Origin of the sequence: Streptomyces sp. NPDC059166 (assembly GCF_042755185.1) — a bacterium.
GTDB lineage: Bacteria > Actinomycetota > Actinomycetes > Streptomycetales > Streptomycetaceae > Streptomyces.
The window spans coordinates 1-44,393 of the sequence record NZ_JBHZCI010000052.1 but is presented as its reverse complement, the minus strand read 5'-3'; the positions used below and the strand labels follow the sequence as shown (position 1 = coordinate 44,393).

Below are 44,393 nucleotides of genomic sequence, written 5' to 3'. Positions count from 1 at the left end.
CACCCCCCAGGTCATCCGTTCGACAGGGGGACACAGTCATGCCAGGCCCGGAGGCCAGCGGCCCCATTGCGGAGCCGCAGAAAACATAACGGGGGAAGTCATGCCGGGCCCGAAGACCGAAGGCCCTATTGCGAAGCCACGGAAAAGGTAACGGGGGGGTCCGCTCAGGGTGACGGCGCCGGGCCGACCGATGCTGTCTTTCCCGCCGACTCGGGGGTGTTCCGACCGCGGACATTTTCGCGGAGGTGTCGAGGTCGTCTTCCTCGCCGACGCGGGGATGTTCCGAGCAAAGAACACCTCCGGGCGCGCCCCTCTTCCCCGCCGACGCGGAGGCCCGGCCCTCATGAACCTGTCCGTGGGGAGCAGCGGCCGTCCTCTCTGCGCGAGAGGAGGTGTACCGGTGGACACCGAAGAGGGGGTTGCCCGCCCCGGGTCCTGTCCGCGCGAGCACTTTCACAGCCACCGAGGCCCCGTTGTGGAATCCCTCCAAAGCCGTAGCACCACCTGCATGGCGAGCGGTCCGGCCGAAGAGCTTTCGCGCCCGCAAACCGCTGACTGCCGGACACCAGCCCCATCCAGGCTCCAGGACACCCGTCGAGATGAGCCCGGACGCACACCGAGCCCACGAGCCCAAGAACTGACGACCTATCAAAAAAGTCAGCATTGGGTCAGCATTGGGTCAGCACTGGTCCGGCTGGACCTGGTCACACCTGGCGACACCCGCACTCGACGGCTGGACGCAAACGCCCCTCACAGCAAACGCGCAAATGCGAATCAGCCCCAACGTTCTGGTCCCGGTCGCACTCAGACCACCCCCGCCCGCCGCGCGCACAAGATCCCCTGATCAGCGCGTCCGACCCCGCGGCTTCAAGGATCCGGGCGGCAGTTCAGGAGCGGACAGGCGCCCCCCTTCATACCCGTTCACGTCACCGAACCTGACCCCCTTCATCCAGTCCTCGCGTGCACGACTGACATCGTCGTGCGAACCAGCGATGAAGTTCCACCACATATCACGGAAATGCCGTTTCCCCCCAGGTCAGGAGGCTCGGGGACCATCCCTGGTCAGCAAAAGGTCAGCATTGGAAACAAGGAGTCTTCGGAGATGGCGGCACGCACACTCGCACATGGCATGGGAGCATTCTTCAAGGAGTGCGAGCACCCACAGAATCGCTGGTCAAAGTGCCTCCACCCATACACGATTCGCTATCGCAGCGCCTCTGGTAGGCAGACAGAGGAAACAGGATTCAGCACCCAGGATCTGGCCATCTCTCGCTTGACGGAGATCTACAAGGAGAAGAGGGGACGTCCTTCGTCCCAGGCAAGGGCTGAACGGATACAGAAATACGGATCGATGCGCTTCCAGGAGTACGCGACCGAGTGGATCGCTGGGCAGCGACACCTGGCACCTGCGTCCCTGCGCCACCTCGAGTCACTGATGGAGCACCACATCCTCCCGGCACTCGGCAGCCGGCACATGAACAGCTTCGATCACAAGGTGGTCGACGGCTTCATCCGGACCATGGAGCAGGCAAGCGCGGGCATGGCTACACAAGCCAACGCCTTCGACAAACTGCGGGCAATTCTCCTGGATGCGCATCAGCTCGGCCTCTACGCGGAGAGCCCTCTCACCGGCGTGAAGCCTCCTCAGTACGATCCGTCCCGCGCGGTCATCCCTACCCTGCGCCAGCTCCACTCCCTGCGCGAAGCGGGGGACGACGCATTCAAGCTGATCGTCGACCTGATGAGCGGCTGCGGGCTGCGGAATGGCGAAGCCGCAGCGGTGAACCTCAATAACATCGTCGCGGACGACGTCTACCGCATCAAGGAGCAGGTCATCATGTCAACAGGGAGGTACGGCCCCTTGAAGCACCGGAAGGCCTGGCAGCACCGTGACGTCCCGCTGCCTTCCAGCGTCAGGGACACGATCGAGGAGTACGCGGAGAAGCATGGCTCGATCGACGGCTATCTGCTCCGCCGAACGACAGACCCGACCCAGCCGTACCCTCACTGGGAAATGGCAAATCAGTGGCGCCGGCTGAAGGCCGCGGGAACGGCAGACATCCCGGACGGGATGGTGCTGTACGGGCTACGCCACTTCTTCGCTTCGAACTGTCTGAGCCATGGGGTCCCGATTACAGACGTCGCCGATTGGATGGGGCATCGGAACCTCGACGTCACCTTCAAGATCTACCGCCACCTCATGCCGGGATCCATCGGCCAAGCGGCCAAGGTACTGGACATGGCGCTAGTCGCATGACGCTCGGTCAGGGGGGGGTGCGATATTTCGGATACGATGCCTCACCCCCCTGACCACGCTCACGCAGCTTGCTGCTGACAGACCCACCTCTGAACGTCACTGATCTTGAACTGCAGCTTGGCGTTACGGCCACTGCCGAACTTGTACGCCGCCAACCCATGACGACGCGCATCACGGTATAGCCAAGTCAGCGAAACGTTGAGGTATTCGGCGGTCTGCTTGGCATCCATAAACTGCGCAGCCACAGGAAGGCTCCTAAGGTAGACGAGCTGCCACCTTCCCGACCTTTCCCCACTTGGTCAGGCTCTCAGTCGATGATAAGAGGCCAAGGTCCCCGACCCGCGTGCCCCAGGCGGGTCGGGCAACCGCCTGACTGTCGTGCTTGCTCTCACCGTGTGCACGGTGCCGACCGGTGCGACCTCGCCAGACTGGACGTCGGCAGAAGGGCCAACGAGATCACCTGCTTTCAGTCGCTGCCGGGCACCCGTCGCCGAGCGGGTCGGCGCCGTCGTCACCAGACGCCATGCACACCCAGCGCGAGCACGCCGATTACCTTCTCGCCCGGGGCGCCCACTACACCCCGGAAGACGAGGACGTCGCCCCACCCGGATGCGAAAGCGGCGTCAAGGGTGGTGAGCACGTCGCCGTCGGTGACGTCAGAATCTCGGGGCTGCGTAGTCAACCTCACGCACAAACCCGCTGGGGATGTTGGCAACGGAGAGGAGGAGCAGTGCGGTTGGGCCCTTCCCCCATCGGGCCCAACCGCACTGGCGGTCAGCCGGTGGCTGAAGTGAGCGCCGGCAGGTAGCCGAGGCGGTAGCCGTCGGCCGTGGGGTGGAGCGCAGTGAGGTTGACGATGGGGTAGATCCACGACTTGCTGGAGCAGACAGCGTGCCCGGCGAAGAACGGCTGAGCATCGACGAAGCGGAAGCCGGCCTTGGCGACGCTGGCGGACAGGGTCTGGTTGAGCGCCCTGGCGAACCGGTTGAGTTCCTTGCGCTGGAACTGATTGGGGGCGATCCACACGCTGCACGAAGCCGTGGCCTCGAACAGGTTCGGGTAGCCGAGCACATAGACGTCCGCGTTCGGCGCCGCATTCTTGATCGCGGCGTAGGTCGCGTCGACCTTGGAGCCGACGGCCGGCATGTTCGCCACCGCCTGGTCGACGGCGGCGGTGCAGGCCGCGTCACCGGACTGCAGGCAGGTCAGCACCTTCTCTCCCCAGCCGGTGTCGTTGCCCCCGATGGTGATGGTGACGACGTCGGTGTCGGCGGACAGCCCGGAGAGCTGCTTGCTCAGCACGTCGACGGTCACCGCGCCACCACAGGTCACATCGGTGAACGAGGTGATGCCGTGGGCCTTGGCCCAGAGCGCGGGATAGCCCTGTGGGCTGCGACCGCAGTCCAGGTCGGTGGTGGCCCCGCCGACACCGGCGGAGTAGGAGTCCCCCATCGCCACGTACTTGGTGGTCGAGTCGTAGGCGGAGGTCTGAGCGTGGGCGGGTGCGGTGAGCAGGCCGAGGGCGGCCGCCAGGGGAACAGCGGCGGAGAGCAAGAGAATGCTTCGTCTTCTCATGGTGCCTCCAGGGGTGCGGCTCGTCGGAGGTCGTCCGTCGATGCGCGGCGTCCGACCGCAGCGAGAACGGGTTAACGGCGAGTAACGTAGAGGCACCTTTACTCCACGTCAAGGTCTTTGGATCGATTCATTTTTCCTCATTGAAAATCCTCGATCCGCCACTCGTCGCGCCAGTCGAGGATCGGCATGTCGCCCTGGAACCGCAGGGGCAGCCACACGTAGTCGGCACGGGACGTGTCGACCACCACCGCGTCCAAGGGGGTGCGAAGCCCGGTCGCCTCACCCGAGAACAAGCGCCTGAAGTGCCCGGGCGCCTGCTGGGCCACTTCCGCAGGGACGTCCGGCAACCACCGGTCCGCGAGCGCGATGTACAAGTCCTTCTTGCCCGGATGCCGGAAGACCGAGCTGACCTGCGATCGGAAAGACGTGCCCGTGGGATCCGCGGGGTGAGGGTCGCCGAGGACGGTCCACGGTCCGTGGTATGTCTGCGCGACAGCGGCTTCGGACTGGTTCGGGAAGTACGCAGTGGTGCCCGACGTGATCAGGTAGTGCAGCCCGTGGCGGCTGAAGTAGGACGGAGCTTCCCGGACTTCAGGCGGCTGCCGCCGGGGGAAGTGGGTGGAGTAGTAGCCCGTGACGCCGGTGTAGTCGTCGGTGAGGTCCGCACAGATGAGCTCGCTGTGGACCCGCTCGAAGTAGGTGTAGGCCTTGCCGTCGTCGGGTGCGACGGCGAGATCGAAGTCTCCGGCGCTCATACCGAGAGGGCGCAGCCCGGTACGCACGATCTCGTAGGGGCCGAGCAGACGGTCGGCGACAAGTATCGTCGCGGTCTGAACGCCGTCGGCGCCCATGACCTTCAGCCAGCACACGTACCGGCCCGATCGCGCGTCATGGATGATGTGCGGCCGGTCCACCATCTGCGCCGGGTGCAACGGTGAGGTGGGATCGTCCTCGTCGGGCGGGATGATCAGGCCTTCGTCGGTCCAGTTGTAGAGATCCGTCGAGGAGTAGCACCGGATCCCCCAGTGCCATACGCCGCTTCCGGGTGTCGATCTCTCCTTGTTCTCGCCGTACCAGTAGAAAGTGCCGTCGTGATGCAGGATCGAGCCGCCGTGGGCCTGGATCCGGTTGCCGTTCGTGTCTCGCCACACCTGGCCGGGCCTGATGGCCGTGTGCAAGGCGTTGGAGGCTCTCGTCATCGGTGGTCACTCTCTCTTCGTGGTTCCGTCGTCCCTCGGATGATCAGCGACGGTGTGATGGCGTGGGTTACGGGATTGCGGCGACCGTCGATGCGTTCGCGCATGAGCCGGGCGCTCGTCGAACCGTTCAGCTTGCCGGCGGGATCGATGGTGGTGAGGGAGATCTGGGGCAGCGCGCCCACCGGGATGTTGTCCGCGCCGACCACCGCCAGGTCCTCCGGGACTCGCAGGCCGCGTTCATGGGCTGCCCGCAACACCCCCAGTGCAACTGTGTCGGTGCCTGCAAAGACGGCCGTCGGCGGTTCCGCGCGCTCCAGCGCGGTCAACGCACCCGTGTGGCCACCCTCTTCGCTGTAGTCGGTCGTGATGACGTCGGGCTCCAGGCCGTGGTCGCGCATCGCTGCGACGTAGCCGTCCTCGCGTGCCGTCTGCGGTAGCACCGAAGGGCGGCGGAACCCACCCATCGGCATGGCGATATGACAGATCCGCTCGTGCCCCAGACCGGCGAGATGCTCCACGGCGAGCCTGGCGCCCATCGCGTCGTCGTCCATCACGCTGTCGAAGTGACGGCCACCGCCGTGTCTGCCTATCAGAACGGTCGGGATCATCTGCCCGAGAGCCTCCAACGCGCTGTACGCCAGGGCGGGGACAACCAGGATCAGCCCGTCCGGGTTCCGGTGCAGCATCGCGTCGATACAGCTGCGCTGACGTGCCCGAGCGCTTCCGGCTGGTGCGAGCAGAACATCGAGCGAGGATTCCTCGAGACCTTCCTGGATGCCCTCTGTGATCTGCCCCACGATCGGCTCGCGAATATCGGCCACGACGCCGACGGTGTGAGACCTTCCCCGCATGGCACGAGCGGCCGCGTTCGGCCGGTACCCCAGCTCACCCACGGCGTGCAGAACCTTCTCCCGCATCACCGCACTGACTCCGTAACCGTCGTTGAGCACCTTGGACACCGCCGCGGGTGAGACACCCGCGGCACGTGCGACGTCGCGAATCGTGACACGGGGGACGTTCACCTGATCCTCCTGTACATGGCGAGGCGTAGGGGCCCCAGGGCCGAGCGGCATCGGATTGCAGCGTCCGCATGCCCCCGAAGGCAATCTTGTGAACCCTTTTACACCTCGTCTCGACACGGCCACAAACAGCGCGAGCCGAATGCACCACCCCGCCGGCTATCTGGCCGCCTTCACGACAGAAGCCACTGCACAGGGCTTGACAGCTTTCACGCCACCAGACCTAGACTCCAAGTAAAGCTCAGAAACCGTTTCACAGGTCTGAGTCATCCAGGGCCGGTGTCGACCCCCATGAGGGCCGCCCCAGGAGCTGCCCCATCCCTTCATCAACTCCCCCGCCCTCGCGGACAACCGCGGGGCCGGACCGTGTCGAGGAGTACACATGTCAATCAGAAGACGCCGGGGTCTTCCGTCCGTCACGGGCAGCGCTCTGCTCCTGACGGCACTCGTCATGAGCGGCTGCACGAGTGCGGGTTCGGACAGCGGCGGTGCGGGCGGGGCCGCCGGCGCCAGCAGTAAGGACAACCTGGTCCTGGGGCTCGAGATGGACATTCCTGGCTGGGACCCGGCCAAGTTGCTTCCGGGATCCGTGCAGTGGGCTTCGGACGCGGTGTACGACACGATCTTCACCTGCGACGAGGTCGGCAACATCTCGCCGAACATCGCCAAGAGTTACGAGTTCACGGATAACAACACCAAGCTCACCCTGCATCTGCGGGATGGGATGAAGTTCAGCGACGGCACCGAGCTGGACGGTTCGGCGGTTAAGACCGCACTGGAGTACCAGGTGAACTCACCGGGCGGAAAGAGCTTCCTCCCCGGTGTCAAGGTCTCGTCACCGGACGCCGAAACCGTGGTCTTGACGACGCCGGAGCCGAAGTCGTACCTCACCACGATCATGTGCATGAGCTCGGGTGCCATCGCCAGTCCCGAATACCTCAAGTCGAAGAAGCGGGACGTGGCACCGGTGGGCTCCGGCCCCTACCGCTACGACGCGGCCGCCTCCAAGCCCGGTTCGGTCTACGTGCTCACCAAGAACCCGGACCACTGGAACGCGGACCACTATCCGTACAAGAAGATCACTCTGAAGGTCCTTGGCGACCGGACGGCACGCATCAACGCCCTGAAGACGGGACAGATCTCCGGTGCGATCACCGACGCCTCGGCACTGAGCCAGCTCAAGTCCTCGGGCCTGAAGTCGGTGACGCAGCACGGACAGTGGGCCGGGCTGCTCATCACGGACCGCAAGGGCAAGACCGTCCCCGCACTCGGCGACGTCCGAGTCCGCCGCGCCATCAACATGGTTTTCGACAAGACCGCCATCGCACAGAAGCTCTACCAGGGACAGGCCCAGCCCACCCCGCAGATCTTCCGCGAGAACAGCACGGCCTGGATCGACGGCATCAAGGATCCATACCCCTATGACCTCACGGCCGCCAAGAAGCTCATGGCCGATGCCGGATACGCCGACGGCTTCTCCGTGGAGATCCCCTTCATCGCCGGTACCGGCCACGACACCGCCATGCCGGTGGTCCTCCAGGGCCTGAAGGAACTCAACATCAAGGCCAAGCAGGTCACGTTGTCCGGGTCCAACGCTCTCCTGGACGTGCTCAGCGGCAAGTACCCCATCATCTTCTGGCCGCTCGGCAACCACGGCGACTCCCGCCTGACCATCGACGGCGCCCTGCTGCCGACCTCGGCCTGGAACACCCACAAGGTCGCCGACCCCACGATCGACCGGCTCTGGCAGACCATTCTCACCAGCAAGGGCGAGACGGCCGACACAGCGCAGCGGGAGATCAACCAGCACGTCATCGACCAGGCGTGGTTCGCGCCGTGGGTGTACATGGACAGCTTCTTCGGCTACGACCCGAAGGCCATCAGCATCAAGAAGTCCAGCGACCCCAACCAGCTCGCTCCCAAGCTGAGCGACTTCCGGTAACCACCCCTCAAGAGTGGCGCCTCTCATGGTCAAAGTCATCTGCATCCGTGTCGCCAGGGCCGCGGCGGTCTTCCTCGCTGTCACCTTCGTGACCTTCGCGTTGGTGTACGCAAAGCCCGTCGCCATCGCCCGCAATATCGTCGGTGTGAGCGCGACCGACGAGGCCGTGCAAGCCCAGGTCGTCCAACTGGGTCTGGACAGGCCGCTGCTGGATCAGTACCAGCACTGGCTCGCCAGCCTGTTCCACGGTGATCTGGGGCAGTCGTTCTTCACCGGGCAACCGGTCATGTCCACGCTTCAGATCAGGTTCCCCGTCACGCTCGCGCTGATGGTCATCAGCCTGGTCCTCACCATCGTCCTCAGCGTCTGGATGGGGGTTGCCTCGGCCGTCCGCGGCGGCTGGCCGGACCGGCTGCTCCAGTTCCTCTCCGTGATAGGCGGGGCGGTTCCCTCTTTCATCGTGGCGATCGGTCTCGTCTTCGCTTTCGCCGTCGCCCTACCGATCTTCCCGGCCACGGGATACGTCTCCCCCGACGTCGGGATCGGCGGGTGGGCGGCCTCGGTCACCCTGCCCGTGATCGCGATTCTCGTCGGCTCCATCGCGAGCGCGGCTGCCCAGTTCCGCAGTGCGGTCAAGGACGTACTCGAACGTGACTTCGTCCGTACGTTGCGCGCCAGGGGGATGTCCGAGCGGGCGATCGTCTACCGGCACGTCCTGCGGAACGCGGGCGGGCCGGGGCTGACCGTCCTCTCCTTGCTGACCATCGGGCTGCTCGGCGGTGTCGTGATCATCGAGCAGGTCTTCGCGCTGCCCGGCATGGGTGTCCTCGTCGCCGACTCTGCATCTCGCAGCGACGTCCCGGTGGTCATGGGATGTGTCGCCGTCACCGTGCTCCTGGTGACGGTCGTGAACCTGCTGACCGACCTGCTCACCGCAGCACTCAATCCGAAAGCGAGGGCGTCATGACGACGCAGCCCGTCGCGGCGCCCCTGGAAGCGGCCGAGCCGGCTCCGGCCGGGCGCGGCCGGAGCGCCTGGGTGAGGCGCCTCCTGCACAATCCGATGGCCCTGGCATGCCTCGTGTTCCTGGCCGCCGCGATCCTGTTCGGTCTCTCCAGCCCGTGGCTCGCGCCGTACGCACCGAACGCGACACAGCTCGACGCCGTGAACGCGCCGCCCTTCAGCCCCGGGCACCTCCTCGGCGGCGACGGATCGGGGCGGGACATCCTGTCCCGTCTCATGTGGGGCACACAGCGGACGCTCTTCGCCTGCGTCATCATCCTGTGCAGTGCGCTGGTCGCGGGTGTTCCGGCCGGCCTGGTCGCGGGATACCGGCGGGGGGCGGCCGATCCACTCATCAACTGGATCTCCGACCTGATCATGACGCTGCCCGGAATCGTGCTGCTGATCGCGCTGTACACGCTCACCGGGCCCAATCTCGTCGCCGCCATGACGGTGTTCGGCGTTCTGGTGGCACCGGCCTACTTCCGGCTCGTGCGGGGCGTGGTCCTCGGCGTTCGCGGCGAACTCTATGTGGACGCCGCCAAGGTCATGGGGCTTTCGGACACTCGTATCGTCGGGCGTCACATCCTGTGGGCCGTGCGCGCACCCGTCATCATCCAGAGCGCGTTCGTGCTCGGCGGAGGCATCGCGATCCAGGCCGCCGTGGACTTCCTCGGCCTCGGTGATCCGTCCAAGGCCTCTTGGGGTGCGATGCTCCAGGAGGCCTTCGCGAACATCTACACCAACGCCTGGAGCGTGGTCTGGCCCGCGACACTGATCAGCCTGACGGGTCTGGCCCTGGTGCTGCTCGGCAACGCGCTGCGCGACGCGCTCCAGGTGGGTGCGGCGCAGCACGCGATGCCGCGCCGCCGACGGGCGCGACTCGCCGCCGAATTCGCGGCGCGACCGAAGACGGAGACAGCAGAGGACGAACCGCTGCCGTCGACGGACGCCCTGCTGTCCGTACGTGGCCTGCGGGTGGCGTATCCCACGGCGGACGAAGGTATGACGGCGGTGGTGCACGGCGTCGACCTCGACATCCGCGCGGGAGAGATCCGGGGTCTGGTCGGCGAGTCCGGATCCGGCAAGACCCAGACCGCGTTCTCGGTGCTCGGCATCCTGAGCGCCCATGCCCTGGTCGGAGGCTCTGTCGTCTTCGACGGCGAGGATCTGCTCGCGGATCCGGCGGCACAGGCCCGCAGCCGTGGGAGACGCATCGCGTACGTCCCGCAGGAGCCGATGACGAACCTGGACCCCTGCTTCACAGTCGGCACGCAACTCGTCCAGGGTCTGCGCGCAGTCCGTCGCCTCAGTGCGGCAGAGGCGAGGAGCGAGGTGCTGGCTCTCCTCGCGCGCGTCGGAATCAAGGACCCGGAGCACGTCTTCGGCCTGTATCCGCATCAGATATCCGGCGGGATGGCACAACGCGTCCTGATCTGCGGTGCGGTCGCGGCCGGCCCGGACGTCATCATCGCCGACGAACCGACCACTGCCCTGGACGTCACGGTCCAGGCGGAGGTCCTGGACCTGCTGCGGGAACTGCGCGACGAACGCGGCCTCGGAATGCTCCTCGTGACCCACAACTTCGGTGTCGTCGCGGACCTGTGCGACACGGTCAGCGTGATGAAGGACGGGCGCATCGTCGAGTCGGGGGACGTCCGGAGCATCTTCTCCCACCCGCGCCACCCGTACACGAAGGAACTGTTGTCCTCGACCCGGGTCGTGGACCTGGAGGAGGTGCCCACCGATGGCTGAGCCGACATCCGAGACCGAGCCGCCCGCGGTGGTCGACGTGCGGGACATGAGGATCGCCTACGGCAGCCGCCGGAAGCGGGTCGACATCGTCAAGGGAGTCTCGTTCTCCATCGCGCCGGGCGAGACCGTGGGCCTCGTCGGCGAGTCCGGGTCGGGGAAGACCACGATCGGGCGAGGACTGCTGGGCCTCGCACCGGTCGTGGGCGGGACGATCACCTTCCGCGGGCAGAACATCACCGGTCTGTCGCGGTCCCGGCGGCGTCATCTCGCCCGCGACATCCAGGTGGTCTTCCAGGACCCATACTCCTCCCTCAATCCGTCCATGACGATCGAGGACATCCTGACGGAGCCGCTCCGCGTGGCCGGTCTGAGCGACGGCCGTACGCGGGTGCGGGAACTGCTGCGTCAGGTCGGCCTCCCCGACGACACCGGCGCGCGCCATCCGCACGAGTTCTCCGGTGGCCAGCGGCAGCGCATCGCCATCGCCCGGGCTCTGGCCCTTCGGCCGAGCTTGATCATCTGTGACGAGCCCACCAGCGCACTCGACCTGACGACGCAGGCCAAGGTGCTCGACCTCCTGCGTGAGATCCAACGCGACACCGGCGCGGCCTACCTCTTCATCAGCCACGACCTGGGCGTGGTGCGGGAGATCAGCGACCGCATCGCCGTGCTGCACGACGGCGAGATCGTCGAGCTCGGCGACAGCGAGCAGGTGTCCCTCCGCCCTGCCCATCCCTACACACAGAGGCTCCAATTGGCCACACCCGTACCGAACCCCGACGTCCAGGCACGCCGACGCCGCAAGCGCAAAGAACTGCTGGAGACAGGGGCATGAGCGCACGACTCCCCGGCGGTGACCGCGACGAGCCCTGGCGGGGCCACTGGATCGGGGCCGACCCGGCCCCGGTCCCAGGGGGCGACGACACAGCCTCCGGGGGGCTGTCGGGGCGCGGATTCTCCCGCGTGCTCTTCCGCAAGGAGTTCCGCCTCGGTTCCGTGCCGATGACCGTGCCCCTGCGGCTCACCGCGGACAGCCGGTTCGTCCTGTGGGTCAACGGCAAGGAGGCCGGGCGCGGGCCCGTGCGGGCCCAGCCCCGCCGCTGGCGGTACGAGACGTTCGACATCGCGCCGTTCCTGGAGCCCGGCCCGAACGTGGTCGCCGTACTGGTCACCTACTACGGCAGTGCCACCTCGTGGTGGTTCGCGGCAGCGCCCGAGGGCGGAATCAACGGAGACGCGTGCCTCGTGCTGGACTGCCTGGGGGGCGGGCCCGACGAGTTGGTCAGCGACGCCTCGTGGCGTGTCCACCGCTCCACCGCCTGGCACTCCCTGGGCACCTTCGGCGTGCCCTGCGAAGTGCTGGACGCCCGAGAACTGCCGACGGGGTGGACCCGTCCCGGCTTCGACGACAGCCACTGGTCCACGGCGACGGTCCTCACGGCACGGCACTGGGGCGGGCTCGGACGCAGTCGGCCGCCGGTCAGCCCGTACGGGAAGCTGCTCCCCCGCCCCATCGCTGTACTCGGCGGCGACACGATCCGCCCGGCCGCCGTGCTGGACGCCCGGCTCCGTCAGAAGCCCGTGTGGGCGAGCGAGCACCCGGGCTCACGCGTGGTACAGCATCTGGAGTCGCCTGGCGATCCGGTCTGCACCGAGGGCCGCCTGCCGCTTTCCGCCGCGCTCGAAGCAGACCGGACGCTCGATGCGGTCATCGACTTCGGCGCCATGACCGCAGGCTTCGTGGAGCTGGTCGTGGACGCCCCGGCCGGCACCGTCTTCGAGCTCGGATACCGCGAGAAGGCCAAGTCCGTCGGCGTCGTCGAGACCACGTCCGACTACGCGGCCGGGGCGCGGTACATCAGTCCTGGCGGCCGGTCGGTGTACGCGGCACTGGAGCTGGCCGGGCTTCGCTATCTCTACCTCACCACGTACGCTCCCGGGGCCGCCGAGGTGACGATCGTCGATGTCGTAGTGCGTGAGAACGTCTACCCGCATATCGGGTCGGCGTACTTCAGCAGCGACGACGAAGAGATCGACCGGATCTACCGAGCCGGCATCCGCACGGTGCAGCTGAACTCCTTCGACGCGTTCACGGACTGCCCCACCCGCGAGCAGCGCGCCTGGACCGGCGACGGTGTCGTCCACCAGATGGTGCATCTGGCTACGAACGAGGACTGGCGTCTGGCGGAGCACTATGCGGAGCTCGCCAACTCGCCGCGCTCCGACGGCCTCCTACCGCTGAGCATGGCCGGTGACTTCGAGAAGTTCCAGGGGTTCACCATCCCCGACTGGTCGCTCCACTGGGTCCATGGTGTGCACAACCTCTACCGCTACACCGGAAACCGCGAGCGCCTCGCCCCGTACCTGCCGACCGTGGAACGGGTGCTGCGCTGGTACGAGCAACACCTGGACGAGCACGGGACGCTCAGCGATCTGCCGGAGTGGAATCTGGTGGACTGGTCCAGCGTCTTCACGACCGGCCGCACGTCGATCGTGTCCGCACTGTGGGCCCGCGGTCTCATCGAGTACGCGGAGCTGTGCGACTGGGTGGGCAACTCCGGTTCCGCGGCCTGGGCCAGGGAGCGGCACGCGGGTGTGGCCGCCTCCTTCGAGGACTTCTGGGACGCGCGCCGAGGTCTGTACGTCGACCACTTCGTGGACGGTGAACGCCGGCCGGCCGCCTCGCAGGCGGCGAACGCCGCCGCGATCGTGTCCGGTCTCGCGCCACGTGAGCGGTGGCGTGCGATCGCCACGGCGATGACCGACCGGTCCGCTCTCGTCACCCGGTCCTGGATCGGCGGTGACGGGGGCTACGACATCCAGAAGGAAGAGGATCAGCGGCGCGGCATCCAGCGCATCGACTGGGACGTCGAGCGGGAAGTCGTACGGGCACAGCCGTTCTTCAGCTACGCCGTGCACGACGCCATGGCCCGTGCGGGGCTCGCCGAGCGGATCGTCGACCTCGTGCGCGACTGGTCGGTCTTCCTTGACGGCGGCTACGACACGTTCGGCGAGTGCTGGGGCTGGGGCACGCCGGTGCACGGCTGGTCCAGCACGCCGACCCGCGACCTGGTGGTGCACGTCCTGGGCATCGCTCCGGACCTGCCCGGATTCGAGCGGGTGCGGATCGCGCCCCGGCCAGGCCCGCTCCGCGAGATCGCGGGTTCGGCTCCGACACCGTACGGACAGGTCGAGGTCGACATCCGAGGCGAGAAGGCCACGGTCTCCAGCCCCGTACCGATCCGCTTCGTCGCCCCCGACGGTGGCAGCCGTCAGCTCCCCGCCGGCAGCCATCACTTGGTTTTGCCGCGTGCGTTGCCCACCATCGACAACACCTCAGGGAAGCCGTGTGCTTGATTCCAGCGACATGATCACGTGCGACGCCGAACGGTCGGCGGCGGTCGTCCTCACGCATTCCTTCCGACTCGACCGCGACACCGCGCAGGTCCGTAACGCGCGCCTGAGCGCGACCGCGCATGGTGTGTACGAGGCGTGCCTCAACGGCCGGCCGGTGTCCGACGCCCTACTCTCCCCCGGCTGGTCGGCTTACGAGTGGCGCCTGCCGGTGAGCGAGGACCGCGTGGACCATCTCCTGGAGCCGGAGAACACCATCGAGGTGCGCCTCGGCAACGGTTGGTGGCGGGGCGATCTCGGCTTCACCGGCATGCGGCTCAACTACGGTCCCGAGCTGGGATTCATCGCCGAGCTGGAGGTGGAGTTCGCCGACGGGCACGTACAGCGGGTGGGCACCGGCGAGCGTTGGCGGGCGCACGCGTCCGACACCGTGGAGAACAACCTGTACGACGGGCAGCGCATCGACGCCCGGTTGCGCGGGACGCGGCAGGCGCTGCCGGTGCGGCGAGTGGACGTCGACCGGTCACGGTTCGTCACCAGGGTGAGTCCGGTCGTGACCCGTCAGGAGATCCTGAAGCCACGCCATATCAGCGTGCTGCCTTCCGGTGGGACGCTCGTCGACTTCGGGCAGAACCTGGTCGGCTGGGTGCGGATGCGTGCGCGCGGGGCGGCTGGGACAGAGATAGTCCTGCGTCACGCGGAGGTGCTGTCCGAAGGGGAGTTGGCGGTCCGGCCGCTGCGGTCGGCGAATGCGACCGACACGTTCGTCCTGTCGGGCGAGGACGACGCCTTCGAGCCGACTCTCACCTTCCACGGTTTTCGCTACGCCGAAGTAATCGGATATCCGGGAGAGTTGACGGTCGAAGACCTGGAGGCCGTCGTCGTCCACTCCGACCTCCGTCGCACCGGGAACTTCTCCTGTTCCTCGCCGCTCGTGAACCAGCTGGTCGAGAACTCCGTGCGCTCACAGAAGGGGAACTTCCTCGCCCTGCCCACGGACTGTCCGCAGCGCGACGAGCGACTGGGGTGGACCGGCGACATCGCGGCGTTCGCGCCGACGGCCTGCTTCCAGTTCGATGCCGCGGACTTCCTGCACGGCTGGCTCCTCGACCTGGAGACCGAGACGCGCCACTCCGGCACCGGGGCCGTGCCCGCCGTGGTGCCGGACGTGCTGAAGTACGCTCCGCCACCCGGTGCGGACGACCTGCCCATGCGCGACGTCCCGACCGCGGTCTGGGCAGACGCAGCGGTGTGGGTCCCCCAGGCACTGTGGCATGCCTACGGTGACCGCGACCGGCTCGCCGCGCATTACCCCGGCATGGTGCTGCACCTGGAGTCGGTCGTCGGCGCGCTCTCGGACACCGGGCTGTGGGACCAGGGCTTCCAGTGGGGCGACTGGCTCGACCCGGACGCGGCACCGGACCGTCCCTCGGACGCGAAGGCCGACCCTGGCGTCGTCGCCACCGCCTGCCTCGTGCGGTCCGCGGAGTTCGCCGCCGAGGCAGCGGCCGTGCTCGGCCATGTCGAGGACCACCGCAGGTGGGCGGAGTTGGCTGCTCGGACGAGGACCGCGTTCGTCGCGCACTACGTGGCGCCGGACGGGCGGATCCGGTCCGACTGCGCGACCGTATACGCCCTGGCGATCCGTTTCGGGCTCCTCGACGACCGTCGGCGGAGCGCCGCCGGGGCTCGGCTGGCGGAGATCGTCCGGGAGAACGGCCACCGTGTCACCACCGGCTTCATCGGGACCCCGTACGTCACCTGGGCACTGACCGAGACGGGGCACGTCGAGGACGCCTACCGCCTGCTCCTGCAGACCGAGTGCCCGTCCTGGTTGTACCCGGTCACCATGGGCGCGACCACGATCTGGGAGCGCTGGGACTCGATGCTGCCCGACGGCACGGTCAACAGCGGCGAGATGACCAGCTTCAACCACTACGCGCTCGGCGCGGTCGCCGACTGGTTGTACAAGGTGGTCGCCGGCATCCGCCCGGCCGAGCCCGGATACGCCCGGATCAGGCTCGAACCCGTGCCGGGGCCGGGTCTGGAGTGGGCGCGCGCGTCGCTGGACACATACGGCGGCACCGTCGAGTGCGGCTGGGAGCGACAGGGCGACCGGATCCACGTCCGCGCGGTGGTCCCGGACGGGATGCACGCCGATGTGGTTCTGCGGGACGGTTCCAAGCACGTGGTAGGTGGGGGCACCCACACATTCGCCTATGAGGAGGGAGACCTGTGAACGACGCGACCTGGGTGAAGCACCTCGTCGGTGACGGTCCCGACGACCCCGCTGAGAGGGTCCTGGAACTTTGGACGGAGAGCCGTCCGATGCCGGATGGCGGAGACGTCGGCGTGATCAACTTGCGGTTCACCGCCGAGGATCTGCGCGGCGCGACGTACGAGGCGACCGCTAGGATCCTCGTCCCGTCGGCTCTCGAACAAGAGCCTTACCCGCCTGTCCCTGTGTGGTTCAACTGCGGTTACGAGCTTCCCGAGCAGATGGCCCTGGACCGCGTGCGCCGCGGCTGGATCGTGGTGACCCCTTGTGAGCCCGCCCCGGACTCGGTCTTCCCGGGCGCCAACCCTCTCGTGCGGGGTCCCAACACGGATTTCGTCCTGGCCCATCTGGTGCGGGGAATGCCCTTCGTGGACCCGGCCGCGATCGTGTACGCCGGTGGCAGCGCCGGGGGGTACGCGGCGCTGCTGACCGCCGCCGAGGCATTCCCGGCGGCCGTGTCCGCGACCACGGTCCCGATCGTCAACCTGACCTATCAGGGCGCCCACCTGTTCGCCACACTCCCCACAGTGGCGGCCGATCCGCCGCCGGACCACCCTGCGGTACCGGTGCTGCGAGCGGTCCTCGTGCCGATGGCGGAAGGACTGCGCGCGGCCTACAGCGAGGACCTGAGCGGCACCGGTTGGTCCGCCCACTCGCCGGTCGAGCACGTCGACCGGATCACCTGCCCGGTCGCCGCGGTCTTCAGCACGGCCGACTTCCTCGTCCCGCTCGACCAGGTGGGCAGCGGCATCGTGGGTCCTCCGTCGGTGGCCGCCCCTTCTCGCCCCGGGCACGCTTCGGTACGGCTACTGGACGTCCTGGGCGACCGAGCCGACGTCCGCGTCGTCCCTGTCCCGCCGGGCGCCCCCGCCATGGAGGACCTCGACCTCACCCAAGTTGTCGCCGAGACGCCGCTCCCGCTGCCCGACAGGCTGGGCGGCGGCTCCAGCTGGTTGATCACCGTCGTCGACGAGGGGCCGGCCGAGTTCGGCGGCCACTGGCGGCACGCCCTCGCTCCCGATCACGAGCCGTTCGCCCGACGGGCGCTGGTGGAAGGTGTTCGGGTGGACCAGCTCACCAGGACAAAGCTCGACCAGCTGCTCGACCGCTACCGCGGTACCGAATGGCTCGCCCCCGGGTTTTCCCACCTGGACCGGCCCGCGGCCGAACGCCGCGACGTCGAGCGCGGTCTGCGCGCGTACTGCGCCCACTCTCCCGCCCACGCCCGCCGCTTCGCCGAGCTCTACGCGGAAGTGGCCGAAGACGGCCGCGTCCTTCCGGACGACCTGGTGCGCGCGCTGACTGGCTCCTCGGCCTGACGCGTTCACGCACACCCACCTCGCTTGCGCACACCACTCGAAGGAGAGCGTCCATGTCGACATCCCTACGTCGCCGAACGGCGAAGCGCGCTGGTCTCATCAGTCTGCCTCTGCTGCTCGTCGCGGTCGCAGCCACTCCCACCCAGGCGTCGCCGACGTCTACGCCACCGTCCGGAACGGCAAGAACCGGCACGACACCGCAAGCACCGCCGTGGGAGACCGTCCGGCTCCAGAAGATCAAGCTCCCGGCAACGGTGAAGAACGCGGCCGCGCCCGCATACAGCAAGGACGGCAAGCATCTGCTGTTCTTCGGCAACATCAAGGCGGACCCCGCGCAGAACCCGGACCCGGACCGCGGGCCGCTGCACCTGTGGGTGGTGGGCACCAACGGCAAGGGAGCACGGTGCCTTTCCTGCGGCACCGAGGAACCGCTGGTCGGCGAGGCGGAGCAGCCGGGCCTGATCGCACCGTTTCCTGACGGCAAACGGGTCTTCTACGGACCGTACGGCGACCCGCGGGTCCTGCACTGCGCGCCCAGCGTGCTGAACTGCAAGACCGCCACCACGTACAAGATCGACACCTCGGGAACCGTACCCGCGGGCGGTGTGATCCCGCCCGGCGGCGCGGTCACAACGCCCTCGTTCGACACAGGCGGGGCGACCTCGCCGAAGCTCTCCCCCGACGGCAAGTACGTCGCCTGGTCCGACTTCCGCACGGACAGCCTGCTGTCGATGATGATCGGCAAGCTGGAGTTCACGGGCGACAAGTACCAGGTCACCGACGCGCGGACGCTCAACCCGGCCGGACCCGCGTCTCCCACCGACCCCGATCCGCGCCCCTGGTCGGACAGCACCGCCCTCTTCGAGCTCAAGTCGTTCGCCGACAACGGGCGTTCGATGGTGTACGTCCAGGTCGGCGGCACCGCGTCCGGCAACCCCGATCTGTGGAAGGTCGATCTCAAGACCGGCAAGCGCACCCGTCTGACCGCCTATCCGGAATGGGAGGAGGACATGGCCATGTCGCCGGACGGGAGGTCGATGTACGTCGGGATCGACTCGCAGCGCCGGCACTACTTCGACTGGGCGGGCCTGATGCCCTTCCGCGGCTTCCTCGACGCGGCCTGGGTGGGGGCCACCGCGATCACAGAGGTCTCCTCGTCCGAGCTGCGCTCGTGCATCCCGTTCGCCTCCGCGCTGCTGCCCGCCGACGGCGACCGCGGCGGCAAGCTCGTCGGACAGGTCGTGGCCCCCTACGACGGCGGCGACATCCGTGAGACCTCGCAGCTGCACGGCTGGCCCATCTGGAGCCCGGACAGCACCTCGGTGGCACTGAGCACGCAGAGCCTCACCACGCTGACACCCGCCTCCCACCTGCTCGTCGCCCACTTCGACCGAGCACCGAGCAGGCCCCAGCCGGTCGCAAGCTCCGCTCCCGGCGACTGGGCTCCGGCGCCGCAGGACTACCACGGAGCACTCGGCGCCGCCACGACCATCACCCTCAAGGGCCTGGCGTCGGGCACGGTGACGGTGACCTATCCGGGCCAGCTCAGTGGCCCCGCGCCGACCGAACCACGGGCCACCTACAGCGACTACTCCGACGACGGCAAGTCCTTCGTCAACGGCACCCAGGTGATCCGGCGCAGCGGCACGACGGTCCGCCTGCTCAACGATCTGACGCTCCACGGCGAGCACACGGGTTCACTCAAGGGCGACATAACAATGGACCTGAAGAGCCGGCCGTTCACGGTCACCGGATCCCAGACGGCGAAGTACGACGGCACCACCGTCACCGGGCCCGAGCCGGCCGACGAACGCTGCGAGAGCATCCGCGAGAAGCTGCCGCGTCCCACAGAACTGGACGTGCGGACGCGGCGCTCCGGCGGGAGTGTCGTCGTCGAGGTCACCTCCGCCTACGACGGTGCCGGCGCCGACCAGCAGGACGTCGACCGCAGGCCTGTGCGCGGAGCGACCGTCACCGTCGGCGGAGACCGGGCCACGACCGATCGCCACGGGAAGGCCGTCCTCCACCCGCGCGGCACACGGCTGACCGTGCACGTGAACGCGGGAGCGTCGTTCCTGTCGACTGACGTCCCTCTCCACTGACGCCTCCGGCCCGTTCCGCCTGCGGGCGGAACGGGCCGCTTCACACACTCCGTAGAATTGCCCAGTGCCCGAACACCCGAGTACCAGTCTCAGCGGTCGCCGCTTCGAGGAAGGCCACCTTCTCGACGCCGCACGTGCCGTCTTCCACGCCGAGGGGTACTCCGCCGCCCAGGTGGCGGACATCGCCCGGCGCGCCGGGACGACCAAGCCGACCCTCTACGCCCGGCTCGGGAACAAGGAGCAGATCTACCTCCTCGTCGTCCAGAGAGAAGCCGAGGTGTTCAACGGCTGGATCGCCGACGCCTACGAGCAGGGCATCGGTCGTCGCCTCTCCGAACTGGCCCGGATCGGAATGGACCCGCTCTTCCGCTTCGCCGCCGAGAGGGTCGAGGGCTTCGACCTGCTCTTCCGGGGCGAGAAGACCGGTGACCAGCAGGGGGCGCTGCGCAGGGAGGTCGTCAGTGGTGTCACCGAGCAGCTCACGAACCTCATCAAGCTGCGCCAGAAAAGCTTCGGACCGGAGCTCGGTGCAGCGGCCGACGCCCTGGCCGCGGCCTGCGTCGGTGTCGCTCTCCAGGTGTGCGAACACACCATCGACCACAGCGGCGACCTGGAGACGGCCCGCCAGGTCGCCGAGCGCTTCGTGGGGAACGCCTTCCACAATCTCGACTTCGAAGCGCTCCCCCGATGAGCCGGCCCGGTGGCTGCTGTCCGTCAGCCGCCGGCTCGCGCATCCTCGTCGTCCCGCACCACCACCGTGACCATCGCCGGCTGGCAGTCCTGCGCCGAGGCGACGACTCGGATCTCACCAGGGCCGGTGGGGCGCAGGATCGCGAGGGCACGGCCCTCGTAGGTCTGGTGGTCGGGCCCGTCGAAGCGTTCCTCGGTGGAGGGACGCGCGCTTCCGAAGCCCGCGAGGACACCGTCTCCGGTGACCTCCAGACGTACTGGGCGGTCTGATGCCGGATGGCATGTGCCGTCCTCGTCGGTCAGGGTGAGCGAGACGAAGGCGAGGTCACCTCCGGTGACCGCGATCACGCTCCGGTCCGCCTCCGTCCGAAGACGGCGCACGCCTTCGGCCGTACGCACCGCGTACCGGCCGGTCTCCACACCTCCGGTGTAGGCGATCGCCAGCAGCTCCCCCTTCTCGAAGCAGACATCGAAGTCGGCGCGGAAGTTCTTCAACGGCTGACGACCTTGTCGGCGGCCGTTGAGGAGCACCTCGACCTCGTCGCCCGCCCCGTAGACCTCCACGGTGACCGTCGAGCCCTCGGTGTCCGGCCAGGTCCAGGACGAGATGCTGTCGCTCCAGGCCCAGGGCGTACCGGCGAACGGCTTGTCCCTGTGTTCCGGCCGCCGGACAGCTATGTACGGGTCACTCCGCAGCCCGAACACGATCTCGCGGTAGTAGGAGGCCGGGCGGCGGTGCCCCGTGATGTCGAGATCGCCGCAGTCGGCGGTCAGATGTGGGTACGGCGCGACGAGTTCCGGCTGCGGAGTGCCGGGCGTGACGTACTGCGGGCGGCCGATGCCGACTTCACCGAGGTAGTCCCAGCCGGTCCAGGTGAAGTCGCCGATGACGTGACTGTGCTTCTGGACGAGGCGCCAGATGCGGTCGATGTGGGTGGGGAACGTCTCGGTGCCGAGGATGATGCGACCGGGGAAAAGCCTGCGGTCGATGTCGTAGCGGGCTTCGGCGTAGTTCATGCCGGCGACGTCGAGGACGGCGAAGGACTCCGCGGTCTTGTGGGTGACCAGGTCGGAGGTGGCAAGGGCTTCCAGACGGGCGGCGGGGTCCGCCATGAAGGTGTTGATGCCCGTCCCGCCTTCGTCGGTCCGCCCGGCCTCCTCCTTCTCTCTCATGGCGGCGAGATCGGCCATCACGGCGAGGGCCGTGTTGACGCCGTTGGTGACGTAGCGGGTCGGGTCGAGGGCTCGGACCTTCTCCGCGAGGCGGCGCCCCCACACGGCACCGGAGGGTGATCCTGTCTCGGGAATCTCGTTTCCGATCGAGTACAGGATGACGCTGGGATGGTTGTAGTCCTTGGCCACCATCGCCTCGAGGTCGCGTTCCCACCATTCGGCGAAGTGCAGGCTGTAGTCGAAGGCGGACTTCCCGGAGGTCCACATGTCGAAGGTCTCGTCGACGACGAGCATGCCGATCCGATCGCAGGCCTCCAACATGGCGCGGCTCATGGGCTGGTGGGACATCCGGACGGCGTTGAAGCCGGCGTCCTTGAGCAGTTCGATGCGGCGTTCCTCAGCGCGCGCGTAGGTGGCCGCACCGAGGACTCCGTTGTCGTGGTGCACACAGGCGCCGCGCAGCTTCACCGGGTCGTCGTTGATGCGCAGTCCGTGGTCGGGGTCGAGTCGGAGGGTGCGGATGCCGAAGGTGACGGTCTCGGCGTCCAACTCGTCCTCGAGGGTGACGGTCGCGGTGTGAAGAGCCGGCCGGTCCGGACTCCACCGGGCGGGTTCACGAACGTACAGACGTTGCCGCGCAGTCGCGCACTGCCCGGGTTCGACGGTGACCGGAGCGGCACCCTGCGCGACGACGCGCCCCTCGGGGTCGGTCACCTCCACGGCGAGCCGTACGGTGCGCAGGACGCGCTCGTCGCTCTCCACCCGGACGGCGACCTCGACGACCGCCCGCTTCTTGTCGACCTCCAGAGTGGTGACGCGAATGCCCTCGGGGGCGATCCGCACGGGGCCGCCCGTGAGCAGCCATGTGTCCCGGTAGATACCGGCGCCGGTGTACCAGCGCGAGTCCTGATGGGTGCGGGCCTCGACGCGGATCTCGTTTTCGGCTCCGTAGCGCAGGTACGGGGTGATATCGGCACGGAACTGCGTGTAACCGTAAGGGCATTGCGTCACGTAGGCACCGTTGACGTACACCATGGCATCGCGGTAGACACCCTCGAACTCGACGAGGAGGCGTTTGCCCTCGTCCTCGGTGGCTACCTGGAACTTCTTGCGGTACTCGTAGGCGCCACCGCGGAAGTAGGCACCGGCCGCTTCCTCGGACGCGTCACGACCACGGTCCAGCATGGCGTCGTGCGGCACGGTCACCGCTCGGTGGCGGGTGGTGCGACCGGCCACCTCAGCGAACTGGTTCACCTTCGGCCGGAACTCCCAGCCCGCGTTGAAAGAGGTGCGTTTCATTGGTTCTTATGTCCTTCCGGGTTTGCCACGCGGCTCAGCTGATCGTCCGTACCTGCGGGGAAGGGCAGACCGTGGTACGGAAGCTGTGAGTCCCGCCGGTCACCGTGCGGCGGGAGCCGTCGGCCAGCACCACGTCCGCCTCGATCCCCTCCGGAACGCGGACGTCGACATGGATCGCCCCGTCGTTGCCCTCCTCGCGCCGCCATCCGCACTCGACGCGTCCGCGAGGCGTGTCGAGTGCACCCCGTGCCCAGTCGAGGCCGGGGCCAGGGGTCGGCTGGAGCAGGAGTCGGGTGTATCCGGGCTCGGCAGGGCGGATACCGGCGACCGTCTTGTAGAGCCAGTCGACGACCGCGCCGAGGGCGTAGTGATTGAAGCTCGTCATCTCACCAGCATTGACCGTTCCGTCGGGCAGCATCGAGTCCCACCGCTCCCAGATGGTGGTGGCGCCCAGCGTCACGGTGTGCAGCCAGGACGGCCCCTCCTCCTGGAGAAGCAGGCGGTACGCGTCGTCGATGTGCCCGGTGTCGGCCAGTGCCCAGGTGAGGAAGGGAGTCCCCGCGAAGCCGGTCGCGACTCGGTGCCCGGCCTCAGCGACGAGGACAGCGAGTCGGTCGCCGGCCGCCTGCCGCTGGTCTCCTTCGAGCAGACCGAAATGGATCGCCAGGGCGTATACGGTCTGCGCGTCGGAGAGGATCGTGCCGTCGTCGTGTACGTAGTGCTTGAGGAACGCCTCGCGGGTGCGGTCGGCCAGGTCCCGCCAGCGCCGGGCTTCCTCCGGCCTGCCCAACTCGCCCGCGGCATCGGCGGCGAAGGACGCGCTGCGGTACAGGCAGGCGGTCGCGACGACGCCGCCGTCAGCCTTCGACTCCCACGGCCGGTCGGCGGGGGCCGTGGGATCGAGCCAGTCTCCGAACTGGAACCCCTCGTCCCACAGACCCGAGGGCGAGATGCGGGCCTCGACCGACTCGAGGTGCCGAACCATGGCCGGGTAGTGCGCTGCGAGACGGTCCTGGTCGCCGTAGGCCCACCACAGAGCCTCGGGCACCCACACGGCGGCGTCGCCCCAGATCGCGGTCGGGACGAGCATGTGGGCGGCCTTGGCACGTGCCTCGCTCGGGATGAACTTCAGCACGTTGGGCACCACGAACGGGACGTGTCCGCCGTACTCGGTCTCCGCAGCGAGGTCGAGCAGCCAGCCGTGCAGGACGTCCGCGCAGTCGAACTGGTAGCAGGCGGTGGCGGCGTAGGCCGCGATGTCGCCGGTCCAGCCCAGGCGCTCGTCACGCTGTGGACAGTCGGTGGGCAGGTCGAGGAAGTTGCCCTTCTGCCCCCACAGCGAGTTCTCGACAAGCCGGTTGACCAGCGGATTCGAGCACTCGAAGGTGCCCGTGCGCAGCATGTCGGAGTGGACCACCACGGCTTCGAGGGTGTCGGGGGTGAGCGGACCCGGGTGGCCGGCTATCTCGGCGTAGCGGAAGCCGTGAAAGGTGAGGGTGGGTTCGAAGACATCGTCGCCCCCGGACAGCACGAACGTGTCGGTGGCCCGGGCTCCGCGCAGCGGCCGTGTGGCCAGTTCACCGTGTTCGAGGACTTCGGCGTGGCGGACGGTGATCTCCGTGCCGGCCGGACCCGACGCGCGCAGCCGGACCCAGCCGACCAGGTTCTGGCCGAAGTCCACGAGGGTCTTCCCGCCGGCCGAGGTCCAGATCCGTTCCGGACGCACCGTCTCGTGCCGTCGGATGGCGGGCTTGACCTGGGGGACCAGGACCGAGCGGTCGAACGCGACCGTGGTGACGTCCAGATGGGGACCCTTCGCCGCTCCGGCGACGATGCGTACACCGTCGTAGAGGCTGTTCTCGACGACGGACGACAGTCGGGCGTTCCAGTGCGGGCCCGTCGTCAGCAGTTGGGCGCCGCCGTCCCGGTACGTCACCTGCAGTTCGCCGATGAAGCCGAGGGCGGAGTCGTAGTCCAGCTTCAGGCCGGTGAAACCGAGCCCCCCGCGCCACCAGCCGTTTCCGAGAAGGACCTCGACTTCTACGGTGTCGGTGCGGTCGGTGAGGAGCGCGGTGACGTCGTACTCCTGCACCTGCAGGCGCCACTCGTACGCACTCCAGCCGGGCGCGAGAACGTCCTCGCTCACAGCACGGCCGTTGACGCGCACCTCGTACACACCGTGGGCCGTGGAACGCAGAACAGCCCTCGCCACCTCCGCCGCTGGTTGATCGAGCGTGAGCGTCGCGCCGAGTACGACGGCCGCGCCGCGCTCAGCGTCGGCGGTGATCATGGTGGCGTGTTCCAGCACGGTGGTGGTCCTTCTCCTGGGGTGCGGTGGTGGGTTGCCGGGCGCGGTTACTGCGGGGCGTCCGTCGGCAGGTCGCTGAGCACTTCGCTCAGCGCGGCAACGACGCGTGGCACGTTGCTTGCGACTTCCATGCGGTTGGTGAGATAGCCGAAGCCGACCTGGTGCTGTGGGTCCGCGAACCCGGCCTGGCCGCCGGCTCCGTCGTGGCCGAACGAGTCCTTGGTGAGCAGCGGCAGCGCATCGGAGAACAGCTGTACTCCGGCGCCCCATCGGTGGAAGGGGCCGGCGTTGTTCGCGTCGAAGGCTCCGGGGCCGCCGCTCCGCTCCCGCGTGAGGAGTGCGACACCGCGGTCCGACAGCAGGCGCTGCTGCCCGTCGGTCGGTGTGATCGCCGATGACCAGACGCGGGCGAGTGCCGCCGCCGTACCAATGCCGGTGGCGCTGACCAGGCCTGCTTTCTGTACGCGGGGGTCGTTGAGGCCTCCGTCCTCGGTGACGTAGCCCAGTGGGAAGGCGCCCCCCGTGGTGAAGAAGCGCAGCGCGCCGGCGTCGCCCGCAAACATCTCCGCCATCTTGGCGCCCATGACGTCGTGCTCCGGCGAGGTGCGCAGATGGGTGACGCGGGCGATCTCGGCATCCGTCGCCTGCAAGGTGATATCGGCGGGCGACTCGGTGCCGGTCATCTCCCGGAAGACCGCCGGGAGATCGAGGCCGGTCGCCCGCAGGACGGTCTCCCGGACCAACGGGCCCCATGTGACACCGTGGTAGAGGTGTGCTTCGCCCGGGATCCAGCGAGGCTTCTGCGCGGCCAGCCGAGCCGCGAAAGCCCGGCCGTCCAGAACCTCGTCCAGCGTGATGTCCTCGTCCGGCGAGTACAGGCCCGCCCGGTGTGCGAGCAGGTCTCCGACGGTCAGGGCCTGCTTGTCATGCACGCCGAACTCCGGCCAGCACTCCGCGACCGGCGTCTCCAGATCGATGCGGCCCTGCTCGACCAGCCATGCCACGGTGAGCGACGCGAGGCCCTTGGTGGAGGAAAAGAGAACACTCGGCGTCCGCTCGTCCCACGCCCGCCCGTCCCGGGCGTCCGCGACTCCCCGCCATACGTTGACCACCTCGACGCCGCGATGCCGGATCGCCAGTGCCGCGCCGGACGACTCCGGATCGGCCACGGTGTCCGCGAACGCCTCGACCACAGGCCGGAAGGACTCAACGAAACGGCCTCCCAGATCGGACGGGAGCTCTGCGTCGGATCGCGGTGCGCGGTCTTCCCACCCCGCGGCTGCCGTGTCGGAACTGCTCACTGGTCTTCCCTTCGCCAGGGGGTAGTTGTGTCGTGGTGCATGGTGGACGTCACTGCTTCAGCCCTGAGCAGGCGAGCTGCCATCCGGTCGAGCGTGGTGTGCGCGGCGTCGAGGCCGACGATGTTGAGATGGCCGTGCAGGACGCCGACCGAAAGCACCTGCTCGACGTCGACGCCCGCGGCACGGAGCTGCTCGGTGAAGAGTTCGCCGCTGCTGCGCAGGCTGTCGAACTCGTCGTTGTCGATGTAGGTCGGCGGAAAGCCGGTCAGGTCCTCGGCATGCCCCGGAAACACGTACACCGACGCCGACTCGATCGGGTCACCGCCCAGCATGAGACCGGACACCATGTCCAACTGCTCGTTGACCATGAGCAACGGGCCCGGTACCTGCGTCAGAGCGGCGGCCAGTTCGTCCGACGGGGCGGGGATGGGCGCATGGACCAGCGGATACAGCAACAGCGCCTGCCAGGGGGTTTCGCCCTCGTCCCGCAGGCGCAGCGCGGCGCCCGCCGCGAGGTTACCGCCTGCGCTCGCGCCCCCGACAGCGATGCGGTCCGGATCGATGCCGAGGTCACCGGCGTTGTCGCGCACCCAGCGATAGGCGGCGACGACGTCATCGTGGGGTGCGGGGAAGTGCACCTGGTCACTGCACAGGCGGTAGTCGACGGAGACCACGACCGCGTCGGCCCGCCCGGTGATACCCCGAGCGGTCTCATGCGCCTCCGGCATGTCCAGGTCACCGCCGACCCAGGCACCACCGTGCAACCAGACCAGGCACGGGCGTGGGGCGGGCGCCGGACCGCTCGGGCGGTAGACACGCACCGGGATCTCCGGGCCTGGGCCCGGGATCGTACGGTCCTTGACGTCGAGGTCCCAGGACTCGACACGGCCGAGCGGCGCGCCGAGCGCCTCGTAGTCGGCGATGCTGCGGCTGTCTGCCGGCTTCCCGTTGAGTTCCGCGACACGGCGACCGATCTCCGGGTCGTATTCATGGCAGGGGAACGTGGTCATCTACGCCTCCAACGGCGACACGAAGCTTGGGGATGCGGTGGTGCGACGTACTCATCCGGTGGCGCCGCCCTCTGTTTCCGCGGCGGCGACAAGCATCCTGATGGCATCCATGTCGAGCCCGAGGGTGGGGCCGTTGAACTTGACGAGCGGGATCTGGATGGCCGCGGCCAAGGACATCGGGTCAACTTCGTCCGGGTGGACGGCGCCGGGGCGTTCGGCGAGTCGCTCGCGCAGAAGCTTGCCGCCGACGGGGTGGTCCAGCCACTCCCCCAGGGAGGACTGCTCGGTGAGCCGCTCGGCGCGGCCGTCGCCCGGTGTGTACAGCTCGGCGCGCAGTCGGATATCGCGCGAGGAAGCACCGACCTCGACCGAGAAGGCCCCTGGATCGACACGCCAGTCGCCCAGTTGGGGCGAGTACCGTGCCAGGTCCCGGCCGGAAAGGGAGAGCTCTACCTGTCCAGAGCTTCCGGGAGCCAGCGCCAGTTTGGCGAAGCCTCGCAACTCGTGACGCGGTCGAGTGGGGTGCCGCTCGTCAAAGGCGACATAGAGCTGAACGACCTCCTCACCGAACCGAGTGCCTGTGTTGGCGACGGTGGCACGAACCGTCCACGCGTTGGCGCCGGTCTCTTCGACGACGAGGTCGCTGTAGGCGAAGGTGGTGTAGCTCAGCCCGTGCCCGAAGGGGTAGGCGACCGGCACGTCCAGGGTGTCGTAGTGCCGGTAGCCGACATAGCGGCCCTCGCCGTGCACCGTGTGCCCGTCCTGACCGGGGAAGTACAGGTAGGACGGCACGTCCTGGAGGCGCAGCGGAATGGACTCCGTCAGCTTGCCCGACGGACTGTGAGCACCGAACACGAGGTCGGCAACGGCCGAACCTCCTGCCTGACCACCGAGCCAGGTCTCCAGTACGGCCGCGGCATCGTCCTGCCACTCGCTCACCGACACGGTCGATCCGTTCGACAGCACGACGGCGACCTGCGAGCAGGCGGCAGCCACTGCGTGTACCACCTCGACCTGCTGGGAGGGGAGCTGAATGTGCGTGCGGTCCTGCCCCTCGGTCTCCGCGGCGTCCGGCAGGCCGAGGAAGAGCAGGACGATGTCGGCGTCGGCCGCAAGGGTCACTGCCTCCTCCACCAGCGCAGGAGCGTCGGCACCGTCAAGGAGGAACCCGGGCGCAAAAGTAAGGTCCAGTTCCGGTCCCGCTGCCTCCCGCAGCGCCTCCCAAGCGGTGTCGAGGCGCGTGGGCACGACTCGGGAACTTCCCTGCCCCTGATAGCGCGGGATACGGGCGAACTCGCCGATGACGGCCACCTTGAGGCGCGCGGAGGGGTCGATCGGCAGCAGGCCGCCGTTGTTCTTGAGCAGCACTGCTCCCGCCCGCGCGGCCTCGCGGGCCAGCTCGTGATGGGCGTTCACGTCCCATTGGTCGAGGTGCGGGGCCCGGTCGACCCGTTCCTGGAGCTTCAGCAGACGTCCGGCCGCCATGGCCACGGCCTCCCGGTCGAGGTGCCCGCCCTCGACGGCTGCCGTGATCTGGTCGTCGGTGCCGTTCGGCGGCATCTGGAGGTCGAGTCCCGCCGACAGGGAGGCGACCCGGTCGTTGACGGCCCCCCAGTCGGACATCACCAGTCCGTCGAAGCCCCACTCCTCGCGCAGCACCTGGGTGAGCAGCCAGGGGTTCTCACTGGCGTACACGCCGTTGACACGGTTGTAGGAACTCATCACGGCGTACGGCTTCGCCTCGCGCACAATGTGCTCGAACGCGGGCAGGTACAGCTCGCGCAGGGTGCGTTCGTCGACGTCGGCACTGACCCGCATCCGGTCGGTCTCCTGGTTGTTGACGGCGAAGTGCTTCAGGCACGCACCGACGCCCAGAGACTGGATCCCGTCGACGACAGCAGCCCCCATGACGCCGCTGACGTGCGGATCCTCCGAGAAGTACTCGAAGTTGCGCCCGCACAGCGGACTGCGCTTGATGTTGACACCCGGACCGAGAACCACGTCGACCTTGAGCGCGCACGCTTCCCGGGCCACCGCGGCGCCGATCCCGCGGACCAGATCAGGATCCCAGGTGGAGCCCATGGTGACCGCGGGCGGATAGCAGGTCGCCGGGATGCTGGGCGCGAACACGCTGCCGTTCTCAGCGGTACGCCGAAGCCCGTGAGGTCCGTCCGAGACGTTGAGGGAACGCGCGATGTCGCGTACGGGGGCGGTGGACCAGGCCGTGCCGCCCGAGGTGAGGGACGCCTGTTCGGCGATGCTGAGGTTCGCGAGCTGTTCGGAAGTCATGTCGATCCTGTTCGGTGCGGCACTGAAGGGGTTTTCTCGGCCGACGTCACGGCCACCTCGCCGCCGGCGACTCAATGACCTGTCGGGGCGGCGCTATCCCACCGCCAGACTTGAAACGATTCAGACAGACAGCAAAGAGCTGACTCGACGAGCGGATCACACGGAACCTCTCAGGGCCGACCGCATCACCCCGACACCCAGTTCGGCGCAAATGCGAGCCACGCAAAGAGGAGTTGAGTGATGACCGTCACAACTGATACGAACAAGTGAAACGTATGAGTAACGTAACGGCCATACAAGCACCGCACAAGAGCTCCGAGCCCGGCAATCTCCCGCGCCCGCGCTCAATGCCACCGACGGCTGACCGTGAACCGTCTACATGCTGACGCCCCGCGCATCTCTCCCTCATCCGGAGGCCTCGTTGACTTCTCTGCCCCTGACGCTCGACCAGCGCCCGCCGACCGTCGCGCATCTCTTCTTCGACCGCGTTCGGGCGACCCCGGACACCCCCGCGTACCGCTTCCCCACCGCTGATGAAGCAGAGTGGGGTGAGCTGAGCTGGGCTGACGCCGCGGAGCGCGTCACGGCGCTCGCCGCGGGACTGCTGTCACTCGGCGTCGATCCTTCCGAGCGTGTCGCCATCGCGTCGAGCACTCGGATCGAGTGGATCCTGGCCGATCTGGCCGTCATGTGCGCGGGCATGACCACCACGACGGTCTACCCCAGCACGGATGCGGACGAGACGGCCTTCATCCTGGCCGACTCGTCGAGCCGAATCCTGTTCGCCGATGACGCCACACAGGTCAGAAAGGTCCTCGCGGAGCAGGATCGGCTACCCGATCTGACGACCGTGATCACGTTCGACGCGACGGAGGAGATCCCGTCCGACCGCTTCACGATCCTGCCCCTGTCCGAACTAGAACAACGCGGCACCGCTCACCTACGCGACCAGCCGGACGTCGTACGGAAGTCGGTCGACAGCCTCGACTCGGACCAGATCGCCACGTTGATCTATACCTCTGGAACGACCGGACGCCCCAAGGGAGTGCGCCTCTCCCACGACTGCTGGTCCTATCAGAGCGCGGCCCCTGTGATCACGGGGCTGCTACGCCCCGACGACGTCCACTATCTCTGGCTCCCGCTCTCCCACGTCTTCGGCAAGACCCTCATCTGCGGGCAGATCGCAACCGGCCATGTGATGGCTGTCGACGGTCGCGTCGACAAGGTCATCGAGAATCTACAAACGGTCCGGCCGACAGTGATGGCGGCCGTTCCGCGCATCTTCGAGAAGATCTACGCAGCCATCGTCTCCCAGACCGCCCGGAGTGCCGAAGCCCCCGCCCCCCAGCTGGTCCGCGCGGCCTTCGGCGGGCGGCTGCGGATCGCGGTCTCCGGCAGCGCGGCGCTCGACCCCGGGATCACCTCCTTCTTCGTCGATGCCGGTGTGCCGGTGCTGGAGGGCTACGGGCTCACCGAGACCGCAGCCGGCTCGACGGTCAACCGACCGGACGCCGTGCGCGTAGGAACCGTCGGCACCCCGTACCCGGGCACCGAGATACGTGTCGCCGACGACGGCGAGATCCTGCTGCGCGGGCCGAGCGTGATGCGCGGCTATCACCGCCTGCCGAAGCAGACCGCCGAAGTCCTCGACGCCGACGGCTGGTTCCGGACCGGCGATATCGGCACACTCGACTCCGACGGATATCTGCGTATCACTGACCGGAAGAAAGACCTGTTCAAGACCTCCGGAGGGAAGTACGTCGCCCCGAGCGAGGTCGAAGGGCGGTTCAAAGCCCTTTGCCCCTTCATCAGTAACGTGATCGTCATCGGTGACCGGCGCAACTACTGCACGGCCCTGATCGCCCTCGACGCCTCCGTGCTACTGCCCTGGGCGGCCGGCCACGGCATCCCAGGCGACTACGCACAGATCGTCAACGCCCCCGCCACGTACCAGCTCATCGACAGTTACGTGCGGACGCTCAACGAGCGGCTCCAACGCTGGCAGACCATCAAGAAGTTCACACTGCTGTCGCGCGACCTCGACGTGGAGCACGGCGAACTGACCCCGAGCCTGAAGGTCAAACGCGCCCTTGTCGCCCGTGCCTACGAGGACGACATCGCCGCCATGTACGACCGCCCTTGAGTAAGTCACATCCGCACCCGAGCACAGTCGCTCCGAGCGACCCCTTGTCCGCACGACCATCTCCGGCTACGTTGCTCACACGTTTCACTTTTACGTTTCAGTAGTGGGTGTGAGCGGCCTGCAAATGCCACTCACCCTCTGCCAGAACCGCGTCCGACCTGGAACGAGCGGTGAAAACTGTCGGCTTGCCCCGCCGGGCTGTGAAGCCGGCCTGCCACGCACCGACGTAGCCATGGACACCGGTCCTCCGGGGTCATCGACACGGGTCGGCCCCCAGCTGACTCGTGCCGGGCCCCGGCACGCCCCTCCTGCCGGCCATCCGTCGCCCCTTCAGCACACCTCAGCGGAGTCCACTCCATGACCGCAGTACAACCGGCCCCGTCCCACGTCTCCGAACCCTCGGCGCCCGGAACGTCGATGATCTATCTCGGCGGACCACCACTGCGCCGCTACCTCATCGTGTACATCCTGGCTATGGCCGCGATCACCGCGGTGAACGGAGGTATCGGAGGCATTCTGCTGCCGCTCCAGGTCCAGGACATCGAGTTCGCCCACTGGTTCACCGGGACGGACGCGAGCGCGAATCTGCAGCACCTGACCGACCTCAAGGCCGCCATCGAGGCGGGAACCACGACGGCCACGGCGCACCAGCAGCACCAGCTCGACCTGCTCGACTCCTACGAAGCGGCGCGGGCCAGTCACTTGTCGATCGTCACCGGAGTGGGCGCGATCGCCATGATGATCGTTCAGCCCGTCGTCGGCTTGCTGTCGGACCGTACCCGCTCCCGATGGGGCCGTCGCGCCCCGTGGATCGCCGCCGGAGCGGTGCTCGGCGCCGCGCTGATGCTCGCGGTGCGCTACTCGGCCGGAATCGGCCTTCTCATCGCCTTCTGGGCGCTCGTCCAACTCATGATGAACGCGGCCCAGGGCTCACTGAACACGACCGTTCCCGACCGGATTCCGGAGAACAAGCTCGGTACCGCGTCCGCGCTCTCCGGCATCGGGACCCTGCTGGGAGTGCTCGTGGGCGCCGTGTCTGCCGGTGCCCTGTTCGACTCGATGGGCCTGGACACCTACTACCCGTTCGCCCTGGCTCTCGCCGTGACGGGTCTGCTGTTCGTGCTGGTCGCCAGGGATCGTTCCTCGACCGACCTCCAGGTGCCCGAAGCCAACTGGACGGACCTGCTGAAGTCGTATCTCATCCCGCTGCGGTCGTCCGACTTCCGCTGGGTGTGGTTCGCAGGCCTGATGGTGATGCTGAGCTACGGAGCATCCAACGCCTTCAACCTCTACATGCTCCAGAGCTACATCCGTCCTGCCCTGAGCACGGCGGAGGCCACCCGTCTCATCCCGCTCATGACGATCGCCATCATTCCCGGCACGGTCATCTCCATGCTCGTTACCGGCAGGTGGTCCGACCGGATGGGACGACGCAAGCCCTTCGTGATCGGCGCCTCGGCTCTGTTCGCCGTTTCCATGGCCGTACCTCTGGCCTGGCCGACCCTGCCCGCCATGTTCGTGCAGAACATCCTTGGCGGCCTGGGCGCGGGGTGCTACCTGGCCGTGGACCGGGCCCTGCTGATCGAGGTGCTGCCCGACCGAGAGGCAGCCGGCCGCGACCTCGGTGTCGGCGCCACGGGCATCAATCTCGGCCAGGCGGTCGGTCCCGTTGTCGCGGGCCAACTGGTTGTGCTCACCGGCGGATACGGCAGTGTCTGGGTACTCTCGCTGATCGCGGCCCTCATCGGTGCCGCCGCCATCCTCCGGGTGCGCAACGTCAGGTGACGAGTGCAGGGACCGGCCCCGCCCGCGGTGCCGGTCCCGCCCGCACTCAGACGTCAGTAGGTCGCCCTGCCACCACTGATGTCGTAGACCGCACCGGTGGAGAAACTCACGCGGTCCGACGCGAGGAAGGCGACGAGTTCGGCCACTTCCTCGGGGCGACCGATGCGCCTCATCGGGATGAGCCCGGTGATGTGGTCCAGGACGTCGGGGGCGGTGGAGTCGTTCATGGGGGTCGCGATGACGGCAGGCGTGATGACGTTCACGAGGACTCCGCTGGTGGCGAGTTCCTTACCCGCGGACTTGGTCAGGGCGATCACAGCGGCCTTGGACGCCGAGTAGACCGACAGGTTGGGGTTGCCGTCCTTCCCGGCCATGCTGGCGAAGTTGACGACGCGGCCCCAGCCGCGCTCCCGCATTCCGGGCACGAAGGCCCGCATGGCGTTGACGGTCCCGAGGACATTGACGTCGAGGACCTGTCGCCATTGTTCAGGCGTGGTCTGCAGAAGCGGTGCGTTCGGTCCGACTATGCCGGCCGAGTTCACCAGGATGTCCAAGGGTCCTATCTCGGCGGCCAGGCGACTCAGTTCCGCCGCGTCCGTCACATCGGCCGCCACGTCCGCACCGGCCAGATCGAGCGTGGTCACCTTGACGCCGTCGCCGCGTAGCCTTTCGGCCGCGGCCGCGCCCAGACCGCTGGCACCTCCGGTGATCAGGGCTGTCCTGGGAGGGGTGGTCGTCATGTCTCTCCTCGTATGCAATCGCGGAAAGGTAAGGGCGTGGGGTCGGCGGTTCAGTGGGATTCGCGGCTGACCTCGGAGCCGCTGGAGCCGATGAGGAAGTCGAGATCCGCACCGGTGTGGGCTTGCTGGACGTGGTCGACGTAAAGGCGCTCCCAGCCCCGCCTGGGCTGGGCGAAGCCGTCGAGAGTCGCCTGGTTCGGAGCGCGGCGGGCGAGTTCGTCAGCGGGTACGTCCATCTCGATCCGGCGGGCCTCGACGTCGAGGCTGACGATGTCCCCGGTACGTACGAGGGCGAGCGGTCCGCCCGCTGCCGCCTCGGGTGCCACGTGGAGCACCACCGTGCCGTAGGCGGTTCCGCTCATGCGGCCGTCGCAGATCCGGACCATGTCGCGTACCCCCTGCTCCAACAGCTTTTTCGGCAGAGGCATGTTGGAGACCTCGGGCATGCCTGGATATCCCTTGGGTCCACAGCCGCGCAGGACGAGCACCGAGTCCGCGTCGACGTCCAGATCCGCGTCGTCGATGCGGGAGTGGAAGTCCTCGATGGAGTCGAAGACGACGGCTCGGCCGCGGTGCCGGAGGAGGTGCGGGGAGGCGGCGGCGGGTTTGATGAGGGCGCCGTCGGGGGCGAGGTTGCCGCGGAGCACGGCGATGCCGCCTTCCGCGACGAGCGGCTCCTTGCGCGGGCGGATGACGTCGGCGTCCCAGACGGCGGCGGCGTCGAGGTGCTCGACGAGCGGCCTGCCGCTGACGGTGAGCGCGTCCGGGTCGAGGAGATCCCGCACTTCGCGCAGGACCGCGAGCAGACCGCCGGCCCGGTGGAAGTCCTCCATGAGGAACCAGCCGGCCGGCTGGAGGTCCACCAGGACAGGAACGCGCGAGCCGATGCGGTCGAAGTCGTCGAGGGTGAGGTCGATGCCGAGGCGTCCGGCGATCGCGAGAAGGTGGACGACGGCATTGGTGGAACCGCCGACAGCGGCGAGCGCGACGATCGCGTTGTGGAAAGACGCCTTGGTCAGGAAGGTGCCGGGGCGACGGTCGACGCCGACCATCTCGACGGCGAGGCGGCCGGTCTGGTGGGCGGCCTGCAGAAGTCGGCTGTCGGGCGCGGGAGTTCCGGCAACGCCCGGCACGACCGTGCCGAGGGCCTCGGCGACCAGGGCCATGGTGGAGGCGGTGCCCATGGTGTTGCAGTGGCCACGGCTGCGGATCATCGCCGACTCGGAGCTGGTGAAGTCCTCCTGACTGAGCGTGCCGCCGCGGACCTCCTCGGACAGCTTCCATACATCGGTGCCGCAGCCGAGCGGCTTGCCGCGGAAGGAGCCGTTCAGCATCGGTCCGCCGGGGACGACGACCGCGGGCAGGTCGACCGATGCGGCGGCCATCAGCAGCGACGGGATCGTCTTGTCGCAGCCGCCCAACAGCACGACACCGTCGAGGGGGTTGGCCCGCAGCATCTCCTCCGTGGCCATCGCCGCCATGTTCCGCCACAGCATCGCGGTGGGCCGCACGTTCGTCTCGCCCAGCGACACGACGGGCAGATCGAGTGGGATGCCACCGGCCTCGTACACGCCGTTGCGTACCGAGGCCGCCACCTCGTTCAGGTGGGCGTTGCAAGGGGTCAAGTCGGAGGCGGTGTTGGCGATGGCGATCTGCGGGCGGCCGGTGAAGGCGTCGTCCGGCACACCGCGGCGCATCCAGGCCCGGTGGATGTAGGCGTTGCGATCCTGGCCCGCGTACCACTGCGCGCTGCGAAGCTTCACCCGTACCCCTTTCCAATAATCGGTACATCGGTCTAACGTTTGGAACGCTATGGACAATACGCAGACGTTCGACGGATCGAAAGCCCCCGGACCCAAGAGGTCCGAGTCCGCCGTGGATGGACCAACCGCAGCTCAGAGCACGGGGCCTGTCGGCTCCGACCGGGTACTCGCCGTACTCAAAGAGCTCGCACGTCATCCGGACGGCGTGGGCTTGGAAGAGCTGACACGGGTGATCGCCAGCCCCAAACCGACCGTGCATCGCGCGCTGCAGTCGCTGCGCCGGGCAGGTCTGGCCCAGCAGGACGCGCGCGGGCACTACCTGCTCGGCGACGAGTTCCTACGCATGGCCTTCGCTCACCACGAAGCCCGTCCCGACCACGTACGTGTACGCCCTTCCCTGGAGGCTCTTGCCGAGCGGTTCGGCGAGACCGTGCACTACGCGGTGCTCGACGGCCACGAGGTCGTCTACCGCGCCAAGGTCGACCCGCCCACCGGAGCCGTGCGTCTGACCTCCACGGTCGGTGGCCGCAACCCCGCGCACGCCACGGGGGTCGGAAAGCTGCTCCTCGCCCACGAGTTGCGCACCGTAGGGGACGTCGAGACATGGATCGGCGACGGACCGCTGGAGCGGCGGACTGGGCGGACTCGCCACACCGCCGCGGAACTGCACGAGGAGTTCGAGGCCGTCCGGAAACGCGGCTATGCCCTGGACGACCAGGAGAACGAGCCGGGTGTCAACTGCCTGGCCCTCCCCGTGTACGCGAACTCGGCGACGACTCCGTCCGGCGCGGTGAGCGTCAGCGCGCTGACCTACCGCACGCCACTGAGCACCCTGATCGAGGCGTACGACGAAATTCGTTTCCTGCTGGATCCGTTGGGAGCACCACTCCAGTGACCGTACGACGACTGGCTGCCGCGAGCGTCGAAGCCTTCCAACTCGCCGAAGGGCCGGTCTGGGACACAGTCCGGCAGCGCCTGCTCTGGGTCGACATCCTCGCCGGGTACGTCCTCGAAGGTTCCGTCGACGACACCACCGGCCGCATCACGGTCACTCGGCGTCACTCCTTCGACTCGATGGTCGGAGCGGTCGCCGTCTCCGACGACGGCACGCTGCTCATCGCCGCTCAGGAGCACCTGGTGGTTCTCGGCATCGACGGCACTCGCCGCGTCGGTCCTCGGATCGTGCCGCCCGGCGTCCGGCGCCGCCTCAACGACGGATCGACCGACCCGTCCGGCCGGTTCCTCGTCGGCACCCTCAGCCTCGACGGCCCGTCCCAGCGGGAGACGCTGGTCCGCCTGGAGCCCGATGGCAGGCTCACCGTGCTCGACATGGACCTGGCACTGTCGAACGGCCTGGCCTGGTCCACCGACGGACACACGCTCTACAGCGTCGACACCCTCCAACACACCGTCTGCGTACGCGACTACACCCACGACGACGCCGAACGCCGCGTCCACCTGCGCATCGAGGACGGCCACCCAGACGGCATCGCGCTGGACGCGGAAGAACACCTCTGGGTCGCGGTGTGGGGCGCGGGCGAAATCCGCCGCTACTCCCCCACCGGTGCCCTCACCTCACGCTTGGCCGTCCCTGCACCGCACACCTCGTCGGTGGCGTTTGCCGGCTCCGACCTGCGCACCCTCGTCATCACCACCGCAAGCGTGGACCTCACGGATGCCCAGCGGGGTCAGTACCCCGATTCGGGACGTCTGTTCACCGCCCGTATGGACGTTCCCGGCGCGCCCGTACCCTCGTGGTCGGCCCCCGCCGATCGCACCCTCCCCTGCTGACCTCCTCCCCCTCATACCCTGGAGACTGAGCTCGTGTATCTGATGCGCATCGGCACCGTCGGCGCCGAGAAGCCCGTCGCCCGCCTCGACGACGACACGTACGTCGACCTCTCCGACATCGTCACGGACTTCGACGAGTCGTTCTTCGGTTCGGGCGGTCTCGACCGCGTCCGTCCCGTCGTGGCCGAGCGCGCGGCGGCGGGGCAAGTATCCCGCTTCTCCGGAGAACGCGTCGGGGCTCCCATCGCCCGCCCGCACCAGATCCTGTGCATCGGCCTCAACTACCGCGACCACGCGACGGAATCCGGCATGGCAGTGCCGGACGAGCCGATCCTGTTCACGAAGTCGCCGAACACCCTGGTCGGCCCCGACGACGACGTGCGCATCCCGCGCGGTTCCACCAAGCCGGACTGGGAGGTGGAGCTCGGCATCGTCATCGGCAGCCGGACCAGCTATCTGGATTCGGTGGAGGAGGCTCGCGACGCCATCGCCGGGTACGTCGTCGTCAACGACATCAGCGAGCGCGCCTTCCAGTTGGAGCGTGGCGGCCAGTGGGCCAAGGGCAAGTCCGCGGAAACCTTCAACCCTGCCGGGCCGTGGCTCGCAACCACCGACGAGATCGACGACGTCCTCGCCCTCGACATGTGGCTCGACGTCAACGGGGTGCGCCGCCAGACAGGCAACACCAAGACGATGATCTTCGACCCCTACTTCATCGTGCACTACCTGAGCCAGTTCCTCGTCCTCGAGCCGGGCGACCTCATCAACACCGGCACCCCGCCCGGAGTCGGAATGGGATTCAACCCGCCCGTGTGGCTGCGCCCCGGCGATGTGATGGAGCTCGGCATCAGCGGTCTGGGAAGCCAGCGCCAGCACGTCCTCGGGCCTAGGTGAGGGGAGTCGTGCGCGCATTCATCCTCACAGGCCCCGGTACGTACGAGGTGCAGGAGCTGCCCGATCCGGCCGCCGCCCCCGGCGAGGTCGTCGTCGACATCGAACGGGTCGGAGTGTGCGGCACCGACATGGAGTTCTTCACCGGCGAGATGGCCTACCTGCACCAGGGCCACGCGTCCTTCCCGATGCGCCTCGGCCATGAGTGGTCCGGTCGCGTTCGCACGGTCGGGGCCGGCGTCGGCCAGGAGTGGCTGGGCCGCCGGGTCACAGGCGACACCATGATCGGCTGCGGCGAGTGCCGGCGCTGCCTGCGGGGACGCGGGCATGTGTGCGAGACGCGCCGCGAGGTGGGTGTCCGGGACGGTCAGCCCGGCGCGCTGGCCGAGCAACTCGCCGTTCCCGCCTCCTCGCTGCACCCGCTGCCGGACTCCGTCGACGCCACGCTCGGCGCGCTGGTGGAGCCGGGCGGCAACGCTCTGCGCGCGGCGCGTGCCGCGACGCCGGACCGGAATGAACGGATCCTGGTCCTCGGGCCTGGAACGATCGGGCTTCTGGTCGCGATGTTCGCGCAGGCCAGAGGAGCCGAAGTGCACCTCATGGGCAAGACCCGGGCTTCTCTCGACTTCGCCGGCGTTCTCGGATTCGACCAGCTCTGGCTGGAGGACAGCCTCCCGAACCTACCGTTCGACGCGGTCGTCGACGCCTCTAACGCGGCGCACCTGCCCGGCCTCGCGCTGGAGTTGGTGGAGCCCGGCGGCAGGGTCGTCTGCATCGGCCTCGCCGGTGAGCCGAGCCGCATCGACACCCGTACGCTCGCGCTCAAGGACGTCACGGCCGTGGGGCTCCTCTCGGCGTCCCCGGCTCTCGACGCGACCATCAGGGCGTACGCGGACGGCTCGGTGGATCCCAGGCCGCTGGTGGCGGCGACCGTGAGCCTGGAACGGGCCGGAGACGTGCTCGCCGGGAGCCGCCCACTCGGCGCTGGAGCGGGCCCCAAAATCCACGTGGATCCCCGACTCATCGGGAACTGAGGGGGCGCGAAGGACCGAGCTCAGGCCGATTGCCGGACAACCACGGTGGCCAGCTCACCCCGCGGCTGTCCGGATGCCTCCGGTGGGTCCTGGCGCCGCAGGACGGCCTGAGCCAGTCCCCCGGCCACGCCGCCGATGTGCTGATCGACAGTGGTGAGGGGCGGTTCGGCGAACTGGGCGACCGGAATATCGTCCACCCCGATGACGGCGAGGTCACGTGGGGCTTCCATGCCCGCCGCCCGCATGCCGGCCAGCAATGCGAAGGCCACCTCGTCATTGAAGGCACATACCGCGGTGACGCCGTCAGTTCGCCACTGCTGAGCGATGTCCGTGGCAAGGTCCCTGTCGGAGCCGATTTCGCGCACCACGGGTGAATCAATGCCCAGCTCCCGGCAAGCCTGGCTGACCCCCTGGAGGCGCAACTCGCAGAAATCGGCCAGCCGTGGGTCGACCGGCGCCGCATACCCGATGTGCCGGTGTCCGGTGGCAGCCAGGTGGCGTACCTGCACTTCTCCGACGCGGTGCTGCGAGTGCGCCAGGGTGTCGTGCACGGCGTCCTCGGGGTCACGCCGCCATGCATTGATCACCTGGATACCGGCCGCCTCCATCCGCTTGCGCCGGTCGGCCTGGACCGGAGCCAGCATGACGACGGCCCGCGGCGCGAGGTCCGCCCACAGCGAATCGTTCGCGCCGCCGTCCTCGATGCGGGTGACCACACTCAAGCCCTGCTGACGCAGAATCCGAGTGAGCTGCTCAACCAGTTCGATCGCGGTATGCCCGAGCGGCATGTCCGCGAAAAGCAGCAGAACGATATCGCTCTGCCCTTTCCTCAACGCACGAGCCGCGGCGGATGGTGTGTAACCAAGCTTCGCGACTGCAGCGTGGATCCGCTCCTGAGTCTCGGCAGCGATCTTCTGGTGCTGCACGTCATTGAGTACGTAGCTGACTGTGGTCTGTGAGACACCCGCCTCCCGAGCCACGTCTGCAGCCGTGACACGTCGCTGCCGAGCCACCGAGCCTCCCCGCATCCGCTCTGAAGATCCGCTCCAGCGGAGCCACTGAATCGTAACAGTGGATTCCCGCAGGCCAGATGTACACGCCTTGAGATGAGACCACCGGACGCCGGTCGGGAAGCTGGGCACGGACGCAGGGCATGCCGCCCCACACTGTCCGCACTGCGCAGCTGAGCCGACAGATCTACCCGAGTCCGCTCTGAAGGCAAGGGCTCAGTGGCTGCACGAGCACGGTCTCAAGGCAGCCTGGCGCATGCTAGTGGGCCGCGCCCTGACGACAGTGATCAGCGCCGATCGTCTGCGGCCGCCGGCGAACTGACTGGCCGCAGGGGGGCCGGCCGCTGCGGGGTTCCTGCTCCGCTCGGCCCGCGGCCGCCGGCCCACACGTGTTCGAGCGTCTGCGGGAGCTGGGCGCGTCAGTCGAGGACGTACGGTCGGGTGCAGTCAGCGCGGCTCCCTGCCACAGCACCCTCACCCTCGCAACCAAGAGCGGCATACTGACCGGGATCACCGTCGGCGACGTCCTGGAGCCGTTCGAGACCCAGGCGGCGGTCCTCAAGCGGATGACGCTCGACGGCCCGCCCGCCAGGACGCTGGAAGGCCTGCCCCAGCGCTTGAAGTACGTGCGCAGGAGCGGGAACCGGTTCGCGGTGAACGCGACGTCGCCCTAACCGGTCCGAGGTGGCCGCGGCCGACACGTTTCATGACCTCTGGACCGCCCTCGGCAACCCGCATCCCGGCGATACGACAGGCACCTCGTTCCGCTCGCAGACCAGCTCGGCCTTTCGCCACCCGGCGCAGGAGGACCGGCATGCCGCTCTGGCTGGCCGATGGCTTCCGCACGTCTCCGCAGAGGTGGCTGGCGGGCACTTGAGCTGTTCCGGTGGACGCGGGCGATCAGGTGGAGCCGGACAACAACCTGGCCGCTGTGGAGGTTGGACACGCCTGTCGCAGACTACGTCTGGCTTCCCATCCGGTTCGAGGTCCATATGCCGGTATCGACCGGCACGACGAGCGGGGGATCGAGGACTACCGCCGAGATTCCGCGATCAATCACGCACAACACCTTGACCTCAAGTAAAGGTCGCCCTAGTTTACTCGGCGTTAACCTCCGTCGCCGAGACCGCCTGAACGGATCGCCGGCGACCTCCCCCCTCCCGGAGGCATCAATGACAAGCCTGTTCCTTCGTTCCCTCGCCGCCTCGCTCCCTCTGCTGGCCGCCGTCGGCCTGCTCTCCGCCCCCGCCCACGCAGCAACTCCCGGCTACGACTCCACCACCCAGTACGTAGCCATGGGTGATTCCTTCTCCGCCGGTGTCGGCGCACCCGGCGGCGACACCGGCTGCGGTCGAACCGCGCAGGGTTACCCCGCCCTGTGGGCCAATGCCCACGGCATCACCAGCTTCACCGACGTCACCTGCGGCGGCGCCGTGACCGATGACGTACTCGCCAACCAGATCTCCGGCCTCAACGCTCAGACCGACGTCGTCACCATCACCATCGGAGGCAACGACGCCGCCTGGGGCGAACAGGTCACCACCTGCATGTCCGGAGACAGCGCCTGCACCACCTCCATCAACAAGGCCATCGCCGACATGCCTGCCATCACCGCCAAGCTCGACACCACCTACGCCGCCATCCACCAGGCCGCACCCAACGCCACCGTCTACGTCCTCGGCTATCCCCTCCTCTTCGAAGAGACCGCCAGCTGCTCGGTTCTCATCGCCCCCAACCAGTTCCAGCGCAAGGAAATCAACCGCTTCGGCAAGGCCCTCAACCAGGGCATTGCCAACAGCGTCTCCAAGGCCGGCTTCAAGTACGTCGACGCCCAGCCCTCCTTCGCCGGCCACGCCGTCTGCTCCAACCAGTCGTGGTTCCACGCGATCGCCGACCTTCCCCCGCTCCACCCCACCGTCGACGGCTACAAGCTCGGCTACCTGCCCGCCCTGACCTCCGTCACCGGCTGATCCTCCCTCAGCGGGGGAGCTCGACAGGATCGAGCTCCCCCGCGACGTGGTTCCAGACCCCTCACGAGACCCGGCCGGTCCCCTTCCCCAGTTCGGTGGGCTCCCAGGTCGAGAAAGTGGCGCGCAATCTGCACGACCTCGATGCCCGTACCGGTGAGCTCGGCCGTCCGGAACGCACCAACGCTGCCTTGCACACGTTCCTCACGAGTTGCCGCGGCTAAGACGGTTTCCTACGTGGGGTCGGCTCGCTGGCCCAGTTAAAGGGCGGGGTGCGAGCGGTTCGCGGCAACCTGACACTCCTGCAGGCAACTGCCATCTCCGACCGATGGGGAACCGCCCAGTACGGACGCTCACCGGGCTCCTCGCAGCACCGGCAACCACCACCGCGGCGCTCGCGCCCTTCGCAGGCGCAGCCCTCGCCGCGCCCCTCGGTGGCTACGGACCACTCTTCGATCCCCCGGCCGGGCTTCCCCTCATCGCAGTCCCATATGCGGCATGGCAACTTCTGTCGAGCGATCGAAACCTCGCTGACAAAGGAACCCGCACGGCCCTGCCCTCGGACCGCCCACGAGCGGAATAAGCAGGGCTTTCGTTCGATTGGCCTTCTTGCAGAGATCGTAGGAGGGGGCGCTGGGGGCCGAGTTGATGATGTTCCGGCAGGACGCGGACGGACGGGATGTCGAGCTGGCCGGCTCGACCGTGGCGCTGGAGGTGGAGCTGCAGCGGCGGGTCGAGACCGGCCTGGAGCAGATGCTGGGTGTCCGTTTCCTGGCATCGGAGTATCCGACTGGCCCCTGGCACCGGGGGCGGATCGACACCCTGGGGCTCGATGAGAACGGCAGCCCGGTGGTGATCGAGTTCAAGAAGGGCTCGGACAGCGGAGTGATGTCCCAGGCTGTCTCCTACCTGTCCTGGCTGGAGTCGGCGCACCACGAGTTCGAGGCGCTCGTGCGGAAGGTGCTGGGGGCGGAGGTGGCCGAGTCCGTCGACTGGCGTCGTCCGCGGATGATCTGCATCGCAGCGGGCTTCTCGCACCACGACCGGGTGGCGGTGCAGAGGTTGCCCGAGCGGATCGACCTGGTGCGCTACCGGATCTTCGACGGTGGCCTGCTGGGGCTGCTGCTCGTGGACTCCGCGACCGGCTTCCCGAGCGCTGCCTCGTCTCGCCGGGGCCGGGAGCGGGCACCCGTGGCGGACAGCGTGCCGACGGCTTCGGCGGTCTCTCGGCCTGCGGGTGGAGGAGCGGTGCCGGAGTGCCTGCGGGACCTGTACGCGGAACTTGAGGAGGCGCTTACGGCATGGGGCGAGGTGGAGGTGGCGTCCCTGCGGCACTACATCGCCTACCGGCGGTTGGTGAACGTGGCGTCGGTGATCTTCCGTCCGAAGCACGAGGC

General features: G+C 68.1%; 31 protein-coding genes and 1 pseudogene. 20 read left to right on the top strand and 12 right to left on the bottom strand.

The genetic code is table 11. The features are described from left to right. Window positions 1-1,273 precede the first annotated feature (1,273 nt). Window positions 1,274-2,257, top strand: coding sequence for a tyrosine-type recombinase/integrase (locus tag ACFXOA_RS29075; RefSeq protein WP_385034609.1), 984 nt, complete (start codon window positions 1,274-1,276; stop codon window positions 2,255-2,257). Window positions 2,258-2,316: 59 nt separating this feature from the next. On the opposite strand, the gene ACFXOA_RS29070 is transcribed toward ACFXOA_RS29075, so the two are convergent. From ACFXOA_RS29070 to ACFXOA_RS29055, 4 genes are all read right to left on the bottom strand, one after another. After that, complete coding sequence (locus ACFXOA_RS29070) at window positions 2,317-2,502, bottom strand: helix-turn-helix domain-containing protein (RefSeq protein ID WP_365098010.1); 186 nt, start codon at window positions 2,500-2,502, stop codon at window positions 2,317-2,319. 529 nt (window positions 2,503-3,031) lie between these two features. Beyond that, the gene (locus ACFXOA_RS29065) at window positions 3,032-3,832 is read right to left on the bottom strand and encodes an SGNH/GDSL hydrolase family protein (RefSeq protein ID WP_385034607.1); all 801 of its coding nucleotides are present in this window, start codon (window positions 3,830-3,832) and stop codon (window positions 3,032-3,034) included. A 137-nt stretch (window positions 3,833-3,969) separates the two neighbouring features. Beyond that, window positions 3,970-5,031, bottom strand: coding sequence for a family 43 glycosylhydrolase (locus tag ACFXOA_RS29060; RefSeq protein WP_385034605.1), 1,062 nt, complete (start codon window positions 5,029-5,031; stop codon window positions 3,970-3,972). Further along, the gene (locus tag ACFXOA_RS29055; RefSeq protein ID WP_385034603.1) at window positions 5,028-6,053 is read right to left on the bottom strand and encodes a LacI family DNA-binding transcriptional regulator; all 1,026 of its coding nucleotides are present in this window, start codon (window positions 6,051-6,053) and stop codon (window positions 5,028-5,030) included. Before ACFXOA_RS29055 ends, ACFXOA_RS29060 begins: the two co-directional genes overlap by 4 nt. A gap of 379 nt (window positions 6,054-6,432) precedes the next feature. On the opposite strand from ACFXOA_RS29055, the gene ACFXOA_RS29050 reads away from it, so the two are divergent. The 9 genes from ACFXOA_RS29050 to ACFXOA_RS29010 all read left to right on the top strand — a co-directional run bounded on the left by ACFXOA_RS29050 (window position 6,433) and on the right by ACFXOA_RS29010 (window position 20,493). Then, complete coding sequence (locus ACFXOA_RS29050) at window positions 6,433-7,992, top strand: ABC transporter substrate-binding protein (RefSeq protein WP_362552216.1); 1,560 nt, start codon at window positions 6,433-6,435, stop codon at window positions 7,990-7,992. A gap of 25 nt (window positions 7,993-8,017) precedes the next feature. Beyond that, the gene (locus ACFXOA_RS29045) at window positions 8,018-8,959 is read left to right on the top strand and encodes an ABC transporter permease (RefSeq protein WP_385034601.1); all 942 of its coding nucleotides are present in this window, start codon (window positions 8,018-8,020) and stop codon (window positions 8,957-8,959) included. Further along, window positions 8,956-10,749 carry a dipeptide/oligopeptide/nickel ABC transporter permease/ATP-binding protein gene (locus tag ACFXOA_RS29040; RefSeq protein WP_385034599.1) on the top strand — a complete coding sequence of 598 codons (1,794 nt, stop codon included), beginning with the start codon at window positions 8,956-8,958 and terminating at the stop codon, window positions 10,747-10,749. Before ACFXOA_RS29045 ends, ACFXOA_RS29040 begins: the two co-directional genes overlap by 4 nt. Further along, window positions 10,742-11,584 carry an ABC transporter ATP-binding protein gene (locus ACFXOA_RS29035; protein WP_385034597.1) on the top strand — a complete coding sequence of 281 codons (843 nt, stop codon included), beginning with the start codon at window positions 10,742-10,744 and terminating at the stop codon, window positions 11,582-11,584. Before ACFXOA_RS29040 ends, ACFXOA_RS29035 begins: the two co-directional genes overlap by 8 nt. Then, on the top strand, window positions 11,581-14,106 hold the full coding sequence (locus ACFXOA_RS29030; protein WP_385034595.1) for a family 78 glycoside hydrolase catalytic domain: 2,526 nt from the start codon (window positions 11,581-11,583) through the stop codon (window positions 14,104-14,106). Before ACFXOA_RS29035 ends, ACFXOA_RS29030 begins: the two co-directional genes overlap by 4 nt. Beyond that, entirely contained in the window at window positions 14,099-16,342 is a 2,244-nt protein-coding gene (locus ACFXOA_RS29025; RefSeq protein WP_385034593.1) for a family 78 glycoside hydrolase catalytic domain, read from the top strand. The genes ACFXOA_RS29030 and ACFXOA_RS29025 overlap by 8 nt, the downstream gene beginning before the upstream one ends. Further along, a complete protein-coding gene (locus ACFXOA_RS29020) occupies window positions 16,339-17,700 on the top strand; it encodes a hypothetical protein (protein ID WP_385034591.1) in 1,362 nt (453 codons plus the stop codon). Before ACFXOA_RS29025 ends, ACFXOA_RS29020 begins: the two co-directional genes overlap by 4 nt. A 53-nt stretch (window positions 17,701-17,753) precedes the next feature. Further along, window positions 17,754-19,802 (top strand): hypothetical protein, encoded by a 2,049-nt coding sequence (locus tag ACFXOA_RS29015; RefSeq protein ID WP_385034589.1) that lies wholly within the window; start codon window positions 17,754-17,756, stop codon window positions 19,800-19,802. A gap of 64 nt (window positions 19,803-19,866) precedes the next feature. Continuing rightward, complete coding sequence (locus tag ACFXOA_RS29010) at window positions 19,867-20,493, top strand: TetR/AcrR family transcriptional regulator (RefSeq protein ID WP_385034587.1); 627 nt, start codon at window positions 19,867-19,869, stop codon at window positions 20,491-20,493. Between the two features lie 23 nt (window positions 20,494-20,516). Here the strand turns inward: ACFXOA_RS29010 and ACFXOA_RS29005 are convergent, their stop codons facing one another. From ACFXOA_RS29005 to ACFXOA_RS28985, 5 genes are read right to left on the bottom strand one after another with little or no spacing between them, the layout of a single operon-like run. Next, complete coding sequence (locus tag ACFXOA_RS29005) at window positions 20,517-22,964, bottom strand: glycoside hydrolase family 2 TIM barrel-domain containing protein (protein WP_385034585.1); 2,448 nt, start codon at window positions 22,962-22,964, stop codon at window positions 20,517-20,519. A gap of 34 nt (window positions 22,965-22,998) precedes the next feature. Next, complete coding sequence (locus tag ACFXOA_RS29000; RefSeq protein WP_385034583.1) at window positions 22,999-25,272, bottom strand: family 78 glycoside hydrolase catalytic domain; 2,274 nt, start codon at window positions 25,270-25,272, stop codon at window positions 22,999-23,001. A gap of 47 nt (window positions 25,273-25,319) precedes the next feature. Next, window positions 25,320-26,573, bottom strand: a complete 1,254-nt coding sequence (locus ACFXOA_RS28995) for a serine hydrolase domain-containing protein (RefSeq protein ID WP_385034581.1) — start codon at window positions 26,571-26,573, stop codon at window positions 25,320-25,322. Next, a complete protein-coding gene (locus ACFXOA_RS28990; RefSeq protein WP_385034579.1) occupies window positions 26,570-27,583 on the bottom strand; it encodes an alpha/beta hydrolase fold domain-containing protein in 1,014 nt (337 codons plus the stop codon). Before ACFXOA_RS28990 ends, ACFXOA_RS28995 begins: the two co-directional genes overlap by 4 nt. A 51-nt stretch (window positions 27,584-27,634) precedes the next feature. Beyond that, window positions 27,635-29,872, bottom strand: a complete 2,238-nt coding sequence (locus ACFXOA_RS28985) for a glycoside hydrolase family 3 C-terminal domain-containing protein (RefSeq protein WP_385034578.1) — start codon at window positions 29,870-29,872, stop codon at window positions 27,635-27,637. 421 nt (window positions 29,873-30,293) lie between these two features. Here ACFXOA_RS28985 and ACFXOA_RS28980 point away from each other — a divergent pair, with 421 nt between their 5' ends. Together ACFXOA_RS28980 and ACFXOA_RS28975 are read left to right on the top strand one after the other, a co-directional pair. After that, a complete protein-coding gene (locus ACFXOA_RS28980) occupies window positions 30,294-32,015 on the top strand; it encodes an AMP-dependent synthetase/ligase (protein WP_385034576.1) in 1,722 nt (573 codons plus the stop codon). A 357-nt stretch (window positions 32,016-32,372) separates the two neighbouring features. After that, window positions 32,373-33,800, top strand: a complete 1,428-nt coding sequence (locus ACFXOA_RS28975) for an MFS transporter (protein ID WP_385034574.1) — start codon at window positions 32,373-32,375, stop codon at window positions 33,798-33,800. Window positions 33,801-33,853: 53 nt separating this feature from the next. Here ACFXOA_RS28975 and ACFXOA_RS28970 read toward each other — a convergent pair whose 3' ends face one another. After that, a complete protein-coding gene (locus ACFXOA_RS28970) occupies window positions 33,854-34,540 on the bottom strand; it encodes an SDR family NAD(P)-dependent oxidoreductase (protein WP_362555814.1) in 687 nt (228 codons plus the stop codon). 50 nt (window positions 34,541-34,590) lie between these two features. Continuing rightward, on the bottom strand, window positions 34,591-36,303 hold the full coding sequence (locus ACFXOA_RS28965; RefSeq protein ID WP_385034572.1) for an IlvD/Edd family dehydratase: 1,713 nt from the start codon (window positions 36,301-36,303) through the stop codon (window positions 34,591-34,593). 49 nt (window positions 36,304-36,352) lie between these two features. Here ACFXOA_RS28965 and ACFXOA_RS28960 point away from each other — a divergent pair, with 49 nt between their 5' ends. The 4 genes from ACFXOA_RS28960 to ACFXOA_RS28945 are packed head-to-tail and all read left to right on the top strand — an operon-like array spanning window position 36,353 to window position 40,019. Then, entirely contained in the window at window positions 36,353-37,198 is an 846-nt protein-coding gene (locus ACFXOA_RS28960; RefSeq protein WP_385034569.1) for an IclR family transcriptional regulator, read from the top strand. Continuing rightward, complete coding sequence (locus tag ACFXOA_RS28955) at window positions 37,195-38,094, top strand: SMP-30/gluconolactonase/LRE family protein (RefSeq protein WP_385034567.1); 900 nt, start codon at window positions 37,195-37,197, stop codon at window positions 38,092-38,094. The genes ACFXOA_RS28960 and ACFXOA_RS28955 overlap by 4 nt, the downstream gene beginning before the upstream one ends. A 33-nt stretch (window positions 38,095-38,127) precedes the next feature. Beyond that, the gene (locus ACFXOA_RS28950; protein WP_385034565.1) at window positions 38,128-38,988 is read left to right on the top strand and encodes a fumarylacetoacetate hydrolase family protein; all 861 of its coding nucleotides are present in this window, start codon (window positions 38,128-38,130) and stop codon (window positions 38,986-38,988) included. A gap of 8 nt (window positions 38,989-38,996) precedes the next feature. Beyond that, window positions 38,997-40,019, top strand: coding sequence for a zinc-binding dehydrogenase (locus ACFXOA_RS28945; RefSeq protein ID WP_385034564.1), 1,023 nt, complete (start codon window positions 38,997-38,999; stop codon window positions 40,017-40,019). 20 nt (window positions 40,020-40,039) lie between these two features. Here the strand turns inward: ACFXOA_RS28945 and ACFXOA_RS28940 are convergent, their stop codons facing one another. Beyond that, window positions 40,040-41,047, bottom strand: coding sequence for a LacI family DNA-binding transcriptional regulator (locus ACFXOA_RS28940; RefSeq protein WP_362555802.1), 1,008 nt, complete (start codon window positions 41,045-41,047; stop codon window positions 40,040-40,042). 371 nt (window positions 41,048-41,418) lie between these two features. On the opposite strand from ACFXOA_RS28940, the gene ACFXOA_RS28935 reads away from it, so the two are divergent. The 4 genes and pseudogenes from ACFXOA_RS28935 to ACFXOA_RS28920 all read left to right on the top strand — a co-directional run. Continuing rightward, on the top strand, window positions 41,419-41,703 hold the full coding sequence (locus ACFXOA_RS28935; RefSeq protein ID WP_385034562.1) for a hypothetical protein: 285 nt from the start codon (window positions 41,419-41,421) through the stop codon (window positions 41,701-41,703). Window positions 41,704-42,201: 498 nt separating this feature from the next. Then, window positions 42,202-42,999, top strand: a complete 798-nt coding sequence (locus tag ACFXOA_RS28930) for an SGNH/GDSL hydrolase family protein (RefSeq protein WP_385034560.1) — start codon at window positions 42,202-42,204, stop codon at window positions 42,997-42,999. Between the two features lie 275 nt (window positions 43,000-43,274). Continuing rightward, a pseudogene (locus tag ACFXOA_RS28925) lies at window positions 43,275-43,579 on the top strand (hypothetical protein); the annotation flags it as partial. Window positions 43,580-43,644: 65 nt separating this feature from the next. Beyond that, window positions 43,645-44,393, top strand: a 749-nt coding sequence (locus ACFXOA_RS28920) for a hypothetical protein (RefSeq protein ID WP_385034558.1), incomplete at its 3' end; no start/stop codon positions are given.

Excerpts from the sequence above, each read along its gene's own strand:
- ACFXOA_RS29065 (WP_385034607.1), bottom strand. The coding sequence starts at position 3,832 with ATGAGAAGACGAAGCATTCTCTTGCTCTCCGCCGCTGTTCCCCTGGCG.
- ACFXOA_RS29060 (WP_385034605.1), bottom strand. The coding sequence starts at position 5,031 with ATGACGAGAGCCTCCAACGCCTTGCACACGGCCATCAGGCCCGGCCAG.
- ACFXOA_RS29050 (WP_362552216.1), top strand. The coding sequence starts at position 6,433 with ATGTCAATCAGAAGACGCCGGGGTCTTCCGTCCGTCACGGGCAGCGCT.
- ACFXOA_RS29045 (WP_385034601.1), top strand. The coding sequence starts at position 8,018 with ATGGTCAAAGTCATCTGCATCCGTGTCGCCAGGGCCGCGGCGGTCTTC.
- ACFXOA_RS29040 (WP_385034599.1), top strand. The coding sequence starts at position 8,956 with ATGACGACGCAGCCCGTCGCGGCGCCCCTGGAAGCGGCCGAGCCGGCT.
- ACFXOA_RS29035 (WP_385034597.1), top strand. The coding sequence starts at position 10,742 with ATGGCTGAGCCGACATCCGAGACCGAGCCGCCCGCGGTGGTCGACGTG.
- ACFXOA_RS29030 (WP_385034595.1), top strand. The coding sequence starts at position 11,581 with ATGAGCGCACGACTCCCCGGCGGTGACCGCGACGAGCCCTGGCGGGGC.
- ACFXOA_RS29015 (WP_385034589.1), top strand. The coding sequence starts at position 17,754 with ATGTCGACATCCCTACGTCGCCGAACGGCGAAGCGCGCTGGTCTCATC.
- ACFXOA_RS29005 (WP_385034585.1), bottom strand. The coding sequence starts at position 22,964 with ATGAAACGCACCTCTTTCAACGCGGGCTGGGAGTTCCGGCCGAAGGTG.
- ACFXOA_RS28990 (WP_385034579.1), bottom strand. The coding sequence starts at position 27,583 with ATGACCACGTTCCCCTGCCATGAATACGACCCGGAGATCGGTCGCCGT.
- ACFXOA_RS28985 (WP_385034578.1), bottom strand. The coding sequence starts at position 29,872 with ATGACTTCCGAACAGCTCGCGAACCTCAGCATCGCCGAACAGGCGTCC.
- ACFXOA_RS28975 (WP_385034574.1), top strand. The coding sequence starts at position 32,373 with ATGACCGCAGTACAACCGGCCCCGTCCCACGTCTCCGAACCCTCGGCG.
- ACFXOA_RS28970 (WP_362555814.1), bottom strand. The coding sequence starts at position 34,540 with ATGACGACCACCCCTCCCAGGACAGCCCTGATCACCGGAGGTGCCAGC.
- ACFXOA_RS28960 (WP_385034569.1), top strand. The coding sequence starts at position 36,353 with ATGGACAATACGCAGACGTTCGACGGATCGAAAGCCCCCGGACCCAAG.
- ACFXOA_RS28940 (WP_362555802.1), bottom strand. The coding sequence starts at position 41,047 with ATGCGGGGAGGCTCGGTGGCTCGGCAGCGACGTGTCACGGCTGCAGAC.
- ACFXOA_RS28930 (WP_385034560.1), top strand. The coding sequence starts at position 42,202 with ATGACAAGCCTGTTCCTTCGTTCCCTCGCCGCCTCGCTCCCTCTGCTG.